This window comes from Mesorhizobium sp. M1338, assembly GCF_040318045.1.
Lineage (GTDB): Bacteria > Pseudomonadota > Alphaproteobacteria > Rhizobiales > Rhizobiaceae > Mesorhizobium.
Window position 1 is genome coordinate 1 of record NZ_JAMYLL010000037.1, and the last position, 56915, is coordinate 56915.

Sequence of the window (56915 nt, forward strand, 5' to 3'; positions counted from 1 at the left end):
AGTCGATCGGTCTCGAACCCTATGACTGCCTCAACCCCGGCTTGATGGATTATATCGCCACCTGGACGGCGAAGAAGTCCGGCGCCTTGCCGGCTTAGCAACCGATCGGATTGTATCCATGGGGCCGGACGAAATCGTCTGGCCCCATGCTCATTGGAACCAGCGATGCCCATACCTGCCATCTACGTCGATGCCGACGCCTGCCCGGTCAAGGCCGAGGTCGAAAAGGTCGCCGAGCGCCATGGCGTTGTCGTCACCTACGTCTCCAATGGGGGCTTGCGCCCTTCCCGCGACTCGATGATCCGCAACGTCGTTGTGTCCAAGGGCGCCGATGCCGCCGACGACTGGATCGTCGACAATGCGCGGACCAACGACATCGTGATCACCGCGGACATTCCGCTGGCCGCCCGCGCGGTGGCGCTCGGCGCGCATGTGCTCGGGCCGACCGGACGTCCCTTCACGCCGGAAACGATCGGCATGGCGGTGGCGATGCGCGACCTCAAACAGCACCTGCGAGAGACCGGCGAGAGCAAGGGCTACAACGCCAGCTTCGCCCCACAGGACCGTTCGCGCTTTCTCGGCGAACTCGACCGCATCTTGCGGCGGGCGCTTAAATCCGTCACACCGCAATAGAAACCGAGCGCCATTCCAAGGTTGGAACCGCCATGGCTGCCGAAACCCCGACGAAGTCTCCCTTGCAGCGCCACATGCTGTTCGCGGTGTCGGCCTGCTTCGGCGTCGTGGCGCTTGCCGTGGCGTTGCTGCTTCATGCTTCGCTCGCCTATTCGATCGGCGCCAACGCATTCTTTGCCGCCTACGTCAGTCTTGTCGTTGCCCATATGCCAAAATTCACCGGCAGATATCTGAGCAAGAATGCGCGCGCCACCGACCAGCCGGTGCTGGTCATCTTCGCCGTGACGCTTGTCGTCGTCGGCGTTGCCACCTTCTCGCTGTTCCAACTGATCAATCAGAAAGGCAGCGCCCATCCCATCGAACTCATCTTCGCGCTGCTCTCGATCCCGCTCGGCTGGTTCACCATCCATGCCATGGCGGCGCTCCACTATGCCCATGTCTACTGGATGGACGGCGATGCGGTCGACGCCGAGACCAAGAAGAATATCCCCGTCGGAGGACTGCTGTTTCCGGGCGACAAACGGCCGGAAGGCTGGGATTTCCTCTACTTCTCGACGGTTATCGGCATGACGGCACAAACCGCCGACACCAACATCACGACCACGCATATGCGACGTGTCGTGCTTATCCATTCGATCCTTTCCTTCTTCTTCAATACGGTCATCGTCGCCGCCGCCGTCAATCTCGCCATCAATCTACGCTAGTCGTAATAAATCCGTGATCGGATGAAACATTGGTTTGGATCGCGACGTATCAGGAGGACAATGAACGCGCAGGCCACGCCGTGAGGCCCGGAGACGAGACAAGATGGAATCCGTTGCCAGAAGCCAATCCGCCGCCGATCCCGGTGCTTCGGCGTCGAACGAAAAACCGCTGATCTACCGGCAGTCGCGCTGGACGCGGCTGACGCATTGGCTCTGGGCCATCTCGCTGTTCTTCATGCTGCTGTCAGGCTTGCAGATCTTCAATGCCCGTCCGCAGCTCTATATCGGCAAGGAGTCAGGCTTCGGCTACAACAATACGATCTTCGCCATCGGTGCCGAAAACACCGACGCCGGACCGCGTGGCTACACCGAAATCCTTGGGCATCGCTTCGACACCACGGGCGTACTCGGCTGGTCGGGGCCGGCGGGCCAGGAGACGTCCCTCGCCTTTCCTTCCTGGGCGACCATACCGTCCTACTATGACCTCGGCACCGCCCGCGTCGTACACTTCTTCTTTGCCTGGATACTGACCACGACCTTGATCGTCTGGCTGGTCGCCAGCACTGTGAACGGCCATCTGCGCCGCGATCTCACGCCACGCCTCGATGATCTCAAGCGCCTGCCGCGGGACATCGTCGACCACGCGAAACTCAAATTCCATCATACGCGGGAATACAACACGCTGCAGAAGATGGCTTATGGCGGCGTGCTGTTCGTGCTGTTGCCGCTTATGATCATCACCGGCCTGGCGATGTCACCAAGCATGAATTCAGTGCTGCCGTATCTCAACGATCTGCTCGGTGGCCGGCAGACGGCACGCACCATCCATTTCACCGTCATGGTGCTGCTGGTCGCCTTCTTCGTCGTTCATATCCTGATGATCCTCGCCGCCGGCCCGATAAACGAACTGCGTTCGATCATCACCGGCTGGTACCGCACCGATCCATCCGCACAGGACGACAAGACAACCGAGAGGAGTGCGTGACATGGCGAAGTTTGAGATAAGCCGCCGCAAATTCCTGACGGGTGCCAGTCTCGGCGCCTCCGGCATCATGCTGTCGGGTTGCGATGCCTTCGACAGCCAGTTGAGCGTTGGCAGCGGCTTGCGCGGTTTTCTCGAAAACGCCAATGACCTGACATACCGGGCACAGCGCCTGCTTGCCGGACATGACGCCCTGGCGCCGGAATTCACCGAAGCCGACATCCGCCAGCCGCAGCGGCCGAACGGTGTCACCGCTCCCGATGATGATGTCTACAAAGGCCTGCTCGCCAACAACTTCGCCGACTGGCGGCTGGAAGTTTCAGGCCTGGTCGAAAAGCCGCTGTCGCTCAGCCGTGAGCAATTGATGAACATGCCGAGCCGCACCCAGATCACCCGCCATGACTGTGTCGAAGGCTGGAGCTGCATCGCCAAATGGACCGGCACGCCGCTGTCACTGGTGCTGGACCAGGCGATGGTCAAGCCGCAGGCACGCTACGTCATGTTCCATTGCCTCGACACGATCGACCGCGGCCTCTCCGGAGACATCAAATATTACGGCAGCATCGACCTGATCGATGCCCGTCACCCGCAGACGATCCTCGCCTATGGCGTGAACGGCAAGCCGCTGCCGGTCGAGAACGGCGCACCGCTGCGCGTTCGTGTGGAACGCCAGCTCGGCTACAAGATGCCGAAATATCTCTACAAGATCGAGCTGGTCGACGGCTTCGCCACTATCGGCGGCGGCAGGGGCGGCTATTGGGAAGACAATGGCTACGACTGGTACGGCGGGATATGAACCGCATGCCGCAAGCGCCTCGGCTCGAAATGGACGCGCCTACAGCGAGCGGCGAAACAGCTCGCCTTTTCCAGCAATCTGCTCGCTAATGCCGCCAAGTCGCAGCATATGCCAGGCAAGTGCATGATTGCTCGATGTGACCGGTTTCTTCAGCTCCTTCTCGACCTCCTCGATGACCCGGGCAACGCGCATGCTGGTGCAGGAAACGAACACGGCTTCGCAGTCGCTCGACGCGCCGATCTCCAAAATGGCCTGCTTGACCGATGCCGGCGTTATGCGCGCAACGACATTGTCGTCCGCTTCGTTGAAGGAGCCCATGACCGGAATATCCATCCCCCGCGCCACCAGCGATGCCCGCAGGGAGTGATTGATTTTCGCGAGGTAAGGGGTGAGCAGCGCGATCCGCGAGACGCCCAGGGCCTTCAGCGCGGCCCGCGCCGCCGTCACCGGGTTGGTCACTTGCACGCCCGGCAGCACCTCGTGAACGCGCGCGGCAACCTTGTCCTCGCCGATGACAAGCGCTCCCGACGTGCAGGCAAAGCCGATCACATCGAACTTGACGTCGGGCAACAGGCCGACCGTTGCGGGGATGACGGCCGACATCTTCATCAGGTTTTCCGGCGTGATCTCGACATCGCTGTAAAGACGAGCCTCGTACAGCGCGATGTCGTTCGCGGGCAGCGCGTAGCGGAATTCATCCTCAATGGTCTGATCGGTCCGCAGCACGAGCAGGCCGAGATTGGCGCGGGTGCCGATACCGTCGTCGGTCTTGAAGGGAATGTGTTCCTTGTCGAGGACAAGCGCGTTGTCGGCGCGGGTAACCGGGGCGTCCATGGTGCAGTCCCCTTTCCTGATCCCAATCAGAATTGTCGACAATAGAAACGGCAACAATGCCAGAGGTGTCAAGGGCTCCGCGCAGATTTGGCACCAGGAAATGCTTGCATTATGCGTTTGAGTGGACCGCTTGTCCATGCGCCGTTGACAAGGACCGGCGTCTTCCTATTGAATTGTCGACAATAGAAACGACAGTCATTCGGGACGGCGATGCGCGTATTGATCTTGGGCGGTGGCGTAGTCGGGATCACCACTGCCTATCAGCTGCAAAAGGACGGCCACGCCGTCACCGTTCTCGAGCAGGCACCGCGGGTGGCCGAGGGCGCAAGCTGGGCAAATGCCGGCATGATCGCGCCCGGCCACTCCTTCGTCTGGTCATCGCCGGCCGCCCCCAAAATCCTGCTGAAGTCGCTTTTCCTGAAAGACCAGGCGCTTCGTTTCAAACTCTCCGCCGACCCGCATCTCTACAGCTGGTCGCTGCGCTTCCTCATGCAATGCACGGCCGCCAGGGCGCGCCGCAACACCCTCCTCAAACATCGGCTTGCGGTCCATTCCCAATCGGTCCTGCAGGCCGTCGTCAGGGAGGAAGCGATCCAATACGACAGGACGTCGGCCGGCATTCTTTACTTCCATCGCAGCCGTCAGGCGCTCGACAAGGGCGTCGCCAACATGCGCCTGCTGGAAGCCGACGGCCAGGAGGTCCGCATTGTCGACGCGCGGGAAATCGTTCACCGCGAGCCGGCGCTGGCTTCGTCGCGCGGCAGCATTGCCGGCGGCATATTGTGTCCGACCGACGAAACCGGCGATGCCGCCAAGTTCACGCGCGCGCTGGCGGCCATCGTCGAAACGAGGGGCGGCAATATCCTGACCGGCACCAGGATCGTCGGGATCGAACGCAGAAACGACGTGATCGCGCGGGTCGTCACCGACAAGGGAGAGTTTCTGGCCGACGCCTACGTTCTGTGTTTGGGCGCGGAGAGCCCGATCCTCGCCCGCAAGATCGGCCTTGGTCTGCCGATCTATCCGGTCAAGGGATATTCGCTGACCATTCCAATCGTCGACCCCGCCCTGGCTCCAAAACTTCCCGTTATCGACGAGCACAATCTCGTTGCCATCACGCCGATGGGCGATCGCATCCGCGTCACCGCGACCGCTGAGTTCGCGGGCTATGATCGCAGCCACAAACCCTCGGATTTCGCCTTCATGAAGCGCGTGACGCAGGACCTGTTCCCGCGCGGCATCGCCTATGATCGCGCCGAAATGCGGGCCTGCCTGAGACCGATGACGCCCGACAACCTGCCGGTCCTCGGCCTGCGCAACATCAAAAACCTCTGGCTGAACACCGGCCACGGCCACATCGGCTGGACCATGGCGCATGGCTCGGCCCGCATCGTCGCCGATCTGATCGCCGGCCGGTCCGCGCCGATCGCCCTCGATGGTATCCTTCCCACACAGGCCCGGTTCACCGAACCGAGTGCCGCAAAGGCATGACAGACGCCATGCTCCGACCCATCAGGCAAACCAACCAGGACAACAGCGCCGCGTTGGCATCCAAGCCGATGAAGACCGGCCCGCGTGTCTATGAAGAAATCCGTCGCATGGCGATGGATTATCGCTTCAAGCCGAACGAACGCATCAACGAAGTGGCGCTTGCCGCGAGGCTGAATGTCAGCCGCAGCCCGATCCGGGAGGCCCTCCAGCGGCTGGTCACGGAGGAACTCATCACCTTTCAGACCAATCGCGGCTTCTTTTGCCGCGGCTTCGATGTCGACGAGATCGTCAATCTTTCCGACGTGCGGGCCGTGCTCGAGGAGCGCTCCGTCAGGCTGGCGATTGAGCGCGCAACCAATGAGGAACTCGCCGCGCTCGTCGACTGGTGGGCGCTCACCATGGCGCGCGCCGACTCATTTTCCAGCGCCGAACTGACCGCCAGGGACGAGGAATTTCACATCCGCATCGCCAGGCTGTCGGGCAATCCCGAACTGGCGCGCATGCTCGAAGGCATCAACACGCGCATCCATTTCGTTCGCAAGATCGAAGTGGAGAAGCACCGGCGACTGTCGACGACCTACACCGAACACAGCGAGATCGCCCGAGCCATGGTGACCCGCGATGCCGACAGGGCCGCCAGGCTGATGCATGACCACATCGCCATCAGTTTCGCCGATGCCATGTCGACCGTTCGGGAAGGTTTGGCCCGGATATACATCGACGCCGACCAGATCTGATCAGGCAACCCAGATTTGATCATTCGACCCTTGACCGGTCAGGCAATCTTGTCGAGCAGCGGCCTCAGCACCGGATGGATTTCCGGCGAGGCGTGTTTGATCAGCGTCAGCAGCGCGCGTTCGTTCTCATACAGAGGCCGGTCCACGCCGATATGCTCGATCAGCCAGCCGGCTTCACCGGCATCGATCGTCTCGGCGCGGCGCGCCAGGGCCTCGGCCGCCCTGTTCTTGGCTTCCCACTCCGCTTCGATGTCATCAGGGGACCGATAGGCCTCCATGATGCCGGCAAGGCCGCCGGAGACCATCCGGCTGAAGAAGCCGCCGATTTCCGGATCGGCGTGTTCGAGGAAGGCATCACGGCGTAGTGCCACATCGCGCGTCGGCGCTTCATAACCGGCGGAACACATGACGAAATTGGCGATCGCCTTGACGAACAGCTCGTTCCAGGACGGATCGTTGCTGGCTTGGGCGGTCCGCTCGTTGATCTTGAACAGCACCTCTGCCTCGGCGCGCGTGATGGCAATGTTGCCGTCGCCACCGTGGGCGTGGAGGATACGGCGCAGCAACTCGACCTCCGCCTTGGCGATCAGCCCGGGAACCAGTGCGCCGCCGAGCATCAGCGGCCCCTTGCCGTCGATGACCGCGTGGGCGACCTGTTGCAGCGCATAGACGCAAAGCTGGCCCGGCGACGATCTCGCCTCTTCCAGCACGTGAACCAGCAATTCGAGTTCGGTCCGGCTGTCGACCATGCCGTCGCGCGCGATCGTACGGATCAGCCAGTCGGCATTGTCCTGCGAGATATAGCCCGACGGCTTTTCCTGGTGGACGATGTAGTCGGTGACCGCCTCGATGAAGAAAAGCGGCCATTCCGGGCATTTGTCCTTCGGCGAGGCATCGAGCGCGAACAGTGCCTCGGCCTCGCCGCGCGTCACCACACCGTCGCCGAACACCTCATGGCGCAACATCGCCACGTCCTCCGCGGCGATGCGGCTTTTCGAGGTCAGCCCGGCCACCGGCGCACTCATGATCAATTCGCCCATTTGTCGTCCCCGTCCGCCGCCGTCCAATGCCGGCCCCAAAGCGTCATGGCCGCCAACATATCAGCAGTGTCTTGAAAAACCGGCAAACGGCGTGGTTAGCGAAGGCTTGTCGGCCAATGCATGTCGCCCAAAAGTGTGCCGCGGTTTTGGGCGAACGACAGGCATCAAAACAAGGATCGAAAGCGCATCGCCAGCGCGACGCGCTTTAGATGTCGCTGACAGGTGACAAGCCGTCGCGCACAAGCTATGGATGGCGCGTCGAGGACTCAGGGTCTGAGTCCTACCTGTTTGCGGGAGAGAGCAGCGAAAGCTGCCGCCGAAGGGGAAATCGCCCGAAATCTCTCAGGCAAAAAGAACCGTAGACGGGAAAGACACTCTGGAAAGTCGGGGCTTGCCCCCGCGCCGAAGGTGTAAGCGCCGCTGACAGAGTTCCGGCTGCGCAAGTCTCTCAGGCTTCAGACAGAGGGGCACGGACTGGTCGCCATTCGCGACCGATTGCGTGCGACTCTGGAGATGACATGACGGGCGACGACACAAAACACCTTCCCCTCGAAGATATCCATGTGGCCGCTGGTGCGCGCTTTGGCGCCTTTGCCGGCTGGTCGATGCCGCTGACCTATCCGGCCGGCGTCATGAAGGAACACCTTCACACCCGCGAACAGGCCGGCCTGTTCGATATCTCGCATATGAAACTGTTTGAGGTCAGCGGGCCGGAGGTGGTTTCACTGCTCAATCGCGCCTGCCCGCTGGACGCCGGCGCGCTCGAAATCTCGCAATCCAAACTGTCTTTCTTCCTCAACGAAGCCGGCGGCATTCTGGACGATCTGATCGTCACCAGGCTGGGCGATATCAGGTTCATGGTGGTCGCCAACGCCGGCAACGCCGTCGCCGACGAAAAGCATTTGCGTGCGCTTGCCGCGGATTTCGACGTCAGGGTCGAGCCGCTCGACCGCGTCTTCCTTGCCATCCAGGGTCCTGAAGCGTGGGCGGCCCTTTCCCGCGCCGGCATCGAGACCGGCTCGCTGCTGTTCATGCATGGGGTCGAACCGAGGAAGAACTGGTTCATGAGCCGCTCCGGTTATACCGGCGAGGACGGTTTTGAAATCGGCCTGCCGGAGGCCGATGCGCGCGATCTCGTTGCGAAGCTGCTCGGCGATGAACGCGTGCTGTGGATCGGGCTGGCCGCCCGCGACAGCCTGCGGCTGGAAGCAGGGCTCTGCCTGCACGGCCAGGACATCACGCCGGAGACCGACCCGGCCAGCGCCGCACTGATGTGGGCGATCCCGAAGGAGATCCGTGCCACCGGCGCTTTCATCGGCGCCGATGCGCTGCGCGCCGCCGTGGAACGGGGACCCGCGCAGAAGCGGGTCGGGCTGAAGCCGGAAGGCCGCCAGCCGGTGCGCGCCGGTGCCGCGCTCTTTGACGCCGACGGCAAGCCCGCCGGCCATGTCACGTCAGGCGGCTTCGGCCCGTCAGCCGGCCATCCGGTCGCCATGGGCTATGTCACGCCATCACTGGCCAAGCCCGGAACACGGGTTTTCGCCGATGTTCGCGGCACGAAGATCCCCGTCGATATCAGCTCCCTGCCCTTCAGACCGCATCGCTACCGCAAAGGATGATTTCAATGGCAACGACCTATTTCACATCAGATCACGAATGGCTCCGCGTCGAGGGCGGCATCGCCACTGTCGGCATCACCGACTACGCGCAGGAGCAGCTCGGCGATCTCGTCTTCGTCGAACTGCCGGAGATCGGAAAGAAGCTGAGCAAGGGCGATACCGCCGTCGTCGTCGAATCCGTCAAGGCGGCATCCGATGTCTATGCGCCGGTCGATGGCGAGATCACCGAAGCCAACGGCACGCTGTCGTCGGATCCATCACTGGTCAATTCGGCAGCAACCGGGGCCGGCTGGCTTTGGAAGATGAAGCTTGCCGACGAAAGCCAGCTCGCCAGCCTCATGGATGAGGCCGCCTACAAAGCTCGTATCGGCTGATATCAGGACGTATTGACATGACCGCAGCACTCACTCCCTTCTCGGCCCGCCATATCGGTCCTGATGTCAACGATGTCAGAGCCATGCTTGCCGTGATCGGCGTTCCGTCCGTCGAGACGCTGATCAGTCAGGCAGTGCCGCAGTCGATCCGCCTTGACTCGCCGCTGACCCTGCCCGCGCCGGCCAGCGAAGCGGAGGCGCTGGCCGAATTGTCGGCGACCATGGCCAAGAATACGGTGCTGAAGAGCTTCATCGGCGCCGGCTATCACGGCGTCCATGTGCCGCCGGTGATCCAGCGCAACCTGTTCGAGAATCCGGCCTGGTATACGGCCTACACGCCCTATCAGGCCGAGATCAGCCAGGGCAGGCTCGAGATGCTGTTCAACTTCCAGACGCTGGTCACTGAACTGACCGGCCTGCCGGTGGCATCGGCCTCCTTGCTCGATGAAGCGACCGCGGTCGCCGAAGCCGTCGGCATCGCCTTGCGCCACCACCGCGACAAGCGCACCAAGATCGCATTTGCCGGCACGCCGCATCCGCAGACGCTGGACGTGGTGCGCACCCGCGCCGAGCCGCTCGGCATCGAGATCAATGGCGACACGATCGACGACAACACCGCCGCCCTGCTCGTCTCCTGGCCGGATACGTTTGGCGTCTATGGCGATCACAAGGCAGCTATCGAAAAGGCCCGGGTGACCGGTGCCATCGTCGTCTTCATCGCCGACCCGCTCGGTCTGACGCTGACCGACGCGCCGGCCAAACTTGGCGCCGACATTGCCGTCGGCCCGATGCAGCGTTTTGGCGTGCCGATGGGCTTTGGCGGGCCGCACGCCGCCTATTGCGCCGTCTCCGACAGACTGACGCGGCTGATGCCCGGCCGCCTGGTCGGCCAATCCACCGATAGCAAAGGCCGGCCCGGCTACCGGCTTGCCTTGCAGACACGCGAGCAGCATATCCGCCGTGACAAGGCGACATCCAACATCTGCACCGCGCAGGCGCTGCTTGCCAACATGGCGACCGCCTATGCCATCTGGCACGGCCCCGCCGGGCTGCAGGGGATTGCCGGGCGTATCCACGCGCTGGCCAATCGTCTGGCAAACGGCCTCGAAGCGGCAGGCGTGTCGGTGATCGGCGCCAGCCGTTTCGACACGGTGACGGTGGAGACCAAGGGCAAGGCGGCGCAGATCGCCACCGCGGCTGAAAAGACCGGCCGGCTGCTGCGCGTCATCGATGCCGATCATGTCGGCATCAGCTTCGACGAAACCTCGACCGATGTCGATCTCGAGGCGATCGCGGCCCTGTTCGGCGCCAAGGCGGGTTCCTCAACCGGCAGCACGGTGCCCGGCAAGCCGCGCGGCAAGGAGTTTCTGACCCAGCCTGTTTTCCACGAAAACAAGTCGGAAACCGAGATGATGCGCTTCCTGCGCCGGCTGGCCGACAAGGACCTGGCGCTGGACCGCGCCATGATCCCGCTCGGATCCTGCACCATGAAGCTCAACGCGGCGGCGGAAATGATGCCGGTAAGCTGGCCTGAAATCGCCAATTTGCATCCCTTCGCGCCGGCAAGCCATTCGGCCGGCTATCGCGCCATGATCGACGAACTGGAAGGATGGCTGTCGGAGATCACCGGCTTCGACGCCGTTAGCCTGCAGCCCAATGCCGGCAGCCAGGGCGAGTATGCCGGCCTGCTCGCAATCCGCGCCTATCATCGCTCGCGCGGCGAAGGCCATCGCACCGTCTGCCTGATTCCTTCCTCCGCGCATGGCACCAATCCGGCGAGCGCGGCGATGGCCGGCATGAGCGTTGTCGTCGTGCGCTGCCTGGAGGACGGCAATATCGACATGGACGATATGAGGGCCAAGGCCAACGAGCATTCCAAGAATCTCGCGGCGCTGATGTTCACCTACCCCTCGACGCATGGCGTCTACGAGGAAGGTGCACGCCACCTCTGCGCCCTTATCCACGAGCATGGCGGCCAGGTCTATTTCGATGGTGCCAACCTCAACGCCCTGGTCGCCTTGGCGCGGCCCGCCGATATCGGCGCCGACGTCTGTCATATGAACCTGCACAAGACTTTCTGCATCCCTCATGGCGGCGGTGGCCCGGGCATCGGCCCGATCGGCGTCAAGGCGCATCTGGAGCCCTATCTGCCGGGACATGTCACCGAGGGTTCGGCGCATGCCGTGTCGGCCGCGCCGTTCGGCAGCGCTTCCATCCTGCCGATCACCTGGATGTACATTCGCATGATGGGCGCCTCCGGCCTGAAGCAAGCGACCGAGACCGCCATCATCTCGGCCAACTACGTGGCGACACGGCTCGCGCCGCACTTCCCACTTCTCTACAAGGGTAGGCACGATCGCATCGCGCATGAATGCATCCTCGACACCCGCGTGCTCAAGGACAGCGCCGGCATCAGCGTCGACGACGTCGCCAAACGCCTGATCGACTACGGCTTCCACGCGCCGACAATGTCCTTCCCGGTCGCCGGCACGCTGATGGTCGAGCCGACCGAGTCCGAGCCCAAGCGCGAGCTCGACCGCTTCTGCGAGGCTATGATCGCCATATCAGGCGAGGCAGCGAAAGTCGCCAGGGGCGAATGGCCTTTGGCCGACAATCCGCTGGTCAACGCGCCGCACACCGCCGCCGAGGTGCTGGCCGGCCAGTGGACCCATCCCTACTCGCGCCTGGAGGCGGCCTATCCCGCCGGCGACGCCGACACGGCAGCCAAGTACTGGCCACCTGTCTCACGCATCGACAATGTCGCCGGCGACCGCAACCTGGTCTGCTCGTGCCCGCCCCTGTCGGACTATCTGGGCGCGGCGGAATAGCCCTCAGACTACGCTGAGCGCAAGGCCGGCTTGATCGGATCGGCCTCGCCCATCCGGTTGCGGCTGACGACGCAATTTCGACCGGCGTGCTTGGCGGCGTAGAGCGCCGTATCGGCCTCGGTCAGCACCTTATCGAGGCTGCTCCCGTCGGCCTCGCCAAAGCCGAGGCCGCCGCTGACCGTGCTGCGCAACTTGCCGAGTTGGGTGGCGACGATCTCGGTGCCGAAGGCCACACAGATCTTGCTGGCGAGATCATGGGCCTTCTCTTCCGTCATTCGCGACATGACGACGGCGAATTCCTCGCCGCCCAGGCGAAAGGCGTCGACACCCGTCCTGGCATATTTCTTGATCACCGCGGCGAAGCGGCACAAAACCTGGTCCCCGACCGGGTGACCATAGACATCGTTCGTCCGCTTGAAATGATCGAGGTCGAACATGACGACGGACATGAACGGACCGAAACTCCGCTCGCCGTAGAGCGACGTCAACGCCCGGCGGTTCAACAAACCCGTTAGCGGGTCGGTCATGGTCTCGGCCTTCAGCTCGATCTGTGCCTGCAGATGGTGGAGGGAGAGCGTCAAGGCGCCGAGTCCGGTCATGCAGGCCACCGCCACGACGGAATTCAATCGTTCTGCCCAATTGTCTGGCGCGACCGCCAGCGTCCATTGCCCCTTGGTCAGCAGAACCGCGCCACAAAGCGCGAACGACACCGCGCAGGTGCCGCTCAGAAACGAAACCACAAGCAGGATGCGGCGATCGTGACCGCCGTTGATCCAGAACATGGCGCCGATCGCCGACAGCAGCGCCGTCACCGTGATGTAGGTGACGATGAAGCCGACGCCGTCAAGGCCCAGGAACGTCACCACGGCACAGACAGCAATGGCGGCAAGCGACGGTGCAACGGCACGTCTGTAGCCGGGCACGCCCAGATATTGCATGGCTGACACGCAGAGGATCAGGAACCCCAGAGTGAGCAGCGCAAGCACGATCTGGCAAAGCAGCGGATCGGGATCCTTGGTGCATCGCCAGAACAGGATCACATGCGCGACGAGCATCAGAATGCCGCACGCCGCCGTCAGGACGAAGCCCGCCTTGGGCGCGGTGAACCAGATCGCAAACATGGTGACGCTAAGGCAGATGCCCGACAGCGCGGCTGCGAGCAGGAGCGAACTGAAGTCCAGCATATCGGGCGAAGGCCTCTCCAGCGTCGGCGGGTTGCGCTGCATTCTAGGTCAGCGGCAGCCGTCAGATACGAGTTTTCAGCCGATCTTTCGACGCAACCTGCCGATAGGGTTTACAAAGCGTCGATGCCCTGTGTCCCGAAACCGGACCCAGGACGCAACGGCCAGATCAGCCCTTGTTCAGCAAGGCGAGGTTGGCGTTGACGACGGTGGGATCGACCATGCCCGCCTTCGCCTCGAGCAGCAACGCCTTGGCCTTCTTGCGATTGCCGCGCAGCAGTTGCGAATAGCCCATGTTGTTGACGATCTGAGGCTTGCGGCCGGCGACTTTCAAAAGCTGGCCGTAGGCGCGGTCGGCGAAGTCGAAACGGCCGAGCTCATCATAGGAAGCGGCGAGCCCCATCCAGGCCTCGGCATTGTCCGCCTTCAACTCGACGGCCTTGCGGAAGTGCTTTTCGGCGAGGCCGTAATTGGCGTCGCGAAACTGCGCCTTGCCTTGCGCCAGATCGGAGGTGTCGATGTTCTTTGCCGCCGGTTGGATCGCGGTGGTCTTGGTGGTGTCGACGCCGCCCGTCGTGCAGCCAGACATCATCAAGACGGCCGCCATAGCGGCCATTGCCGTGAAGTTATTGTGACGCATGCCCCTGCCTCATCGCCCGATTTGCCGGGTCGTTCTCAAGGAAACACGCTACATTAGCGGCGATTAAACTTCGGTGCCGAAACGCCGCTAAAATTTGGTTTCGGGCACACCAGCCATTAACCACGAAGGCTTTCACGGCTCCAAGGCTTTGAGCCCCTCGGGAAACTGGTATCGACTGCCGTCATAGCGCAGCCGGTAGGTGCGCTTCACGGACTTGCCGGGATGAGACTGGCACTCGCCATTCTCGTCGACGGACGGATTGTCCGTATCCGCCCGCTCGGCCACGGTGATGTCGTGATAGCCACGGTGGCTTGCCGGGTTCATAGCCAGGCTGACCTGGCTCGACTCAAAGGATCCCGCGCAATTGGTATCGCCTTCGCCGCCAAAGCCGGCCACGACGAAGCCGTCGAGCACCACGCGCAAGGCATCGCCGGCGAGCGCATAGAGCCGCAGGTCGGTTTCCCTGAAGGGGTTGGGCTGCGAATGGCTTGCCATTTCGATGCGCAGGCCGAAGGCGCTGACATCGAACGCCAGTCTATAGCGGCCGGTATCGAATTCGATCTTGCGGATGGCGATGGCATCGTCGGTTATCAGCCCGGGCTGGAGCAGGCGCTGGCGCACCTGCAGGCTGTTCCTGTCGACGACCAGAAGCTCGATATCGCCGACATGCCCGTCGTCGCGGGACTGGGCGCTGTCGATCAGCGGCACCGCGACCAACAGCAGGTCGTCATGGGCGGGCCAGATCTTGCAGACCAGGCCAAATGGCGTGTCGCTATCCGGACGCGTCAGGGCGATGCTGATATGGGGTTCGAGCGTGTACGAGCCGCCGTCGGCGCTCTTTTGAGCCTTGGGATAGGCCTGCCGCACCAAGGCGGAAGCATCGCCGCAGTCGTCGGCCGCAGCCCATGCGGGCGGCGAACTGGCCGTGGTAAGGCCGACGAAGAGAAAGAGAGTGCGCAACAGCATTCGCATGGGGTTCTCACGTCGCAGGGCCGAGTTCGGGCAGAATAACGGGTTGTCAGCCCCTTACTAGGACTTTCGTGGGCGCTGCTAATGCGCCGTCATTTTGACGATGACTGGAATGGCCGCGATCATCAACACCACCGGCAGGATGCATACCACCACCGGCACCGACATCTTGGCCGGCAAGGCGTGCGCCTTTTCCTCGGCCAGCGACATGCGCTTGTGGCGCATGTCGTCGGAAAACACGCGCAGCGCGCCCGACAGGCTGGTGCCGAGTTCCTTGGACTGTTGCAGCAGCGTGGCGAAGGAACGCACCTCGTCCAGGCTGAGGCGATCGGCGAGTGCCTTCAGCGCATCGTCAAGGCTGCGACCGGCCCTCAGCTCCAGCGACACCAGCTGCAGGTTCTGGCTGAGCGCGGGGTAGGTCTTGGCGAGTTCCCTGGAGACGCGCTCGATGCCGGCCTCCATGCTCATGCCGGCATCCGAGCAGACGATCATCAGGTCCATGAAATCGGGAAAGCCGTTGCGGTACTCACGCCTGCGTTCCCGCACTTTCTGGCTCAGCACCAGGCCGGGCAGGAAATAGCCGGCCGCTCCTGACAGGATGACGAATGTCCAGCGGCTGGCCATCGTCGCGTCCGGGCTGGCCATCCAGCGGTTGAGCACAAAGACGCCGATTGCCGTGCCGATCATAGCGGTGAACCGGATCAGGAAGAATGTGCCGACAGCGCGCGGCTCCATATATCCCGCCTGGATGAGCTTCATGCGCAGCCGGGCGACATTTTCCGGATCGCTCTTGGCGTAGAATTCCTGTGCCCTCTTCACCGCCTTCTCGCGCACGACGCCGGTATTCTTCTTCTGCGCAGGTTCGGATTTCGCGGCCACGGGACCGTCATCGACCTTGAGCCGGCGCTTGACCTCGTTGCGATCGCCCTTCGCCGCCATCATCGGCCAGGCAACGGCGGCAGCGCCCGCGGCCAGCAGCAGGATGGCCACCGGCATCAACGAGGTCGGCGCGAGCGAGGCGAGGAATTCGATGAAGCCCTGCATGTCAGAACTTGAAATTCGACATCTTGAACATCATCCAATTGCCCAGCATCAGCCAGGTGATCGAGCCACCCATCAGGTACCATGTCTTTGGCTCGTCCCAGACGTCGCGGTAGAATCCCGGCATCAGCGCCATGATGGCGGTAAACAGCAACACCGGGACCGCCGTCAGGATGTAGGCCGACATTCGGCCTTCTGTCGCAATGGCGCGCACCTTGCGGCGTAGCTTGCCACGCTCGCGGATCGTCGTCGCCAGGCCGTCTAGGATCTCGCGCAGATTGCCGCCCGAACTGGTCTGGATCGAGACGGCGGTGACGAACAGCGGCAGATCCTCCTGGCCGACCCGGTCGAACAGCGAGTTCAATGCCGAAACCAGATCGGAACCGTAGGACACTTCGTCTGCGATGACGCCGAATTCGGTGCCGATCGGGTCGGGCATCTCGCGCGCCACCATGGCGATCGCCACCGGCACCGGATGGCCAGCCTTCAGGCCGCGCGTGATCAGTTCCAATGCTTCCGGCAATTGCATGCCGAACCGCTTCACCCGGCGCTTGCGCTTGAAACGCAACGTCAGCACCGGCAGCACCGGCACAAGCACCACGAACAGGACAAGCCCCATCAGCGGCGGCAAGCCGTACCAGATGGCGACCAAGGCCATGGCCATCGCCACGCCGCAGGTGATCATCAGGAATTTCGACAGCGGCATGATCATGCCCGACTGGGTTCGCAGAGCGCGGAACCGGTCCGGCGAAAACAGCGGCGTGCCCGCGTCAAGGCCGCGCTCCTTGCGCAGTTGCACAAGCACCTGCTCCTGGCTGATCTTGTTTTCCTGCAGCTTCATGCGCCGGTTGATGGCGGTGCGCTTGTCGCTGCGGCCTGCATAAAGCAGGTAGCAGGCCTCGGCGATCAGGATGCCGGTCAGCGCCGCCGCGGCATAGACGACATAAATCGCGCTGAGTTCGTCGAACACTTGGCTACTCCTGCGGCCGGCCGGGTTCGAAATATCGTCCGGGGAACTCGATGCCCATGGCGCGCAGATCCTCGAGGAATCGCGGCCGGATGCCAGTCGCCTCATAGTGGCCGAGGATCTTGCCGTCTGCCTCCATGCCGGTGCGCACGAAGCGGAAGATCTCCTGCATCTGGATGACGTCGCCTTCCATGCCCGTCACCTCGGCGACACTGGTCACCTTGCGCTTGCCGTCGGACAGGCGCGTCAGCTGGACGATGAGGTCGAGCGCGCTGGCGATCTGGCTGCGGATCGACTGCACCGTCATCGGCATGCCGGTCATGCCAAGCATCTGCTCAAGCCGCGAAATGGCGTCGCGCGGCGTATTGGCATGGATAGTCGCCATCGAGCCTTCGTGGCCGGTGTTCATCGCCTGCAGCATGTCGAAGGCCTCCTCGCCGCGGCACTCGCCGAGGATGACGCGGTCGGGACGCATGCGCAGCGCGTTCTTGACCAGGTCGCGCTGCTTCAGCTCGCCATGGCCTTCGATGTTGGCGGGGCGCGTCTCCATGCGCGCGACATGCGGTTGCTGCAGCTGGAGCTCGGCCGCGTCCTCGATGGTGATCAGGCGCTCATCTTCCGGAATGAAGGCCGACAGGGCATTGAGCATGGTCGTCTTGCCGGTGCCGGTGCCGCCCGAAATGATCGTCGTCTTGCGGGCATGCACGGCCGCCGCCAGCACCTCGGCCATGTTCTGTGTGATGGCACCGAATTCGACCAGCTTGTGCAGGCCGAGCTTGTTCTTGGAGAATTTGCGGATCGACACCAGCGGTCCGTCGACCGCCACCGGGCGGATGGCCGCGTTGAAACGCGAGCCGTCCAGCATGCGCGCATCGACCATCGGCTGCGATTCGTCGACGCGGCGCCCGACCGCGGCAACGATCTTGTTCACGATGCGCAAGAGATGCGCCTCGTCCTTGAATGGAATGTGGACCGGCTGCAGCTTGCCCCTCTTTTCGACAAAGCAGTTCAGGTGGCCGTTGATCAGGATGTCGTTGATGTCGGGGTCCTTGAGCAGCGGCTCGAGCGGACCGAGACCGACCATCTCGTCGACGATGTCGTCAACCAGCGCGTCAAGCTCGACGGTGTTGATCGCCATGCGCTCCTGTTTGGTCTTTTCCGACACGAAATCATGCACTTGCCTGCGCATCTCATCCTTGGGCAAACGCTCCAGCGCGACAAGATTGATCTCCTCGAGCAGCAGCCGATGGATACGCACGCGCGCATCAAGCACCTTGTTGGCATTCTTTGCTGGCGCTGCGTCTGGCTTGGCCGGCAAAGCCTTTCGGTTCGTCGGAATGACAACAGCATGATGGGCGACCGGCATCGGCTCAGTCGCGCGCTGCGGACGCGCGTCGCGGTTCTGCAGGGTGGAAAAGCGGCTGGTCATCCGGCCTTCCTCTTCAACAATCCACGGCCCATGCCAAACAGCGAGCGCGATTTCGCTCGGGTTGGGATCGCCTCCTCCGGCAGGATGATCTTCTTCAAATCGTTGATGACATTGGCGTTCGGATCGATCTCGTGCAACGGCACGCCGCGATCGACCGCCTCGCGCACCAGCCGGTAGTTGTTGGCGATGCCACCGACGAAATGCTCGCCGAGGATTTCCTGGACGTCCGCCTGCTTGATGCCGTTGTCGAACATCTTCTGTTCGAAGCGATTGACGATGACGTTCGGCTTCACTTCCTTGCCGGCGGTCTCGTAGACCGCCTGGATCAGCCGCTGCGTATGGCGCAGGCACGGCACCGTCATCTCGGCGACGATGTAGAGCTTGTTGGAACCGAGCAGCACGGTCTCCGTCCATGGAAACCAGGTGCGCGGCATGTCGATGACGACATTGTCGAAATAGGCCGAGACGAGATCGAGCATGCGCACCACGACATCGGTCTTGAACGAGCGCATTTCCGATGGACGCGTGGGGGCAGCCAGCACGCAGAGCCCGCTCGCATGCTTGGACAGCATCACATCCAGCAGTTGCCGGTCGAGGCGCTCGGGCTGGTTCTCGATCTCGGTGATGTCGAAGCGCGGTTCGAGGTCGAGATATTCGGCACAGGCGCCTTGCTGGAAATTGAGGTCGACCACGCAAGTCGACGCGCCGCGCGTCACCGAATGATGCAGCTGGAAGGCGGTTTGTAGCGCCAGCGTCGTGGTGCCGACGCCGCCTGCTGCCGGCATGAAGGTGTAGATCTGCGACTCGGTGTTTTCCTCGCGCCCGGGGCCCTGCAGCGCACGCACCACGGAGCGCACGAGATCGGCGGTAGTGATCGGCTTGACCAGGAAATCCGCGACCTTGAGCTGCACCAGAATGCGCACCGCGGCGGCGTTGAACTCCTGCGTGACGACGACGACCGGCACCTTATCCTCCAGCCGGCGCATGATGCGCTGCAGCGACTCGACCTCCTCCAGCCTTGCCGCATCCATGTCGACGATGATCGCACCGAAGTCGGCTTCCTGGATCTCGCCGCGCAGCTCGACGACATTCTTCTCCACTGTCGAAAGCTGAATGATCTCGGAGGCCGCGAACGCGGTCCGCGTGTCCTGCACGAAGGTCCTGTCGGTCGATACGAGCAGGATCTTCCTGGTCTTGATGCCGTTTGCCATTCTCTCAGCCTGTCAGGTCGCCCGTTGACCAGTTGCCCGTTGAATCAGTTGCTCGTGGTGGACTGCGACGCTTTCGCACCGGCCGCCTGATCGGGGGGGACCGCCGCCGCGCTGCCTCTCTGGGCGGGCACCAGAAGTCTGGTGTTCTGGACCCCATATTTCCAGGGATCGACCATTTGCATGACGGTGTTGGCGGCCTGCGCCTCACCTGCGCCGGTCGTCGGCCCCTCGCTGCGCGCGTAGTCGTCGCTGGTGCAGCCGGCGGCAAGGCTGGCCAGCAGCAAGGCGATACTCGATCTCAAGACCAGACGCATGGCTTCAGTCCTTCGGCAGGTCGAGGAAATGCCCGACCGTGGTGACGGCGGCCGGCTGAGCAACGCTGCCGTCGGCCATTGCCAGCGCGCGGTTGGCGTCGGATGTCTTCACTTCCTCGGTATTGTTGAGAAAATAGTCGGCGCTGCTGGCCGGCTGCGTGCCGTCGGTCGGCTCGACGAGCTTCTTCGACGGATCGACCGGCTTGACCAGATAGGGGGTGACGATGATGACCAGGTCGGTCTCGCGCCGCTGATAGGATTTCGAGGAGAACAGTGCCCCAAGCACCGGCATCTTGCCGAGACCGGGAATGCGCGACGTGGTGATGTCGTTTTGCGACTGCAGCAATCCGGCGATCATGAAGCTCTGGCCGTTCTTCAGGTCGACCGACGTCCTGGCACGGCGCACAATGAAGCCGGGAACCGAGATGGTGCCAATATTGTAGGAGGCCGAAGCGTCGATCGAGGAGACTTCCGGCGCGATGTCCAGGCTGACCAGCCCGTCCTTCAGGACGGTCGGCGTGAAATCCAGGCTGACGCCGTATTTCTTGTAGCTGACCGAGATCTTGCCGTTGTCCTCGGAGACCGGGATCGGGAATTCGCCGCCGGCGAGGAAGCTCGCCGTCTGGCCGGACCGGGCGATCAGGTTCGGCTCGGCCAGCCGCCGCGCCAGGCCGCGCTCTTCCAGCGCCTTGATGGCGATATCGATCGACACACCATTCGACAAAAGCCGGCCGATAATCTCGCCGGTGCCGGCGGCCGGCACCGAACCCGGATCGATCGTTACATCTCGGCCGCCGATGCCGTAGGCAAAATTGGCGGCGTACTTGGCGCCGAGATCCTGGCCCGCCTGCCGGTTGATTTCGACGAAACGGACGTTGAGCTGGACCTGCTGCGATGACGAGATATTGACGGAGTTGATCACCTCCTCGGTGCCGGAAAAGCGCGTCGCGATCTTGTTTGCCTTTTCGGCGGCGACCGCGTCATCCGCCTCGCCCGACAGCACGACACGGCCATTGGCCGAGCCGACCTTGATCCTGGCATCCGGCACGCTGGCTCGAATGGTGCTGGCCAACTGGTCGGTGTCGAGTGTCACCTCGATGTCGACGGTGCCGACAAGCTGCTTCTTCTCGTCGAACAGCGCAATACCGGTGGTGCCGAGATTGTTGCCGAGCACATAGAAGGATTTGTCGGTCAGCGGATTGACGTTGGCGATCTCCGGATCGCCGATGACGATCTGGTAGAAGGCGGCACTGGTCATGATCGTCTTCGGCTTGCCCTTGGCAACCTTGATCGACGCGTTCTTGGTCGACGACACATAAACGATGTCGTTGTCGGCCCTTGCCGAGGCGCCGAAGGCCAGCATCGCGGCGGCAGCCACCGAAGCCGCGACAGCCGCAGTGCGCAAAACGCGCAACCGCCCCATGACCCGATATATGATCAGCCCCAGCATTGTCCCGTCCCTCACCCAGTCCCCACTGGCTTCTATTTCTGGTCCCGCGAAGGAACCTGGTATTCCTCGGCCTTTGTGCCGCGCGTCACGATGACGGTCTTGAACTTCGGTTTTTCCGGCTCTTTCACCACGGCATCGAACAGCGAACCGGCAGCGCCCTGCACATTCGAGGCTACCGATCCACCGAAGGAAGAGATGGTGGTGACGCCATTCTTGCCGTCGCCGCCCTCGCTGGAGGACCGAAGCGACAAGGACAAGGTGCCGACGGTGCGGGCCAGCGCCACCTTCTGCGCGCCGTCGGTCGTCACCTCGATGGTCACGGAATTGGAAATCTGCGGCGTCGTCTGGCGCTCGTCGGCCCCCTGCCCGACGCTCAGCACCTTGGCGTCGGCGGCAACGATCTCGGAGGTGATGGTGGAACCGGCAGCGCCCTGAGCGTTCTTGGCCACTTCCTGGATTTCGCCGGCATCGCGTGTCAGCACGACATCAACCCTGTCGCCCGGCGTGATGAAGCCGCCAACCCCGGCGATCTCATCGGTTCGGATAGTCACCGCCCGCATTCCTGGCGTCATCATGTTGGAAAGCGTGGCGCGGCCATTTGGTCCGGACAGCTTGGTCAGCAGCACCGGTTCGTTGACCTCGATCGGCGACAGCACCACGCGACTGCCATCGGCGAGCAACGCATTGATGGTGGTGAAGGCACCCTGCGGCACGGACTCTTGCGACCACGGGATTTCTCTGAGCTGCACCCGGTCGAGTTCCATGCCATAACGCAGCGGCGCATTGGCCACCACAATGGTCTTGAACTCCACCCCGGGCACAACAGGTGCCGGGATCGACGACGTCTTCTCCTCGGAATCGGCCTTGGCCTGGCTCTTGACCCAGAAATCCGCGGCGAAGATCGAGATCGCGCCAAAAACGGCGGCGATGCCGATCATCGATATGGCCTTGCCCCTCACGCCGAAACCCCTGATGCCCGCAGTTTCTTGTTTTGTTGGGCTCAGGCTAGGCGGCATTGTTAAAGAATTAGGAATCTTGTGTGGCGGTATTGGATCTATTTCCGCCTGCTTGGTTATCGAATGGTTTTGGGGTAAGAGGGGCCGGATCCCCGAACGGAACAGGAACCTCGGTCGCTTGGCGCTGAAAAGCGTGGCAGTATCGCGAGGTGATTCGCAGCACCGGACCCTATGGCAGGCATGGACGACAACAACGATCTCTTCGGCAATATGGACAAGCAGCCGCAGCCGGTTCGCACACCGGCACGTCCGGCGGATCCGCTGGTGCAGGCCACGAAGCGTCCTGCCGCGACAAAGGATGGCAGCGAGGGCTATAGCGCCGCCGACATCGAGGTGCTGGAAGGGCTGGAGCCGGTGCGGCGCCGGCCAGGCATGTATATCGGCGGCACCGACGACAAGGCGATGCACCATCTGTTCGCCGAGGTCATCGACAATTCGATGGACGAAGCGGTGGCCGGCCATGCCACCTTCATCGATGTCGAGCTCTCGGCCGACGGCTATCTCACCGTCACCGATAATGGCCGCGGCATCCCGGTCGACCTGCATCCGAAGTTCAAGAAGCCAGCGCTCGAAGTCATCATGACGACTCTGCATTCGGGCGGCAAGTTCGACTCCAAGGTCTACGAGACATCGGGCGGCCTGCATGGCGTCGGCGTGTCCGTGGTCAACGCGCTGTCGGACCATCTCGAGGTCGAGGTCGCGCGCGGCCGCCAACTCTATCGCCAGCGCTTTTCGCGCGGCGTTCCCGTGACCGGCCTGGAGCATTTGGGCGAGGTCCACAACCGGCGCGGCACAAAAACCCGCTTCCACCCCGACGAGCAGATTTTCGGCAAGGGCGCGGCGTTCGAGCCGGCGCGGCTCTACCGCATGACCCGCTCGAAGGCCTATCTGTTCGGCGGCGTCGAAATCCGCTGGACCTGCGACCCGTCGCTGATCAAGGAGAAGGACCAGACGCCGGCCAAGGCGGAATTCCACTTTCCCGGCGGCCTGAAGGACTATCTCAAGGCGTCGCTCGGCGACGAGTTCCAGGTGACGCGCGAAATCTTCGCCGGCAAGAGCGAGAAACAAGGCGGCCATGGAGCGCTCGAATGGGCGGTGACCTGGTTCGGCGGCGACGGCTTCATCAATTCCTACTGCAACACCATTCCGACCGGCGAAGGCGGCACCCACGAGGCCGGCTTCCGCAATGTGCTGACGCGGGGCCTGCGCGCCTATGCCGATCTCGTCGGCAACAAGCGCGCCTCCATCGTCACCTCGGAAGACGTCATGATCTCGGCGGCGGGCATGCTGTCAGTGTTCATCCGCGAGCCGGAATTCGTCGGCCAGACCAAGGACAGGCTGGCGACGATCGAGGCGATCCGCATCGTCGAGACCGCGATCCGCGACCCATTCGACCATTGGCTGGCCGACAATCCGCAGGAAGCGTCGAAGCTGCTCGAATGGGTGATCGCACGCGCCGACGAACGGGTGCGCCGCCGCCAGGAAAAGGAAGTGTCGCGCAAAAGCGCGGTACGCAAGCTGCGGCTGCCCGGCAAGCTCGCCGACTGCACGCAGAATGCCGCAGCCGGTGCGGAACTCTTCATCGTCGAAGGTGACTCGGCGGGTGGCTCGGCCAAGCAGGCGCGCGACCGCGCCAGCCAGGCTGTGTTGCCATTGCGCGGCAAGATCCTCAACGTCGCCAGCGCCGGCAACGACAAGCTCGCCGGCAACCAGCAGATCTCGGACCTGATCCAGGCGCTCGGCTGCGGCACGCGGTCGAAATACCGCGACGAGGATTTGCGCTACGACCGCGTCATCATCATGACCGACGCCGACGTCGACGGCGCCCACATCGCTTCGTTGCTGATCACCTTCTTCTACCAGGAGATGCCGGCGCTGGTGCGTGGCGGCCACCTTTATCTCGCGGTGCCGCCGCTTTACTCTATCCGGCAAGGTGGCAAGGTCGCCTATGCCCGTGACGACGCGCACAAGGAAGAGCTCCTGCGCACCGAATTCACTGGGCGCGGCAAGGTGGAGCTTGGCCGTTTCAAAGGTCTGGGCGAGATGATGGCCGCCCAGCTCAAGGAAACCACCATGGATCCGAGGAAGCGCACGCTGCTTCGGATCGATGTGATCGACGCCGAAGCAGCGACCAAGGACGCTGTCGATGCGTTGATGGGCACCAAGCCGGAAGCTCGCTTCCGCTTCATCCAGGAACGCGCCGAATTCGCCGAGACGGAAGTGCTGGATATCTAGCCGCCAGCCGGTCTATCTCCTTGTTTTGACGCAATTCCCAAGGGAAAGCGCTATGCGCTTTTCCCGGGAAAACCGTATCACACTTTTCCTGGAATTGCTCTAGCTTGCGCTTCTGATACGGAGACCGGCATGTGATCTCGGCGCGGCTGAAGGGTTATTTCGAGACGAGTTTGGCGGGGTTGACGCAACCGACGCGCTCGGACTGGATTTTCGCCCTGCGCACCGTTTCGGCCGGGCTGATCGCGCTGCTGGCCGCCTACGCGCTGAAGCTCGACCATCCGCAATGGGCCATGATGACGGTGTTCATCGTCGCCCAGCCGGTTGCCGGCATGGTGCTGGCGAAAGGCTTCTACCGGTTGCTCGGCACGCTGGTAGGCGGTGTCGCGGCGATCGGCATCACCACGGTGTTCGGCACCGGCCCGTGGGCGCTGGTGACGGTGCTTGCCGTCTGGATCGGCATCTGCACCTTCGTCTCGTCACTGCTGCGCAATCCCGAAGCCTATGGTGCCGCCCTTGCCGGCTATACCGCGATGATTATCGGCCTGCCCGCCTTCGGACAGCCGCATCTCGTCGTCGACCTCGCGGTCGCGCGCTGTGCCGAGATCGTGCTCGGCATCGTCTGCGCCGGCCTGACAAGCCGGCTGATCCTGCCAAGACTGGCCAGCAACGCCATCGTCTCGCGCCTGAAGCGCTGCATTCTCGATCTTGCGACTTACGCGGCCGGTGCGTTCTCCGGCGGCGATCCTGCAACGCTGTCCGGCCTGCACCGAAAGCTGGTCGCCGACACCCAGACGCTCGGCGAGATGCGCGCCTATGCCAGGCTCGAAGCACCGAGCTTCGCGCCGCGCGCCCATCCGGTCCGGCGTACCATCGGACAGCTGCTCTCGGCCCTCTCGGCGGCCCGTGCTTTGCATTCGCACGCCGCCCCCAGGAACGCCGCACTCATTCCGGTGCGCTCGGAATTGCAGTCGCTGGTCGGCGAGCTGTCGACAAAGCCCGGCGCGCTGGACGACACCGCGCCCTGGGTAGCGCGGCTCGATGCCATCACGGCCAAGGCCCGGCAAATGCCCGATGCCTCGACCGACCAGGGTGACGACAGGGTCGGCACCATCACACGCCTCACCATCGCCGCCGATTTCGCCGAGGCGTTCAAGCAGGTGCTGCGCGGTCTTGACGCCTTGCGCACGCCTGCCACGCGCCCGATCCGGGGCAGCCGGCAGCCTGCGCTGGTCGTGCATCGCGATTACTCCGGCGCATCGCGCAACGCTATCCGCGCTGCCCTTGCCACCTTGCTGGTCGCGGCCTTCTGGCTGACGACGAAATGGTCGGAAGCGGCCGGCACGGTCATTCTCGTTGCCGTCGTATCGAGCCTGTTTGCTGCCCGCCCCGACCCCGTGCAAGTCGCCTGGGGCTTCTTCAAGGGAACACTGCTCGCTTTGCCCTTTGCCTTTCTTGTCGGTCAGATCGCGTTGCCCGCTTTGCCCGGCTTCGGCTGGTTCATGCTGTTTGTCGTGCCGATCCTGGTGCCCACGGCGCTGGCGATGGCCAATCCACGCTATGTCGGCGTGGCGACGGCCTTCGCTATCAACTTCCTCGCCTTCCTCAGTCCGCATCAGGCGATGACCTATGATCCCGTGCCCTTCTTCGCCGGCTCGGCGTCGATCCTGGTCGGCATTCTGCTGGCGATCGGCGTCTTCATCGTCGTGCTGCCCGCCGATCCGTGGCTTGCGGCCAACCGCATCGTGCGCGCCATGCGCGAGGATTTGGCGCGGCTTTGCCTGCATGAGCGGGTGCCGAGGCGCTCGGCCTTCGAGAGCCTCGCCTATGACCGCATCAATCAACTGATGCCGCTGGTGCAGAACGCCGGCAGCAAGGGCGATGCGGTCCTGGGCGGTGGCGTCGCCGCCGTCACCGTCGGCCTGGAGATCCTGCGGCTGCGCGGAGCAAGCCAAAGCCATGCCATCCCATCCGAGACCGCGCTTTCGATCACGAACTTCCTGCGGGGGCTGGCGCGCGAACTCCTCTTCCGCGCCCCCGGCGATCCGCGGACGTCGACCGTCGCCGTCGCCCGCCAATATGCGGCGAGCATCGCCCAACGAAACGGCGCCGGCGAATTGCTGCAGATAGCGGCATCGTTGCGCATCATCGCCGCGGCGATGGAGGATTTCCCTGATTTCTTCGCGAGCAACAGGCCTTAGCGAATGTCATTGCTGGCTGGATCTGCGCATAGGCGTCCCGTTCTCGGCTGGCTTTGATTCATCGTCAAGATCGACCCTGAAGTGCTCCGCGACCCGCGCGATAAGGCTCGAGATACCGCCTATGGCTTCCTGAAGCTTTGCCTTGTCAGGCGCACGAGGTATCTGGCCTGAAGGCAACGTATATCTGAAAGTGGTCGCATACGCCTCCAGCCAAACGAGTGACTTCAACGCCGTTTTCTCGGCGTGATCGTCCGGAAATCGCCTTACAATCTTGTCCAGCTGATGTGCATCGTGACGTTCGATGTGAATTGCCTCCGAGGTCGCCAGCGCCCGGATTATCTGCTCGATCGCCTGTTGGCTGAGATAGGCGGCGTTGCGAGACCCTGATGCAGCCAGAGTGCGTGCATCCCTGATACAACCATTCGCCAATCGAAGAGCGCTGGCGATGGTCCACTGGTCAGACATCCAATCGACGCCCGTCCCGAGCAACGTCATACGCGATCGTATTTCGCGAATCCCAACTTGCCGCCAAAGCGCTCGATGTAGTGGACAGGATAGTCGCTGGAATTCCGATTTCGTGCTGGATTTCCCAACCAATGAGCGGGTCCAGGAGTTCCGGCCTAGCATCATCCGGCAACGCAACGAGAATATCCCAGTCGCTATCGGGCCGATTGTCGCCCCGTGCTCGGCTGCCGAACAGCCAGATAGAATCGGGGTTCAGGCGAACCCGGATTTTATCGATCAGCGGCTTGATCTCGGTCGGTACCGCGAGACGCTTTGAGGATGGATGGCGCATGCTCAAAACATAATACCAATTCTTTACTTCGACAACGCAATGGCATCGAAACCGTCCAGCCGTCAAATGGATCCAAAGCTAGGCGGCGGCGATCGCCAGCGCGTGGCCTCGCGCGTTCTCGCGCAGCGCATCGAGATGGATCGACCTGACCAGCGCGGCCAGATCGCCTTCCGCCGACTGTCCACCCACCTCCTTCAGCATCAGCCAGCTGACCTCCTGCACACCGGCGACGCGCTTGCCGTTGGCGACCTCGCGCCAGATCTTCAGTGCGCGCAGGATGATGGCGTGCGTTGCGGCGGCGAGGCCGGCGCTGCGGAACAGCGCCTGCAAGGCGACATCGTGCCCGCCAGCAAGCAGCGCCCTCACCCTTTGTTCGGACTGCTGGCTGAGCGCGACCAGCGCCGAGCCGAAGAAATCGACCTTGCCATGCGCGATGGTGCGGATGAGGAAGCTGGCGGTGAGATCGCCGCGCAGCCTGAGATGCTCGATCAGTGCGGCATGTTCTTCCTGGCGCGTGCCCTCGATCAGCGTCACCGAAGCCTTGACGCACGCGTCGCGCATGACGCGGTCGGCGCGCGCCGCGCCCATCATTGCCATGACCAGCGGCGACGTTTTCAGCATCTCGCCGAGCTTGACGAGCAGCATATGCCGGCAGTCGGCAGGCAGCCGGGCGTCCGAGATCAGCGCCTCACGAACCAGAGGCAGATGGCCGTGGCGTTCGGCCATGCGGCGAAAGCTGAGCGAGGCGATGTCGGCGCCGCTGTTGGCAAGCAACACGGCGCAGGCTTCCGCCTCGCCGATCTCGGCAATGGCCGCCGACAGCGCCATGGAGACGACCGGCCGGTCGGCGATCAATTTCTGCGTCGCCTTCGGGCTTGAGGCCACGCGGTTGATCAGGTCGGCGTCGGTGAGCAGCGGCGAGCGCGCCAGCACTACCCCGGCGACTTCCGGCTGGTCGGACGCCAGCACGCTGATGATCTGCAATGGCGCGTGGTGGCTCATGGACAGCGCCTCGGCCATCGCCAGACGCACCTTCGACGAGGCATCGTCGAGCAGCAGGGTCAGCGCCGCTTCGGCGGCGCAACGATCCTCGAAAGGCAGGTCGGAATTGACATAGGCTCGGGCCAACGCGCTGGCGGCGGCGGCGCGTTCCGACACCCTGGCCGTGTAGATCCATTTCAGGAAATGCGAAACAACAACCATGCCCGTCTGCTTAAGCCCCTTGCCAGAAGGTTTCTGGCCCCGGTCAGGACGGTAGGCAGAAATGGTTTACGAACGGTTCACCATGTTCATTAACTGGCTTGCGAGCACCGAATGCAGCGCTTATCAACCCCATGGCAGCAGAGGAGCAGGATATGGCCGGGCTTTATCTCCAGGAGTTCGTTGTCGGCCAGGTCTTCCAGCACACGCTGCGCAAGACCGTTACCGAAAGCGACAACATGCTGTTTTCGGTGATGACGCTGAACCCGCAGCCGCTGCACATCGATTTCGATTTTGCCGCCAGGAGCGAATGGGGCAAGCCGCTGGTCAACTCGCTGTTCACGCTCGGGCTGATGATCGGCATCTCGGTCAATGACATCACCGTCGGAACCACGGTGGCCAATCTCGGAATGAAGGAAACCGTGTTTCCGTACCCGGTCTTCCATGGCGACACCATCCGGGTTGAAACCACCGTCATTTCAGTGCGCGAATCCAGGTCGAAACCCGATCGCGGCATCGTCGAATTCGAGCATCGCGCCTACAACCAGCATGGCGATCTCGTCGCCAAATGCACGAGGCAAGCGATGATGCTGAAGAAGGCGGCCTGAAGCATGCGTTCGCTGCTGTTCGTCCCCGGCGATTCCGAGAGGAAGCTGGAAAAGGGCTTTGGTGCCGGCGCCGATGTCGTCATCGTCGATCTTGAGGATTCCGTGGCGCCGCACAACAAGGCGCTGGCGCGCGAGGTGGCGGCGCGCTTCCTCGCCAAGCGCAGGGCGCAAACCAGTTCGGCCATCTATGTCAGGGTCAACGATCTGTCGACCGGGCTGACCGATGACGATCTGGCGGCATTGGTGCCGGCAAGACCCGACGGTATCATGCTGCCCAAGTCGAACAGCGGCCAGGATGTGCAGCATCTCTCGGCAAAACTCAGGGTGCACGAGGCCGAAAACGGTCTCGCCGACGGCGTGATCAAGATCCTGCCGATCATCACCGAAACGCCGGCGGGCGTGCTGGCGGCGGCGACCTATGCCGGGACAAGCGCACGGCTTGCTGGCCTCACCTGGGGCGCGGAGGATCTGTCGGCGGCGATCGGCGCGCGCTCGACCCGCGACGAGCGCGGCCGCTACACCGACGTGTTCCGCTTTGCCCGCACCATGACCATCCTTGCCGCGGGTGCGGCGGAAGTCGAGGCGATCGACACCGTCTTTCCGAATTTTCGCGACATGGCGGCCTTCGAAGCGGAATGCGCCGAGGCCGAGCGGGACGGTTTCACCGGCAAGATGGCGATCCACCCTGACCAGGTGCCCGTCATCAATGCCGCATTCACGCCGTCAGTCGAAGCCGTGAGACAATCGGCGGCAATCGTCGCGGCGTTCAAGGCGGCGGGAAATCCCGGCGTCGTCGGCATCGACGGCAAGATGTACGACCGCCCGCATCTGCGGCTGGCCGAACGGCTTCTGGCGCGTGCCAGGGCGGCCGGCGTTTCCGCTTAGAGCAATCTCCAGGAAAAGTGTGAAACGGTTTTCTATCCGAAACTGCGTCAAAAAGGGAATTAGAGCGGTTCGGCGTTTTCGTGAAACGGTGAACCGCTCTGGTCTCAGTCCCGCGCCAGCACGATGATGCGGTCCTCCGGCAGATAGGCCAGTGCTTCCGACCTCAGCGGGTTGACGGTGACGCCGCCCAGCGCCCGCTGGTCGGCCTCTCCGGCGCGAATGCGCCGGTAACCTAAGGCGATTTCGCCCCGCAACCGCGCCGATTCCGCGATCGTCCAGAAGGTCAACGGCTGATCGATGGCGACATAGTCGGCGATCGGACGCATGTAGATTTCGGAGCCCTTCTCGTCGAGCAGGTCATCGAAGATCGCGGCAAGGTGCTGGTTCTCGGACGCCTGCGCCAGCATCAGGCTGACCAGCCTGTTGCTGACGACGAAATCATCGGCCTTGGTCACTGCCGCAAGCTCTCGGTTGCGCACATCGATCATCTCGCTGACGATGCTGATGTGCATACCGGCATCATCCGCGATCTTGCGCAGATGCAGCAGCGTCACCAGCGTGCGCGTATCGGCGGGCTGCGCTGCCATGGTTTCGCTATAGCCGAGGACCAGCACGTGGTCGTAGGAAGGCACGTCCAGACTTGCCAGCGCGGTGCTGCTCGACGTGTCCGTGACGCGGCAGTAAACTGACAGATTGTCACCGGCGACGGGCAGGCCGGCAACTTCCTGCTCGAGGCCGGGCGTATCGGCCGCGATGGTCAGGATCGAACCAGGCGCGACGTAGCGCGACAGTTCGTAGGTTATGATCGGACCGCGCCGGTTCCAGCCGAGGACAAGCGTGCGCTCCGGCTTCGTCTGGACGGGCCGCGGCTCGAGGATCGCCGCCGCGTCGATCTTGATCCCGGCGCTCCGCAGCTTTATCGCCGCATCGTCCTCGGCGATGATGATGGCGCGCATGTCCTTGCCGATCACCAGGTCCGATGGCGGATTGAGATTGACGCGCCCCTTTTGGTCGCAAAGCCCGATCAGCGCGCAGTGTTCATACGCCATCACGGCCTCGCCGAACGTCCTGCCGGTGAGGTCCGGCTGCTCGGTCGTGTAGATTTCGCAGCCGTCGAAATCGAGCAGCTCCGAATAGACGCCGCTGAGGCCCGACTGCCGGCTCGAATGCACGACGATGCGCGAGATCAGCTGGTCGGCCAGCACGAGCTGCACCTCGGCTCCGCCGACGACGCGCGCGACCTCGGCGTTCTTGCCATCGCGGATCTCGGCGGCGATGTTGTAGGGGGCGGTGCGCCGGTTCGGATCGTTGACCAGCGCCAGCACCGTCTTGATGACCTGCGAATCCGGATCGTCGCCGTCCGGCGACAGCACGATGACCGACCGCGAGGTCTGCGGGTTGACGATGGCAAGGTCGTAGAGATCGGTCGGGTCGCCGCTGCGGCAGATGATGCGCGTGTTGCCTAGTTTGCCGACCTTGGCCGCGATCTCGTCCTCCATCTCGACCTTGTCCATATTGGCCATGACGACGATGCGCGGACGGCGGCGGCTGCCATTGGCGATGACGAGTTCGGAGATGACGTCGAAGATCGACGGCGACCAGTTGAGGATGATGGTGTGATCGGTCTCCAGCACCCGCGAGCGGCCTTTGCGCAATTCATCGAGCTTGCTGTCGACGCCGGCGCTCAGCACGCCGATGAGGGCCGACACGACGAAGATGCCGGCAAGCGTGACAAACAGCATAACGAGACGAAAGGCCCAGCCAGCGTCGCCGCCCATCGTACCGGAATCGAGCGTGCGCATCAGTGATTCCCAGAACGCTTCGACAAAGTTCAGCGGCTCGCCGCCTTCAGGCGCGATGCGGGTCACCGCAAGGAAACCCGCGGCGGCGATGATGATCAGCAGGGAAACCCCGGCAAGCCAGCCGATCAGCGCGATCGGGCCGGCGGCCATGCTCTTGTCAAACCCGTAGCGCAGCCGGGTTCCCAGCGAGTCTCGTTTCTTCATGTAGCCGATGCCCCGCAATATCCCCAAGGTCGATGCGCCAATGCCAGCGCATCGCCGAAGCCGCTCTCTTAGCCTGTGTTCAAATAAAGGGGAATCGCATTCGCGTGCTCACGGCAGGGAATCCGCCGACGCGGCAGACGGCGGCCGACTCCAACGGTTAGTCCTTGTCCCAGCGTGGCCGGCGCATCGAAAACACCTCGTCGACGCTGGCATAGTCCATATAGCCGAGGCGAGCGACGTTGCCCGCCTTGGTGATGTCGAACAGACCGTCTGTCAGGAAGGCGTCGTCGATGTATACGCCGACCACTTCGCCGGCGACGACGACAGCACTTGTCGGCGATCCGTCCAGCGCCTTTGGCCGAAAGACCTCCGTCACCCGGCATTCGAGTGCCGCCGGCGCCGCCGCCACCCGCGGTGGCGCGACCAGGCGCGACGGCGCCATGGCAAGATCGGCATAAATGAATTCATTGAAGCCGCGCGGTGCACTGACCGATGTGCGGTTCATCTTGTCGGCGAGATCGCGGCTGACCAGATTGGCGACAAACTCACCGGTTTCCTGCGCGAAGGAGGCGCTGTCTTTCTCGCCCTCGGAGGAGAACCAGACGATGAACGGCCGTGTCGAAACGGCATTGAAGAAGGAGTACGGCGCGAGATTGACCTCACCGGCCTTGTTCAGCGTTGAAATCCAGCCGATCGGACGCGGCGCCACGATCGCCTTCGAAGGGTCGTGCGGCAGACCGTGGCCCTTTGAAGGTTCGTAGAACATTCAGTCCGCCCACGGCCCCGAATAGTCGCGGTAAAGCGTTGCCGGATCTGGCCGTGGCCGCTCCGGCGCCGGCCCCGCATAGGAGCCGATATGGATGAAGCCGACGACGCGCTCCTGCGGCGCCAGCCCGAGCAGGGCCCTGCCCTCCGGCACATCCGAATACCAGTTGCTGATCATGTTGGTGCCATAACCCAGCGCGTTGGCTGATATCATCAGGTTCATCGCCGCCATGCCGCCCGACAGGAACATTTCCCATTGCGGGATTTTTGGATTCTCCCTGGGGATCGACACGACGCCGATCACCAGCGGCGCGCGCGAGAACCGCGCCAGTTCCTGGTTACGGCGGCCTTCCGGCAAGGGTCCCTCCCGCTGCTCGGCAAGCGCGGCCAACTGTCTGCCGATCTCGATACGAGCGTCGCCACGATACAGGATAAAGCGCCATGGCTCCAATCGGCCATGATCGGGCACCCGCGAGGCGGCGGCGATCATCGTCGCGATCTCCGCATCGCTCGGCGCCGGCTCCTTCAAATCAGGGATCGGCGCGGAGTTTCGGGTCAGCAGGAAGTCGATGATCGGCGACGCCATGGGCGCAAGTCTCCTAAACATTCTGTTTTGAGCTGAAGCGCACCATCGGGAATTCGGGCGGCTCGGGCATTGGCGTAGTATACGCCGGACGGAAGAGTCGTATCGATCGGACTCTTAAGCCTTGAAATTGCCACTGCCATGAGCTTCAACGCAAGGCATGTTTGAGGGGACTGTCCGTCTTTTCCTGGTCTGGCTCGGCGCCCTGCTGTTCATGGCGCCGGTTTCGTTCGCCATGGCGCAGAACGTCGATGGCGTAAGCGACCTGAAGCTCCCGGGAATCTCGAGCTATGCGACGCCGAAAGGCGAGAGGTCGCTGGCGCTGAGCGGCGGCGGCGCCATCACGCTGTCCGCCCAACTGACCGACAAGGGTTCGGATATCACCCGCGGCATCGTCTGGCGGGTCTTCAGGCCCGAAGCCGTCAACGGCAAATTGCCGATGGTCGCCTCCGCCCATGGCGGCACGGCCGTCTTCCAACTCGAACCCGGCAGCTATCTGGTTCACGCCTCCTACGGCCGGGCCGGCGCCACCAAGCGTATCACTGTCGGCAAGGACGCCAAGCGCGAGAGCCTCGTGCTCGATGCCGGCGGCCTCAAGCTCGACGCCGTGCTGTCTGGCGGCGTGCGCATTCCGGCGAAAAAACTGCGCTTTTCGATCTACGAGGGCACCGCCGAGGCCAATGGCGACCGCGCGCTGATCATTCCCGATGTCGAGCCAAACAGCGTCGTGCGGCTTAACGCCGGCATCTACCATGTCGTCTCGACCTATGGCGCGGTCAACGCGGTCATCCGCTCCGACATCCGCGTCGAGGCGGGCAAGCTGACCGAAGCCACCGTCGAGCACCACGCCGCCGAGATCACGATGAAGCTGGTGCGCGAAACCGGTGGCGAGGCGATCGCCGACACCTCCTGGTCGCTGCTCAACGAATCCGGCGATCCGATCAAGGAAACCGTCGGCGCCTTCGCCTCGATGGTTCTGGCCGAGGGCGACTACACCATCATCGCCAAGAACCGCGACCGCATCTACCAGAAGGATTTCACGGTCGTGGCCGGCCAGAACCAGGAGATCGAGGTTCTGGCCACCGAGGCCGCGGCGATGGACCCTGAGGAGGGCGCGGACTAGCCTTCGTTTGCTGATTCAAGCAGCCAGCTTGGTCCGCGCCGGCAGGAACGGAATGCGGCGACGCGCCACGACTGGCGCCAGGTCGAACACACCGCGATAAAGGCGATCGAGCAAGGCCTTGCGGTCGCGCAACGGCTCCAGTTCGCTCCAGCTCAGCACCTCGCCGACACGCACCTCGATCGCCTTGCCGGACAGCCGCGCGAATTCGGGAATGAGCAACGATGTACGCAATGTCAGCGACGCCTTGCCGACGAATTTCGCCACCCGGCCGTCGCGTTCGGCCATGTTCATCGGCCCGCTGACCAGATGGAACAGCCTGCCATTCTGCCCGGAAAAATGCATCGGAATGACCGATGCCTTTGCCTCCTGAATGAGACGCGCCGGAAACATCTTCCACGGCAGGTCGCGCGCCCGGCCAAAACCTTTTGGCGCGGTGGCGACGCCGCCGGCCGGAAACACCACGATGGTGACGCCTTCCTTGAGCAGCCGCACCGCCTCGTGGCGCACGGCCATGTTGCTCTTCAGCGCGTCCTTGGTCCCGGAAAAGTCGATCGGCAGCGAGTAAGGCTCCATCTCGCGGATCTTGAGCAGGTCCTTGTGGATCATCACCCGGAACGGGCGTCCGAGTTGTTCGGCCAATGACAGCACCGCAATGCCGTCACCGATACCGAACGGATGATTGGCGACGATCACCAGCGGCGTATCCGGCAATTGTGCGGGTGGCCATTGATCGGCGGTTCGTACCCGCACATCGATCAGGTCGAGCATGCGGCTGAACACGCGTTCGCCGGTCGGTACGACCTGACGGCGCCAGAAATCGTAAGACGCGGTGTAGCGGTCGCGGCCCGAAAGACCTTCGACCGAATGAATGAACCAGCGCGTCAGCGCCGGCTGGCGCGGATTGGCATAGGAAAGCTCGGGAAAAGGTCGTTCGCGCAATTTCAGCTTGAGCATATGGGCTCGTTACAAGGTCGGCGTGACATGGATATGAAAATGGCGGTGGATCGCTCCACCGCCATTTGGTCGGAACTGTGCCGATCAGGCCGCGCGTTTGCGCCTGCGGTCGGGTGTAACAGCTTCTTCGGCCAACTGCGCGATCGCCTGGTCAAGACCAAGCGATTCCTGGTCGCGTGAACCCAGCCGGCGCATGTTGACGGTCTGCTCCTCAGCCTCGCGCTTGCCGCAAACGAGGATGACCGGAACCTTGGCTAGGCTGTGTTCGCGGACCTTGTAGTTGATCTTCTCGTTGCGCAAATCCGCTTCCGCCAACAGGCCGGCGGCCTTCAGCTTTGCCACGACCTCTGTCGCATAGCCGTCGGCGTCCGACGTGATCGTCGCCACCACCACCTGCAGCGGCGCGAACCACAGCGGGAAATGGCCGGAATAGTTCTCGATCAGGATACCGAGGAAGCGCTCCATCGAGCCGCAGATGGCGCGGTGCACCATCACCGGCTGCTTCTTCTCCGAATCCGAGCCGATATAGAAGGCACCAAACCGCTCCGGCAGGTTGAAGTCGACCTGCGTCGTGCCGCATTGCCATTCGCGGCCGATGGCGTCCTTCAGCACATATTCGAACTTCGGCCCATAGAAGGCGCCCTCGCCTGGATTGATCGAGGTCTTGATGCGATTGCCGGAACGCGTCTTGATCGCTTCCAGCACGCTGCCCATGATCGCCTCGGCGTGATCCCACGCCTCGTCGGTGCCGACGCGCTTGTCCGGCCGTGTCGACAGCTTGACGCTGATCTCGTCAAAGCCGAAATCGGCATAAGTCGACAGGATCAAATCGTTGATCCGCAGGCACTCCGACGCCAGCTGTTCCTCGGTGCAGAAGATGTGCGCGTCGTCCTGCGTGAAGCCGCGCACGCGCATCAGCCCGTGCAGCGCGCCCGACGGCTCATAGCGATGCACATTGCCGAATTCCGCAAGTTTTACGGGTAGATCGCGGTAAGACTTCAACCCATGCTTGAAAATCTGCACATGGCCCGGACAGTTCATCGGTTTCAGCGCGAAGACCCGGTCGTCATCGGTATCGTCGCCGGCGACTGTCACCTTGAACATGGCGTCGCGATACCAGCCCCAGTGGCCTGACGTCTCCCACAGGCTCTTGTCGAGCACCTGCGGCGCGTTGACCTCTTGGTAGCCCTGCTCGTCGAGTCGGCGGCGCATATAGTTCACCAGGTTCTGGAACATCTTCCAGCCCTTGGCGTGCCAAAAGACGACGCCCGGCCCCTCTTCCTGGAAATGGAACAGGTCCATCTCGCGGCCGATCTTCCTGTGGTCGCGCTTCTCGGCCTCCTCCAGCATCGTCTGGTAGGCTTCGAGCTGCGCCTGATCGGCCCAGGCCGTGCCGTAGATACGCGTCAGCATCGGGTTGTTCGAGTCACCGCGCCAATAGGCGCCGGCCACCTTCATCAGTTTAAAGGCGTTGCCGATCTGCCCGGTCGAGGCCATGTGCGGGCCGCGGCAAAGGTCGAACCAGTCGCCCTGCGCATAGATCTTGAGGTCCTGGTCCTCAGGAATGGCGTCGATCAGCTCCAGCTTGTAGCGCTCACCCTTGTCGGCAAACACTTTTTTCGCCTTGTCGCGCGACCAGACTTCCCTAGTGAACGGCTTGTTGCGCGCGATGATCTCGCGCATCTTCTTCTCTATCACCGGGAAATCATCAGGCGTGAACGGCTCATTGCGGGCGAAGTCGTAATAGAATCCGTTCTCGATCACCGGCCCGATGGTCACCTGCGTTCCCGGCCACAGTTCCTGCACGGCTTCCGCCAGCACATGCGCCGCGTCGTGGCGAATCAGTTCCAGCGCGCGCGGGTCGTCGCGGGTGACGATCTCGACCTTGCCGGACTTGCCCAGCGGATCACCGAGGTCGCGCACGGTGCCGTCGATGGCATAGGCGACGGCCTTCTTGGCCAGCGATTTCGAGATCGATTCGGCCAGACCAGCACCGGTCATCGCCGCGTCGTATTCGCGGACGGAGCCATCGGGAAATGTCAGGGAAACGGAATTCAGCATCATGTATCTCCTATCCAGTCCCGCAAACGAGCGCGGGTGGTTAAAATGCATGCCCCCCAAAAGTGTATGGCGGTTTTGGAGTTACGACATGCATAGGGAAAAGCCGGATGCGTCCGGCGGCGGCTGTCTTTTATGGACAGTTTCCGCCGCCGTAAAGCCCGGCTCGGGTGTCAGGCGTTCATTTCACCAGCTGAGGCAGATCTTTCAGGAACGCGGCCCGCGTCTTAAGGCCCTTGGGCATGTCGGTGCGGTTGGTGTCGACCACCAGCCGCGCAAAGACGATCTGGCGGCCGTCCTTATTCGCCCAGCCGACGAACCAGCCGAGCGAGCGCTTATCCCTGACCTTGTCGGCATCGTTAGCCAGCTTGGTGCTGCCGGTCTTGCCTTGCACCGTCCACCCCCCAGCCTGGAATGTCGGGACGATGGCTGATGTCATGTCGTAGGCCTTGGCCGAGACCGGCAGCTTGCGGGTCAGAAGCTTGCGCAGGAAATCGACCTGCTCGACCGGCGTGATCTTCAGGGAAGAGTTCACCCAGGACTGGGTCAGGCCATCATTCTTGCCGGGGTTGCCGGAAACGTCGGCGTTGCCGTAGTCGAACTTCGACACATAGCCGGCAAAGCTTTGCGGCCCAAGCCGGCGGGTGATTTCCCTGGAGAACCACAGAATCGAATCCCGCTCCCAGATCACCGGATCGACGGTCTTCTGGTCCCGCTTCACCGCCTTGAATTCAGGTTTGTAGTCCCAGCTCGGCGTGTGCTCGTCACCCAGGATCCCACTATCATAACCGATCAGCGACAGCGGCACCTTGAACGTCGACGCCGGGCTGAACCGCTGATCGCACACCCCATCCCGGTAGAGCGCCTTGCCGCTCGCCGCATCGGCGATCACCGTGCATTGGACGTCCTTCAGCGGCGCCGATTGCGCGCGCAGCGGAAATCCCAGCAGCCAGGCGAGCAGGAAAAGGATCCCGGCAAAGATGAAGGGAAGACGGTCGAAATTACGCATTTTTGCTCGCTCCAGAACGGGTGTTCGAGCGGCTTAGCGAGGTCTCTTGTCTCGATTTTGTCTCAAATGCGCAGTCTTTGTGCAGGCTGGCGTTAACCCTACCAGATCGTAAACTCGCAGAGCCGCCGGAGCGTGACCGGCTCGATCAGCCTTGCGCTTCGCCGGGCTTGCTGCCGATCCGCCAGTAGCGCCATGGCGTGAACCAGACATAGCGCTCAGCCAAGGTTTCCGGCACGCGGTCGATGCCATGCGTGCCGAATGGCCCGCAGCGCAGCACGCGAAAAAATCCCATCCAGGCGCCGGCCCACAGGCCATGGCGGGCGATCGCCTCATGAGCGTATTCGGAACAGGTCGGCAGATGCCGGCAGGAATTGCCGACAAAGCCGGACAGTGTCAGCTGGTAAAGGCGCACAATCGACGTGCCGAGGAGACGACCTGGCGTCTTGCGCCACGGGCCGGGCCAGTTGCGACCGCGCTTTGGCGGTCCGGCGCTACGCGCATGTCCATGCTGGTCGCGCACCATAGTCTCCGTTCCAGAGCATGATCCCGAAAAGTGGAAACCGGTTTTCTCCGACGAACGGAAACCGTTTGTCAAAGACCATGCTCATACGATCGCGTTTCCCAGGCGATAGATGTGAGCTTCCACTGGAGAACGCAATCCCCTCCTGTCACGGACGGAAACGGCGAAACGGTCGCCGGCGGTCGATCATCGGCCCTCAGGCCGCTTGTTCTTCGGCGCGCTTCTTCTCGATCTGGCCGATGGCATCGACGACGGCATCGAAAGTCAGCATGGTCGAGGCGTGGCGCGCCTTGTAGTCGCGCACCGGCTCCAGATATTTCAAATCCGCGAAGCGGCCGTCAGGCGGCGCGCCATTTTCCTTCAGCATTTTCAGCATCGTTTCGCGCACCGCACGCAGTTCCTCGGCATTCGCGCCGACGACGTGCCGCGCCATGATCGAGGACGATGCCTGGCCGAGCGCGCAAGCTTTCACGTCATGGGCGAAGTCAGTGACCACGCCGTCCTGCATCTTGAGGTCCACCGTGACGGTCGAGCCGCACAGCTTGGAATGCGCCTTGGCGGTCGCGTCGGGATGATCGAGACGGCCGATGCGGGCGATGTTTCCGGCGAAACCCAGAATTTTCGCATTGTAGACGTCGTTTATCATTATTTTCCAATCCGTCGCCGCCAAGCGAACAGCGATTGCCGCTGACGTGTCTTCCTTTCGCTCGTCACGATCTTATATAATGCTGGCAGTCCGGTATCGACAAGACAACGAAAGTCAGTGTTCTTGCCGGGAAGTTCACGCCACTTGCGGGGCTGGAAACGGGGCGAGTTTCCTACACCGAAAGGTCGTGGTCCGTTCAACTCGTTCCTCCGCCGAGAGGAACTACGGGAGACGCCTTTATGGATGCCGTCATCAAGAAACTCATGCCCCAGTCAGCCTATATGGAGAAGCCGGTTACCGACCGGCCGAGCGAAGCCGAAGTCGAAGCCGCCGTGCGCACGCTTTTGCGCTGGACCGGCGACAATCCGGACCGCGAAGGGCTGATCGACACGCCAAAGCGGGTGGCCAAGGCCTTTCGCGAAATGTTCGGCGGATACGATATGTGCCCGGCCGAGGAGCTTGGCCGCACCTTCGAGGAGGTCGCCGGCTACGACGACCTGGTCATCGTCAAGGACATCACATTCCACTCGCACTGCGAACACCACATGGTGCCGATCATCGGCAAGGCGCATGTCGGCTATCTGCCCGACGGCAAGGTCGTCGGCCTGTCCAAGATCGCGCGCGTGGTCGATATCTTCGCCCATCGCCTGCAGACGCAGGAGGCCCTGACCGCGCAGATCGCCGGCGTCATCCAGGATGTGCTCAATCCGCGCGGCGTCGCCGTGATGATCGAGGCCGAGCACATGTGCATGGCCATGCGCGGCATCCGCAAGCAGGGTTCAACCACGCTGACCTCGACCTTCACCGGCGTCTTCAAGGATACGCCCGAAGAGCAGGTTCGTTTCGTCACCATGGTGCGTGGCGGCGGATCTGATAGCCCCACCGACTTCGCTAGATAAGGACCGGCGATGTCGGGACTGGAATTTCCAAAAGCTCCGTCGGACAAGAAAGCGTTGGAGGAAGGCGCTGTGTTTTCACCGCGCTTCGACGCAGCCGGCCACGTCACAGTCGTCGTCACCGATGCCGAAGACGGCATGCTGTTGATGGTGGCGCACATGAATGCGCAAGCGCTGGCGCTGACGCTGGAGACAGGCATCGCCCACTATTGGTCGCGTTCGCGCAACGCGCTGTGGAAAAAGGGCGAAACGTCAGGCAATTTTCAGCATGTCGTCGAGATGCTCACGGATTGTGACCAGGACGCCATATGGTTGCGCGTCAAAGTGTTGGGCCACGACGCAACCTGTCACACCGGCCGGCGTTCATGCTTTTATCGGACTGTGGGGCTGATCGACGGCAAGGGGACGCTTGCCGACGATGGCAGCAAGCCGCTGTTCGATGCGGAAAACACATATCGGAAACCAGCTTGAACCTTCTGCCTGACACCAGCGACACAGATTCATCATTTCGATACGGCCCGCCAGTATATTAGCCGTGGGACAAGGGAGATCGTGATGCTCGAGTGGGCGTCATCGCGTAGCAGACCAGATGTCAGGGAGGCCAACGGCCTGTCCCCGTCCGGCGGCGCTTCGGGGACACAACCACCAAGGAAGACCGGCATTTCGCTCGCCTTGGGCGGAGGTTGCGCCCGCGGCTGGGCGCATATCGGCGTGTTGCGCGCGCTCGACGAAGCCGGCATCGAAGTGTCGATGATCGCCGGCACCTCGATCGGCGCGCTGGTCGGCGGCTGCTATCTCGCCGGCAAACTGGACGAACTGGAAGAATTCGCCCGCAGCCTGACCAAGCGCCGCATCTTCGGCCTGCTCGATCTCAACCTGCGCGGCAGCGGCCTGTTCGGCGGCATGAAGCTCGACGCCCGGCTGCGCGAGCACATGGCCGGCATTCGTTTCGAGGACTTGGCCAAGCCGTTCGTCGCAGTCACGTCCGAAATCCGTACCGGCCATGAAATCTGGCTGTCGAGCGGCTCATTGATCACCGCCATGCGCGCCTCCTATGCGCTGCCCGGCGTGTTCGAGCCGGTGGATTGCAACGGCCGCGTGCTGGTTGACGGCGCGCTGGTCAATCCGGTTCCGGTGTCGGTCTGCCGCGCCTATGAGCAGCCCCTCGTAGTGGCGGTCAATCTTCACTACGACCTGTTCGGGCGCGCCGCGGTGATAAAACACAGCGCCGGCGAGCTGGTCATCGAAAAGGATGCGCCGAGGCCCGGCCAGATCGACGCCGAGCACCGGTCGCATCAGACCCGGCTCGGCATCACTGGCGTCATGGTCGAGGCCTTCAACATCATCCAGGACCGCATTTCGCGCGCCAGGCTTGCGGGCGATCCGCCAGACATGTCGCTGCAGCCGAAGCTCAGCCATATCGGCCTGACCGAGTTCCACCGTGCCGACGAGGCGATCAACCTCGGCTATCAGGCGACGATGGCGCAGATCGGCGAACTGACCCGGCTGCAAACGGTCCTCGCCTGATGCAGGTTTTCCAATGCAGGAAACAACCACTTGAAGCGCGTCGCCTAAACTCAACACGACGCGCTTCAAGCACAGGTGGCTGGCGACGGATCAGCACGCAGCTTCGGCGGACGGGGCGGCATCCTGAGGTATTGCCGGATTCTGCCTAAGCATCAGAGCCAGAACCGCGCCAAGGAAAACCGCGGCGGCGGCGAACAATCCGGCCATACGCAATCCGTCGACGACATCCGATGCGGCAGTGGCCTCGCCACCCAAACCAACATTGGCCACGACAAGAACGGCGGCCAGGCCCAAGGCCGCGCCGATCTGCAAGGAGGTCGACCCCAGCGCCGACGCGACCCCCTGTTCGTTGGCGGCAACCCCGGAAGCGGCGGCTACGAACAGCGTCGTAAAGGCGATGCCGCCACCAAAACCATAGACGAGGATCCCGGGCAGAACGGCCCAGTACGAACCGCCCGGCGACAAGGCGAGAGCAATCGCCACCAGTCCGATCCCATAGATCGACATGCCGGTGAACATCGTGGCGCGAGTCCCCCAATTGGTAAGCAGCAATGCAGCGCCCTTCCCTCCACCGATCATCGCCAGCATCCCGAGCGGGACGAATGCCAAGCCGGCGGCAAGTGCGTTGTAGCCGAGCAGGTTCTGAAAATAGGTCGTGAGAATGTAGTACCCGGAACTCAGCGCCATGTGATGAAAGAAGCTCACCCCCATGGCCGTAGCGAGGCTGCGATTGGCAAACAGCCGCAGTGGCGCGAGCGGATCGCGCACGCGTCTTTCGATGAGAATGAAGGCACAAAGCAGCAGCACGCCGATTACAAGCGATCCGGTGCTGCGAACCGTGTTCCACCCCACCTCGGGTCCGCTGGCCAAGCCGAACACCAGCAATGTTGCTGCTGCGGTAACCACCAGCGCGCCCGGTAGATCAAAACTCCGCCGCTGGCCTTTACCTGCCGGATCGGGCGCCAGAAGAGCCGGCGCGGCGATAAGAGCGGCGCCCAGAGCCAGTGGAACGGTGAAGAAGAAGACCGCTTGCCAACCCCAGCCATTGGTCAGGACGCCTCCGATGATGGCGCCGGCCGCCAGGCCGCCACTTCCCGTGGCACCCCAGACCGCCAGTGCCCGATTGCGTTCGGCACCTTCCGCGAAGCTCGTATTGATCAGCGCCAGCGTTGCAGGAAATAGAAGCGCCCCACCCAGGCCCTGAACGGCCCGGGCGACCACCAGCGTGAGAGCGTCAGGTGCAAATCCGCCTGCGAAGGACGAGACGCCATAGAGCATGAGGGCCAGGATGAACATGCGCCGTGGGCCGAGCCGGTCAGCCGCCCGTCCGCCGAGCAACAGAAAACCGCCAAAGGCCACGGCATAAGCACTTACCACCCATTGCAGCGACTGCGGCGTAAAGCCGAGATCCCGGCCGATATCCGGCAGGGCGACATAGACGATGTTGTAGTCGATCGCGATTATGAACTGCGCGAACGCCAGCAGCGCGAGCTTCAGCCCGGACCAACGTGGCGGTCGCGTGACGCCGGTTACGTCCAGCGCACTCAACGCGTTCCTATCGGTTTGATTTGGCGATTTCTGCATTTGCATCTTTCCCAGCTTTCGATTCCGCCGCCCTTCGGCAGGGAGGCCCGCATACGGCCACCCTGGAGGCGCCACGGCCGTTTCGGAATTGGCATTTTTGACAAAGATTGTGTTAAACTTGCCAACCGGAGAAACGCTACCCGGAGTGCGGCGAATGACTGCAAAGGCCATCCACGTTGTGATCTGGCTGCCTTCCGATTTCTATTCGGCGGTTGTCTCGACGCTGGTCGAAATGTTTCAGCTCGTGAATGACGTCCGCGGTTCGCAGGTTCTTTCATGCGAGTTCGTTTCCAGGACGTCGCCTGCAATTTCGACGGCCGGAATTTCCTTCCCTGCGAAGACGCAACCGTCCCGAAAAATGGATGTGCTGATTCTCATCGCGATGCCGGGCGCCGAGATTCCCGAGCTTCTGCGCTCGCTCGACGAGGAGAGTGAACACTCAAAACCGCTGATCGCGCTCGCGCGGCAACAGCAAGCGATCATCGCGGCACATTGCGGCGCATGTTATCTGCTCGCCGATACGGGCCTGTTGGATGGCAAGCGTGCGACGATATCCTGGTGGTTGAAGTCCCACGCAAGCAGCCGATTTCCGCAAGTCCAATGGGACTCGTCGCGCATGCTTGTTCGCGACGGTCGCCTTTACACCTGCGGCGGCGGATTTTCTGGACTGGAACTCGCCAAGGCATTGCTGGTCGATCTTGGCTTCTCGAACGAGGAGCGGATTGTCCGAAAGCTCTTGGTTCTTCCGCCTTCGCGCAAATATCAGAGCCCCTACGAATTCCCTCTCGAAGAATTGCCGAAAGAGACAAATCCACTGGAGTACAAACTGCGTGGACTCGCGGAAAACAAGATACGGGAAATCGATTTGAGCTTTCTCGCGGCGGGACTTGGCATGTCTGCGCGAACGCTATCCCGCAGGTTTGCCAGCGAGCTCAAGACGACGCCGGGAAAATGGATCCAGGAAAAACGGCTTGAATTGGCAAGGTCGCTGCTTGAGGGAACAACGCTGAGCATTTCAGAAATCTGCTATCGGGTGGGCTACCAGGATGTCGCTTCGTTCAGCCGCACGTTTTCCAAAACGACCGGCATGGCGCCGGGCGAATTTCGCAAGCAGATACGATCATAGCGTTTCTCGGATGCCCGCCCCTGCCATGACTTTGCCGCGCTAACCCGCGGTTCAAAGAAGATCATGGCCCCACAAGAACCTTATGCGCGCGCCGCATCGGTGATGCGAAACTGTACGGTGCGGTTGCCGTTCCAATGGTTACCCGACAGCGAGCCGGCGACGTGGATTGTCTTGCCGCGGTTCTTGAACAGGAATTCGCCGAGTGCGGTATCGACGGCGCGAAAGGCGATCGCCTGGATGCGCCCGCCGCTCTCCGATTGCAGCTCGACGCGGATGTGGTTGGTACCGACCGGCCGCGCATCGGCCAGCCGGTGACGCGGCAGCACGAAAACGGGGGCTGCATGCCCGGCACCGAAAGGTCCGGCCTTTTCCAGCGCGTCGAGCAGGCCGAGCGTCGCGCCTTCGGCGGCAAGCGCGCCGTCGATCGCTAGGCTTTCCTCGCCTTGCAGCCGGAACACATCGGCCGCCGCCCGCTCTTCGAAAAACGCCCTGAGCTCGCCGAGCTTCGCCCGCTCCACGGTGATGCCCGCCGCCATGCCGTGGCCGCCGCCCTTGACGATCAGCCCGGCATCGGCCGCCTCGCGCACCAGCCGGCCGAGGTCGAAGCCCGACACCGAGCGGCCCGAGCCGGTGCCGGTGCCGTTTGCATTGAAGGCAATGGCGAAGGCGGGCCGGCGCGCATGATCCTTCAATCGCGAGGCCAGCAGTCCGACAATGCCCGGATGCCAGTTGTTGCTGGCGGTGACGACGATGGCCGGGCCATTGCCGCCGGCAAGCTCGGTATCGGCCTCGGCGCGCGCCGCCGCGAGCATCTCCTGCTCCATCAGCTGCCGTTCCTGGTTGAGCCGGTCGAGCGTTTCGGCAATGGTGCGCGCCTCGACCGGATCGTCGGTCGCGAGCAGGCGGCTGCCGAGTGCGGCATCGCCGATGCGTCCGCCGGCATTGATGCGCGGGCCGATCAAATAGGCCAGATGGAATGTGTTGATCGGCTCGCCGATACGCGAGACCCGTGCGAGTGCCGCCAGCCCTTCGTTCTTCTGCTGGCGTGCCATCTGCAACCCCTTGACCACGAAGGCGCGGTTGACGCCGGTCAGCGGCACCACGTCGCAAACGGTGGCAAGGGCCACGAGATCGAGCAGCGAAAGCAGGTCCGGCGGCGTGGCATCGGCCATGCGGCCGCGCAGGATTTTGGCGGTCTGCACAAGGGCGAGGAAGACCACGCCGGCGGCACAGAGATGACCCTGCCCGGAAAGGTCGTCGTCGCGGTTGGGATTGACGACGGCAATTGCCGCCGGCAAGGCGCCGCCGACCTGATGGTGGTCGAGCACGACGACATCGGCCCCGGCCTCGTTGGCGGCATCTATGGAGACGGCGCTGTTGGTGCCGCAATCGACGGTGACGATCAGCGTTGCGCCACGCGAAACCAATTCGCGCATGGCGTCGGGATTGGGACCATAGCCCTCGAAAATGCGATCCGGGATGTAGATTTCCGACGGCACGGAGAAATGCGTGAGGAACCGTTTCAGCAAGGCCGACGAAGCGGCGCCGTCGACATCATAGTCGCCGAAAATCGCCACTTTTTCCCTGGCCATCACCGCGGCGGCGATGCGGGCCGCCGCCCTGTCCATGTCGGTCAGCGATGCCGGATCCGGCAGAAGGTCGCGGATCCTCGGATCGAGAAATCGCTCGGTCTGCTCGGCGGTGACGCCGCGACCGGCAAGCACCCGCGCGACGATGTCGGGCACGCCATGGCCTTGCGCGATGGCGAGCGCGATCATGTCCTGGCGCTCACTCAGCCGGTGTTCCCAGGAAACCCCTGATACCGACTGCCTGACATCGAGGAAGAGGCGTTTTTCGCCGGTCATACGGTTTGCCAACTCATGGTTGGCCGCAGGATAGTGCACGTCGCCCCGAAAGTGCGCAGCGGTTTTGGGACAACGACATGCATAAACAACAATCTAAAGCGCGTCGCGTGAACGCGACGCGCTTTAGGCCAGAGGCTGGCAAAGCCAAGCGATTCGCGCGCCGTCCCGGGAGATTTCAAGAAAACTACGCTTTCCGCTTTTCAGCCTGGCGACGAAGCCATTCGTCGACCGCATCGCCCATCGTCTTGTCGGCACCGTCCTTGAGCCAGGCCATGAAAGGCCGGTCGAACCTGAACGCGTCGCCGCATTCCCGGATGAGAAAGCGGCGCGCGTTCTGGGTGTTGCGATAGGACTTCGTGATGGCGGTGGCGCGCGAAATCGGATCCGCGTGCCAGTCGAACGGTTTCATCGTCAAATCCCTGCGCCCAGCATCATCCTATGCAGCCACAGGGCTAACAACTGCGATGCCGGTCCGCAAGCACCCGAGCCAACAACAGTGAACCTAGAACTTATCCAGGTCCTGATGGCGAGCCTTGATCTCGCGCACCGTCCGCGACGACGAGCGCAGCACGATCGTGTGGGTGGTGATGGTGTTGCGGCCAAACTTGACCCCTGCCAGCATGTTGCCGTCGGTGACGCCGGTGGCCGCGAACAGCACGTCGCCGCGCGCCATGTCTTCGGCCCGATAGACCCGTTTCGGATTGGAAATACCCATCTTCGCCGCGCGAGCGACCTTTTCCGGCGTGTCGAGGATCAGCCGGCCCTGCATCTGGCCGCCGGTGCAGCGCAACGCCGCCGCGGCCAGAACGCCCTCCGGCGCGCCGCCAGTGCCGAGATAGATATCGATGCCGGTTTCCTCGGAATCGGTGGTGTGGATGACGCCGGCGACATCACCATCGCCGATCAGCCGGATCGCTGCGCCCGTGGCGCGCACGTCATCGATCAGCTTGGCATGACGTGGCCGGTCGAGGATACAGGCAGTGATGTCCGACACGGCGACGCCCTTGGCCCGGGCGAGATTGGCGATGTTTTCGGCCGGCGAGGCATCAATGTCGATGACGCCGTCTTCGTAGCCCGGACCGATGGCGATCTTGTCCATGTAGACATCGGGCGCGAACAGCAGGCTGCCCTTCTCGGCGATGGCGATGACGGCGAGCGCATTGGGCAGGTTCTTGGCGCAGATCGTCGTGCCTTCCAGCGGATCGAGCGCGATATCGACGGCCGGACCTTTCCCGGTGCCGACCTCCTCGCCGATATAGAGCATCGGTGCCTCGTCCCGTTCGCCCTCGCCGATCACCACCGTGCCCTTGATGGCAAGCCGGTTGAGCTCCTGGCGCATGGCATCCACGGCGACCTGGTCGGCCGCCATTTCGTCGCCGCGCCCGCGCAGCCTGGCCGCCGCGACGGCTGCCCGTTCGGTGACGCGCACCAGTTCCATGGTGAGTATCCGGTCAAGGCCGGCGACGATGTTCTGGGCCACATTCATCTGGTGATTTCCTCGTTGGCAATGCTGCCTCCCGCCGGAGGCGGGCCTGTTTTGTCAAACGAGCATGACAACGGCAAGACCCGCCAAGGATATTATCGAATAGCCAGCAATATCAATCGATTAAACCGTATTTCAAAACGACGCGGGCCCGACCGCAATGAACCGGGCCGGGTTGAAAAAATGGAAGTCGGCGCCCTTTGCGGCCTAGAAGACCGCGAGATATCTGAGCAATGAAACGATGCCGATGATGATGACGATGATCTGGACGATCTGCCTCATTCGCCCGTCGAGCGGCAAGCGCTGAACCAGATAGAGAACGAGGATGATGACGAGGAATGTGATCAGGATGCTGATCAAGGCGGATGAAGCCATAGTGCCCTCCTTAAAAATGATCTGCTGAAACAGGGAAATGTGCCGGCAAACCCGGCCCTATCGCGCCGCGGTCAATACCAGCGGCGCGACGTATCGTTCGTCGACTGACCAATGGCGAATCCGGCCATAAAGCCGAGCAAACCGATCACGCCGACCAGGGCGGTCGTGGTGCCGGGATTTTCGCGCGCTACTTCCGAGACAGCCTGAGCTTGGCTGCGCAACTGCTGTGCGGTTCGCGACGCGCGGGTAGCCGCCGTGTCATAGAACTCGGAAGCCTGCTCGCTGGCGTCATCGAGCATTTCCGCGCCCCGTGCCGAAATGCTCTTGTTGATCTTGGTGATCTCCTTGCGCAGTTCGGCAATCTGCTTTTCCAGCGTCTTCTGGATGTCGTTGATATCAGGGGTATCGGATTTGTTGGTATCGGCCATGAAGCGGCTCCCTCTGGTTGCTGACCAAGAGAACGGCTCCGACGCGAATTCGTTCCGGTCGTGGCCATCGCCATCGGACCGACATCCAACGCCCGCTGGATTCGTGGCCCCGCGCGGCTACCGGGCGGAAAACTACCCTGCCCGCTCGATGCGGATGACCTGCGGCTTGTCGGTCAGATGGCCGTCCTTGGTGATGCCGTCGACGGCCTTGCGCACGGCTGCCTCCGTCGTCTCATGGGTGACGAGGATCACTGTCTTCTGTGCCGCCGCCTCGCCGTTGACCGCGTGCTGGACGATCGATTCCAGCGAGATGTCATTGTCGGCCATGCGCTTGGCTATTGCCGCGAACACGCCGATGCGGTCATGCACGGTCAACCGGATGAAATAGCCGCCGGCATGGCTGCGCATCTGCGCCTTCTTGTAGGGTTTCAGCTCCTTCGCCGGCTGGCCGAAGACCGGACCGTGCTGGAAACCGGGCCGGCTCTTGGCGATGTCGGCGATGTCGCCGATGACGGCCGACGCGGTGGCGTTGCCGCCAGCACCCGGGCCGGACAGCAGCAGCTCGCCAAGAATGTCGGTCTCGATCGCCACCGCGTTGGTGACGCCATGCACCTGCGCGATGACCGAGGCCGTCGGCACCATGGTCGGATGCACGCGCTGTTCGATGCCGCTCTCGGTGCGCTGGGCGACACCAAGCAGCTTGATCCGGTAGCCAAGATCGCCTGCCGCGCGGATGTCGGCCTGGGTGATGTTGGAAATGCCTTCCATGTAGATGTCGTTGGCGGCAATCCTGGTCCCGAACGCAAGGCTGGTCAGGATCGACAGCTTGTGCGCGGTGTCGTGGCCCTCGATGTCGAAGGTCGGATCGGCCTCGGCATAGCCCAGCCGCTGCGCGTCCTTCAGGCAAGCGTCGAACGAAATGCCCTCGGCCTCCATGCGGGTCAGGATGTAGTTGCAGGTGCCGTTGAGGATGCCGAAAACGCGGGTGACCGAATTGCCGGCCATCGCCTCACGCATCGTCTTGATGACGGGAATACCGCCCGCCACAGCCGCTTCGTAGTTGAGCAGCACGCCCTTCTTCTCGGCGATCTCGGCCAGCGCCACGCCATGCTTGGCGAGCAGCGCCTTGTTGGCGGTAACGACGTGACGGCCGGCTTCGAGTGCTGCCTTCACCGATAGGCGCGCCGGCCCCTCGTCGCCGCCGATCAGTTCGACGAACACGTCGATTTCGGCGGTCTGGGCCATCTTGACCGGATCGTCGAACCATTTTGCGGCACTGAGATCGACGCCGCGATCACGCTTCCGGTCGCGCGCCGAGACCGTGGTGACGACGATATCGCGCCCGCATTGCCGGGTCAGTTCCGCCGCCTTGTCACGCAGCACGCGCGTCACCGACGCGCCGACGGTACCGAGACCGGCAATTCCAACACGCAATGCTTCAGCCATGTCCGGCGACGTCCCTCAAAATTCGAAATTGTCTGCGGCAAGCTTACCGATGAGCGGAGAGCGGCACGACATTGTTAGGCTGCTTGGCGCTGGTTGCCAGGAAGCGCTTGATGTTGCGCGCCGCCTGCCGGATCCGGTGCTCGTTCTCGACCAGCGCAATGCGCACGTGATCGTCGCCATGTTCGCCGAAGCCGACACCCGGCGCTACCGCCACGTCGGCATGTTCGATCAGCAGCTTGGAGAATTCGAGCGAGCCGAGATGCCTGAACGGCTCCGGGATCGGCGCCCAGGCGAACATCGATGCCGCCGGTGCCGGGATGGTCCAGCCGGCGCGGCCGAAGGCATCGACCATCACGTCGCGGCGCTTGTGGTAGATGTCGCGGACTTCGGCGATGTCGGCGCCGTCGCCGTTGAGCGCGTGTGCCGCCGCCACCTGGATCGGCGTGAAGGCGCCGTAGTCGAGATAGGATTTCACCCTGGTCAGCGCCGAGATCAGCCGCTCGTTGCCGACCGCAAAGCCCATGCGCCAGCCAGGCATCGAGAAGGTCTTCGACATCGAGGTGAACTCGACGCAGACGTCGATCGCGCCCGGCACCTGCAGCACCGAAGGCGGCGGATTGCCATCGAAATAGATCTCCGAATAGGCCAGGTCGGACAGTATGATGATGTCGTTCTTCTTGGCGAACGCCACCACATCCTTGTAGAAGTCGAGCGAGGCGACCAGCGCCGTCGGGTTCGACGGATAGTTGAGGATCAGCGCAAGGGGTTTCGGGATCGAATGCTTGACACCGCGCTCGAGCGCCGGGATGAAGCCGTCATCGGGCTCCACCTGCAACGAGCGGATGACGCCGCCCGACATGATGAAGCCGAAGGCGTGGATCGGATAGGTTGGGTTCGGGCACAGGATCACGTCGCCCGGCGCGGTGATCGCCTGCGCCATGTTGGCGAAGCCTTCCTTCGAACCAAGCGTGGCCACCACTTGCGTGTCGGGGTTGAGCTTCACGCCGAAGCGGCGGGCGTAATAGTTGGCCTGGGCGCGGCGCAAGCCCGGAATGCCGCGCGACGAGGAATAGCGGTGCGTACGCGGATCGCGCACGACCTCGCACAGTTTGTCGACGATGGCCTTGGGCGTCGGCAGGTCCGGATTGCCCATGCCGAGGTCGATGATGTCGGCGCCGCGCGAACGAGCGCTGGCCTTGAGCCGGTTGACCTGCTCGAAGACGTAAGGCGGAAGCCGGCGGACCTTGTGAAATTCTTCCATGGCAGTTCCAGACAGCAAAGGGGTATTGGGCGCGCGCTATATACTTATTTGCAGGTAGGGTCGAGGGCGGGGTCGCATTTGGCTTCGATCTGCTTCAGCGTTTCGTCGCCGTGCTTCTTGGCGAGATCCGTCAGCGCCGCCTGATTAGCGACCTTCGGACCGCCGCCTTTTGCCGCCTGCGAATTCTCATCCGCCTTCAATTGCGCAAGCTTGGCGTTCTTCTCGGCTTCGGTGAACTGCGGTGCCGCCACTTGCGGCTTGATGTTCAGGTTCGGAAAGGTACCGGTATCCTTCGGTCCCGCGCTCACGGCAACCGGCGTCGGGCCACTGGTGTTGGTGCTCGAGCACCCGGCAATCCCCATGAGGACGATCGCCGCACCGATGCGGCAAAAACGTCCGGCGCCGAAAAAAACAGTCTCGCCAAAATTAATCGTCATATTGTTTCCTTGGCAGCCGGGGTAGAGCGAGATTGGACCCGGTCGGATGTCCCATGTTAATATGTCAAGAAAAGGCCCCGGGAGGAACCCCGCCAACCATGTCCAAAACACCCGATTCGGGCAAAGCGGAAGATGACGAGCCTTCGACCGTCGAGCAATATCTGGTGAAGGACCCGGAACGCTTCGCCCTGAACATGGCGCGCATGATCGAGCAGGCCGGCAAGGCCGCTTCCGCCTGGGCCGAGCCGCGTGAAAAAGGCGAGGTACGCGATCACGTCGCAGAGCCGGTCGTCGACATGGTGAAGACCTTCTCCAAGCTCAGCGAATACTGGCTGTCCGATCCGCAGCGCGCGCTGGAGGCGCAGACGCGGTTGTTCTCCGGCTACATGACGGTCTGGGCCAACGCCATTCAGCGCACCAGCAACGCCGCGGAAGAGACCGAAGACGCCGTCAAGCCGGAGCGCGGCGACAAGCGCTTCCTCGACCCGGAATGGGGCCGCAACGCCTTCTTCGATTTCCTCAAGCAGGCCTATCTCGTCACCTCGCGCTGGGCGGCCGATCTGGTCGAGCACGCCGAGGGCCTCGACGAGCACACCCGCCACAAGGCCGGCTTCTACGTCAAGCAGGTGTCCAACGCCATCTCGCCGTCGAATTTCATCCTGACCAATCCGGAACTGTTTCGCGAAACCGTCGCCTCGAACGGTGAGAACCTGGTGCGCGGCATGAAAATGCTGGCCGAGGACATCGCCGCCGGCAAGGGCGACCTGAAGGTGCGCCAGGCAGACTACTCGCCCTTCGAGATCGGCAGGAACATCGCCACCACCCCCGGCAAGGTGGTTGGCCGCAGCGATGTCGCCGAGATCATCCAGTACGATCCGGCGACCGAAACGGTGCTCAAGCGACCGCTGCTGATTTGCCCGCCATGGATCAACAAGTTCTACATCCTCGATCTGAACCCGCAGAAATCCTTCATCCGCTGGGCGATCGAACAGGGTCATACCGTCTTCGTCATCTCCTGGATCAACCCGGACGAGCGCCACGGCACCAAGGGCTGGGAGGCTTACATCCGCGAGGGCCTTCAATACGGCCTCGACACGGTCGAGAAGGCCACCGGCGAAAGCGACGTCAATGCGATCGGCTATTGTGTCGGCGGCACGCTCTTGGCGGCGGCACTGGCGCTGATGGCACGCGAAGGCGACGACCGCATCAAGTCGGCGACCTTCTTCACCACGCAGGTCGACTTCACCCATGCCGGCGACCTGAAAGTGTTCGTCGACGAAGAGCAGGTCGCGGCGGTCGAAAAGTCGATGAGCGAAAAGGGCTATCTCGACGGCACCAAGATGGCGACCGCCTTCAACATGCTGCGTTCCGGCGACCTGATCTGGCCCTATGTCGTCAACAACTACATGCGCGGCAAGGATCCCCTGCCCTTCGATCTGCTCTACTGGAATGCCGATTCGACCCGCATGGGCGCGGCCAATCACTCTTTCTACCTGCGCAACTGCTATCTCGAGAACAACCTCTCGCGAGGCATGATGGAACTGGCGGGCCACACGGTCTCGCTCGGCGACATCACCATCCCGGTCTACAACCTCGCCTCAAAGGAAGATCACATCGCACCGGCGCTTTCGGTGTTCCTCGGCTCGAAATATTTCGGCGGCAAGGTCGAATACGTGATGGCCGGATCCGGTCATATCGCCGGCGTCGTCAATCCGCCGGCATCCAACAAATATCAGTACTGGACCGGGGATACGCCGACGGGCGATTTCGGCCAGTGGTTTGCCAAGGCCACCGAGCATCCAGGGTCCTGGTGGCCGCACTGGCAAGACTGGATAGAGACCAAGGACAACACCCGCGTGCCCGCCCGCAAACCCGGCAAGCATATGAAAACCTTGGGAGATGCTCCCGGGACCTATGTGAAGGTGCGTGTGTAACGGACTGTAATGTCTGGTGAGTTGACGCACCGGCAAAAGCGGGCGAGATGGTGTAGTCAACCATCAAGCAGCCGTAATTCGGCAATCGCCGCAAAAATACTTCCAGGCTTGCGGATTTGACACAGGTCTCGTTTCCGGATCGGAGACAAAGGTCACCTTGACGCGGCGTATCGGTGCCGCACCAGGGATATACCGACCGGACATCGAGGGGGAATTTGGCTTTGAAATCAGCAGGATGGAGCCTCGCAAAGGGAGAACGCCGCGCCATCGTGGCAGCGCTCTGTTCATTGCTTCTGGCCTCCTGCACCTCGGCTGGTGACCCGACAATGTCGGTTGGAATGCCCGGTTATAACGCCACGGCATCGGACATAAATGCCGCCTCCAGCGCCACGCCGACCGCGGTCGCCGATTCGTCCGAGGTCACGACCGAGCAGACGACCGTGATGACGGCGAGCGATACGGCACTTCCCGAGAAGGTCGCCTATGTCCCTATAGCCAAGCCCCAAGCCGCCTTTCCGCTGACCACGCCGGCCGGCACCGAGACGATTATCGGACAAACGCCTCAGTCCTTGCAGCAGCAGGCACCGGCGACCCAGCAGAGCGACGCGGTCGCCGAAAAGATCGCTGCCGCCGATGCCGGCGTGAATGCGCCGAAGCCGGCAGCCGCACCAGCAATGGACAATCCGGTCTATGTGACGGCTGGCGAGATGCCGCAGCCCGAAGCACCGAAGAAAAGAGGTTTCCTGGCCTCGATGTTTGGCACCACACCGGCCTCGGCGACATCAGCACCCCTCATCAACACCCGGTCGGGCGAGCAGCCAACAGTGCAGGCCAAAGAAGCGCCAGCGGCGGCAAAGCCGATCATCACGCTTGCCTCGGCCAATTCCGCGGCAAAGCCGGTGCAACTGGCTTCGCTTGGTGGCGATACCGGCCACATCACCGGTAGCGACGCCCTGCCCGGCGTGCGCCAGACAGCCCTGTTCGAAATCAAGCGCAAGTCCGGCCTCGACGATGAAAGCGACGTCGACCTCAACGAGGACGAAGGTACAGGCGCTGGCGCCTATCAGATGGCATCCGCCGCCGGCATGGCCCGGTTGGCGCCCAACGGGCTGCTCAAGCAGAACGAGAGCGTCGATGTGGCTTGCCTGAAGCCGTCGCTGGTCCGCGTGCTCAAGACGATCGAAGGCCACTACGGCCGCAAGATGACGGTGACTTCGGGCTATCGCGACCCGGCCCGCAACCGCCGCGCCAACGGCGCCAAGAATTCGCTGCACATGTATTGCGCCGCAGCCGACATCCAGGTCCCCGGCGTTTCGAAATGGGAACTGGCGAGCTACATCAGAACCATGCCCGGCCGCGGCGGCGTCGGCACCTATTGCCACACAGAATCGGTTCACGTCGATGTCGGGCCCGAGCGCGACTGGAACTGGCGTTGCCGCCGGCGCAGCGGCGGTGGCGACGGCTAGCGGCGCGGAGCAGACGAGGCCTATTGGCAGCCAAGATCGTTCCGTTGGACCATCCCTGACGTCCTGATCAGCCTAAGCCTTCCGCACTTCGTCATCCACGGGCGGGGCAAGGAGCGAAGCGATGGCGGCGCAGACCCGAGGATGACGAAGCGATGGGCGTTTCCGCTGATCGCCAAGGCATGCTGGCGCTTTGCCCAGCCATGGCGAATGTGCCGCTTCGACAGCTCGCAAAAAAGTTGCCCAAGGTGGCACCTGACGGGTTGCCGGTTGCGCGCAACGCCAGTATAAGCCGCTTCGTCTGAGCGCGCCCATCGTCTAGCGGTTAGGACACCGCCCTTTCACGGCGGTAACAGGGGTTCGATTCCCCTTGGGCGTACCAGAGACTTCACCCGCATCTTGCGACATGCTTCGGCCGGCGGCTCGAGCGACAAGGACGGCGTTGCGTGAGTGCCTATGCTGAAACGGGCGCTTGCCGGTTAAGGCGGCTCCCTTCAGCGCTTGAACTTGGCGTCCGCCAAAGCAAAGTCAAAAGCCAGTTATAATCCACGGATTCGAGTCGTATCCGAGGCGCGGCCCTGCCTTTGCGCCGCTGTCTTCCGATTTGGCGGTTCCGGTCACACTACAGTCAAGATTTGGAACGGGCTTCTTGGTTGACGGGTTGGTAGAACACAAGGCGGCGGCGTCACTGGCTGGCACCTTCTTCTCCTTGGCAACTGCGACACCCGTCGCAGCGAACACGATAGCCGCGCAAAATATAGCCACTCTCATTGGAACCCCCACAGTGCACACTTCGAGACATGCTCGGACATGACGTTGCGACAGCTTTATATTAGCATTAATGAATATATAAGCTAGCCCTGTGCCGTCGAAAGCCGGCCGGAGTGCCAAGCTTGCGTTACATGACCGCCCAAAGCCCGTACTGGGCAGATCTAGCCTAACTCCCGACCATCGGTACCGTAACGGTTGTCGCGTAGTTGATCGGAAAGTTGCTGAAGTAAGGGAAGTCGATGACGAAGGCATAGCTGGCGGTCAGATGCGCCATGCGGAAGCCACCGCTCGCCGGGTCGAAAGCGATCGTGACGTTCACATCCTTCAAACCCAGGGCCTCCAATTTCTGCGTGGCGATCGATTGGATGTCGGCCTGGGTCAGCGTGTTCTTAAGCTGCAGCGAGCGTGATGATGTCTCCAACACATAGCGAACGCTGGACACGGAGTGCATCGACCAGCCGAAGGCGAAGATCCCGA

Annotated in this window: 53 protein-coding genes, 1 tRNA gene, 1 pseudogene and 1 riboswitch; of the genes and pseudogenes, 22 read left to right on the forward strand and 33 right to left on the reverse strand. The window is 62.7% G+C overall.

Annotation, left to right across the window (positions count from 1 at the left end):
• The 5 genes and pseudogenes from NKH19_RS24735 to NKH19_RS24755 form a co-directional block, all read left to right on the forward strand.
• Positions 1 to 98 (forward strand): annotated as a pseudogene (locus NKH19_RS24735) (S-(hydroxymethyl)glutathione synthase); the annotation flags it as partial.
• A gap of 67 nt (positions 99 to 165) precedes the next feature.
• The gene (locus NKH19_RS24740) at positions 166 to 633 is read left to right on the forward strand and encodes a YaiI/YqxD family protein (protein WP_352872198.1); all 468 of its coding nucleotides are present in this window, start codon (positions 166 to 168) and stop codon (positions 631 to 633) included.
• A gap of 32 nt (positions 634 to 665) precedes the next feature.
• Complete coding sequence (locus NKH19_RS24745) at positions 666 to 1337, forward strand: DUF1345 domain-containing protein (protein ID WP_352872197.1); 672 nt, start codon at positions 666 to 668, stop codon at positions 1335 to 1337.
• A 103-nt stretch (positions 1338 to 1440) separates the two neighbouring features.
• Entirely contained in the window at positions 1441 to 2322 is an 882-nt protein-coding gene (locus NKH19_RS24750) for a cytochrome b/b6 domain-containing protein (RefSeq protein ID WP_352872195.1), read from the forward strand.
• A gap of 1 nt (position 2323) precedes the next feature.
• A complete protein-coding gene (locus NKH19_RS24755) occupies positions 2324 to 3115 on the forward strand; it encodes a molybdopterin-binding protein (protein ID WP_352872194.1) in 792 nt (263 codons plus the stop codon).
• Positions 3116 to 3154: 39 nt separating this feature from the next.
• Here NKH19_RS24755 and NKH19_RS24760 read toward each other — a convergent pair whose 3' ends face one another.
• Positions 3155 to 3949, reverse strand: a complete 795-nt coding sequence (locus tag NKH19_RS24760) for a maleate cis-trans isomerase family protein (protein ID WP_352872193.1) — start codon at positions 3947 to 3949, stop codon at positions 3155 to 3157.
• A gap of 210 nt (positions 3950 to 4159) precedes the next feature.
• Between NKH19_RS24760 and NKH19_RS24765 the strand changes: the two genes are divergently transcribed.
• Together NKH19_RS24765 and NKH19_RS24770 are read left to right on the forward strand one after the other, a co-directional pair.
• On the forward strand, positions 4160 to 5440 hold the full coding sequence (locus NKH19_RS24765; RefSeq protein ID WP_352872192.1) for a D-amino acid dehydrogenase: 1281 nt from the start codon (positions 4160 to 4162) through the stop codon (positions 5438 to 5440).
• Positions 5441 to 5448: 8 nt separating this feature from the next.
• Entirely contained in the window at positions 5449 to 6177 is a 729-nt protein-coding gene (locus NKH19_RS24770; RefSeq protein WP_352982933.1) for a GntR family transcriptional regulator, read from the forward strand.
• Positions 6178 to 6215: 38 nt separating this feature from the next.
• Here the strand turns inward: NKH19_RS24770 and NKH19_RS24775 are convergent, their stop codons facing one another.
• Positions 6216 to 7217 carry a hypothetical protein gene (locus NKH19_RS24775; protein WP_352872190.1) on the reverse strand — a complete coding sequence of 334 codons (1002 nt, stop codon included), beginning with the start codon at positions 7215 to 7217 and terminating at the stop codon, positions 6216 to 6218.
• A gap of 281 nt (positions 7218 to 7498) precedes the next feature.
• Positions 7499 to 7586: riboswitch (glycine riboswitch) on the forward strand.
• 149 nt (positions 7587 to 7735) lie between these two features.
• Between NKH19_RS24775 and gcvT the strand changes: the two genes are divergently transcribed.
• The 3 genes from gcvT to gcvP are packed head-to-tail and all read left to right on the forward strand — an operon-like array spanning position 7736 to position 12038.
• On the forward strand, positions 7736 to 8836 hold the full coding sequence (gene gcvT / locus NKH19_RS24780) for a glycine cleavage system aminomethyltransferase GcvT (RefSeq protein WP_352982935.1): 1101 nt from the start codon (positions 7736 to 7738) through the stop codon (positions 8834 to 8836).
• A gap of 5 nt (positions 8837 to 8841) precedes the next feature.
• Positions 8842 to 9210 carry a glycine cleavage system protein GcvH gene (gene gcvH / locus NKH19_RS24785; RefSeq protein WP_352872186.1) on the forward strand — a complete coding sequence of 123 codons (369 nt, stop codon included), beginning with the start codon at positions 8842 to 8844 and terminating at the stop codon, positions 9208 to 9210.
• 17 nt (positions 9211 to 9227) lie between these two features.
• A complete protein-coding gene (gene gcvP, locus NKH19_RS24790) occupies positions 9228 to 12038 on the forward strand; it encodes an aminomethyl-transferring glycine dehydrogenase (protein WP_352872185.1) in 2811 nt (936 codons plus the stop codon).
• A gap of 8 nt (positions 12039 to 12046) precedes the next feature.
• Here the strand turns inward: gcvP and NKH19_RS24795 are convergent, their stop codons facing one another.
• The 10 genes from NKH19_RS24795 to cpaB form a co-directional block, all read right to left on the reverse strand.
• The gene (locus NKH19_RS24795) at positions 12047 to 13222 is read right to left on the reverse strand and encodes a GGDEF domain-containing protein (protein ID WP_352872184.1); all 1176 of its coding nucleotides are present in this window, start codon (positions 13220 to 13222) and stop codon (positions 12047 to 12049) included.
• A 166-nt stretch (positions 13223 to 13388) separates the two neighbouring features.
• A complete protein-coding gene (locus NKH19_RS24800) occupies positions 13389 to 13859 on the reverse strand; it encodes a hypothetical protein (RefSeq protein WP_352872183.1) in 471 nt (156 codons plus the stop codon).
• A 132-nt stretch (positions 13860 to 13991) separates the two neighbouring features.
• On the reverse strand, positions 13992 to 14831 hold the full coding sequence (locus NKH19_RS24805; protein ID WP_352982938.1) for a PA3715 family protein: 840 nt from the start codon (positions 14829 to 14831) through the stop codon (positions 13992 to 13994).
• Between the two features lie 78 nt (positions 14832 to 14909).
• On the reverse strand, positions 14910 to 15872 hold the full coding sequence (locus tag NKH19_RS24810) for a type II secretion system F family protein (RefSeq protein ID WP_352872181.1): 963 nt from the start codon (positions 15870 to 15872) through the stop codon (positions 14910 to 14912).
• Position 15873: 1 nt separating this feature from the next.
• A complete protein-coding gene (locus NKH19_RS24815) occupies positions 15874 to 16839 on the reverse strand; it encodes a type II secretion system F family protein (protein ID WP_352872180.1) in 966 nt (321 codons plus the stop codon).
• Positions 16840 to 16843: 4 nt separating this feature from the next.
• On the reverse strand, positions 16844 to 18265 hold the full coding sequence (locus NKH19_RS24820) for a TadA family conjugal transfer-associated ATPase (RefSeq protein ID WP_352872178.1): 1422 nt from the start codon (positions 18263 to 18265) through the stop codon (positions 16844 to 16846).
• The gene (locus NKH19_RS24825) at positions 18262 to 19476 is read right to left on the reverse strand and encodes a CpaE/TadZ family protein (protein ID WP_352872177.1); all 1215 of its coding nucleotides are present in this window, start codon (positions 19474 to 19476) and stop codon (positions 18262 to 18264) included. The genes NKH19_RS24820 and NKH19_RS24825 overlap by 4 nt, the downstream gene beginning before the upstream one ends.
• A gap of 44 nt (positions 19477 to 19520) precedes the next feature.
• Positions 19521 to 19790, reverse strand: coding sequence for a hypothetical protein (locus NKH19_RS24830; RefSeq protein WP_352872176.1), 270 nt, complete (start codon positions 19788 to 19790; stop codon positions 19521 to 19523).
• A 4-nt stretch (positions 19791 to 19794) separates the two neighbouring features.
• Complete coding sequence (locus NKH19_RS24835; protein WP_352872175.1) at positions 19795 to 21240, reverse strand: type II and III secretion system protein family protein; 1446 nt, start codon at positions 21238 to 21240, stop codon at positions 19795 to 19797.
• A 32-nt stretch (positions 21241 to 21272) separates the two neighbouring features.
• Positions 21273 to 22199 carry a Flp pilus assembly protein CpaB gene (gene cpaB / locus NKH19_RS24840; RefSeq protein ID WP_352872173.1) on the reverse strand — a complete coding sequence of 309 codons (927 nt, stop codon included), beginning with the start codon at positions 22197 to 22199 and terminating at the stop codon, positions 21273 to 21275.
• A 237-nt stretch (positions 22200 to 22436) separates the two neighbouring features.
• Between cpaB and parE the strand changes: the two genes are divergently transcribed.
• Together parE and NKH19_RS24850 are read left to right on the forward strand one after the other, a co-directional pair.
• Positions 22437 to 24491, forward strand: coding sequence for a DNA topoisomerase IV subunit B (gene parE, locus NKH19_RS24845; protein WP_352872172.1), 2055 nt, complete (start codon positions 22437 to 22439; stop codon positions 24489 to 24491).
• Between the two features lie 131 nt (positions 24492 to 24622).
• Positions 24623 to 26689 carry an FUSC family protein gene (locus NKH19_RS24850; protein ID WP_352872171.1) on the forward strand — a complete coding sequence of 689 codons (2067 nt, stop codon included), beginning with the start codon at positions 24623 to 24625 and terminating at the stop codon, positions 26687 to 26689.
• 6 nt (positions 26690 to 26695) lie between these two features.
• On the opposite strand, the gene NKH19_RS24855 is transcribed toward NKH19_RS24850, so the two are convergent.
• The 3 genes from NKH19_RS24855 to NKH19_RS24865 all read right to left on the reverse strand — a co-directional run bounded on the left by NKH19_RS24855 (position 26696) and on the right by NKH19_RS24865 (position 28688).
• A complete protein-coding gene (locus NKH19_RS24855) occupies positions 26696 to 27154 on the reverse strand; it encodes a HEPN domain-containing protein (RefSeq protein WP_352872169.1) in 459 nt (152 codons plus the stop codon).
• A complete protein-coding gene (locus NKH19_RS24860; RefSeq protein ID WP_352872168.1) occupies positions 27147 to 27485 on the reverse strand; it encodes a nucleotidyltransferase domain-containing protein in 339 nt (112 codons plus the stop codon). The genes NKH19_RS24855 and NKH19_RS24860 overlap by 8 nt, the downstream gene beginning before the upstream one ends.
• 78 nt (positions 27486 to 27563) lie before the next feature.
• Entirely contained in the window at positions 27564 to 28688 is a 1125-nt protein-coding gene (locus NKH19_RS24865; protein WP_352872166.1) for a DUF2336 domain-containing protein, read from the reverse strand.
• Between the two features lie 152 nt (positions 28689 to 28840).
• Here NKH19_RS24865 and NKH19_RS24870 point away from each other — a divergent pair, with 152 nt between their 5' ends.
• Complete coding sequence (locus tag NKH19_RS24870; protein ID WP_352872164.1) at positions 28841 to 29293, forward strand: MaoC family dehydratase; 453 nt, start codon at positions 28841 to 28843, stop codon at positions 29291 to 29293.
• Between the two features lie 3 nt (positions 29294 to 29296).
• The gene (locus tag NKH19_RS24875; protein ID WP_352872163.1) at positions 29297 to 30178 is read left to right on the forward strand and encodes an HpcH/HpaI aldolase/citrate lyase family protein; all 882 of its coding nucleotides are present in this window, start codon (positions 29297 to 29299) and stop codon (positions 30176 to 30178) included.
• 104 nt (positions 30179 to 30282) lie between these two features.
• On the opposite strand, the gene NKH19_RS24880 is transcribed toward NKH19_RS24875, so the two are convergent.
• From NKH19_RS24880 to NKH19_RS24890, 3 genes are all read right to left on the reverse strand, one after another.
• Positions 30283 to 32184, reverse strand: a complete 1902-nt coding sequence (locus tag NKH19_RS24880; RefSeq protein ID WP_352872162.1) for a CASTOR/POLLUX-related putative ion channel — start codon at positions 32182 to 32184, stop codon at positions 30283 to 30285.
• Between the two features lie 157 nt (positions 32185 to 32341).
• Positions 32342 to 32950, reverse strand: a complete 609-nt coding sequence (locus NKH19_RS24885; protein ID WP_352872161.1) for a flavin reductase family protein — start codon at positions 32948 to 32950, stop codon at positions 32342 to 32344.
• Entirely contained in the window at positions 32951 to 33535 is a 585-nt protein-coding gene (locus NKH19_RS24890) for a nitroreductase family protein (protein ID WP_352872160.1), read from the reverse strand.
• 157 nt (positions 33536 to 33692) lie between these two features.
• Here NKH19_RS24890 and NKH19_RS24895 point away from each other — a divergent pair, with 157 nt between their 5' ends.
• Positions 33693 to 34655: an RgsD C-terminal domain-containing protein gene (locus NKH19_RS24895; protein WP_352872159.1), complete on the forward strand. Its 963-nt coding sequence runs from the start codon at positions 33693 to 33695 to the stop codon at positions 34653 to 34655.
• Between the two features lie 15 nt (positions 34656 to 34670).
• On the opposite strand, the gene NKH19_RS24900 is transcribed toward NKH19_RS24895, so the two are convergent.
• From NKH19_RS24900 to NKH19_RS24920, 5 genes are all read right to left on the reverse strand, one after another.
• Positions 34671 to 35609 (reverse strand): lysophospholipid acyltransferase family protein, encoded by a 939-nt coding sequence (locus NKH19_RS24900; RefSeq protein ID WP_352872158.1) that lies wholly within the window; start codon positions 35607 to 35609, stop codon positions 34671 to 34673.
• Between the two features lie 84 nt (positions 35610 to 35693).
• Positions 35694 to 37670, reverse strand: a complete 1977-nt coding sequence (gene thrS / locus NKH19_RS24905) for a threonine--tRNA ligase (RefSeq protein WP_352872200.1) — start codon at positions 37668 to 37670, stop codon at positions 35694 to 35696.
• A 178-nt stretch (positions 37671 to 37848) separates the two neighbouring features.
• Positions 37849 to 38676 (reverse strand): class D beta-lactamase, encoded by an 828-nt coding sequence (gene blaOXA, locus NKH19_RS24910; protein WP_352872157.1) that lies wholly within the window; start codon positions 38674 to 38676, stop codon positions 37849 to 37851.
• A gap of 145 nt (positions 38677 to 38821) precedes the next feature.
• Complete coding sequence (yidD, locus tag NKH19_RS24915) at positions 38822 to 39199, reverse strand: membrane protein insertion efficiency factor YidD (RefSeq protein ID WP_352872156.1); 378 nt, start codon at positions 39197 to 39199, stop codon at positions 38822 to 38824.
• Positions 39200 to 39392: 193 nt separating this feature from the next.
• Entirely contained in the window at positions 39393 to 39842 is a 450-nt protein-coding gene (locus tag NKH19_RS24920) for an iron-sulfur cluster assembly scaffold protein (RefSeq protein WP_352872155.1), read from the reverse strand.
• Positions 39843 to 40081: 239 nt separating this feature from the next.
• Between NKH19_RS24920 and folE the strand changes: the two genes are divergently transcribed.
• From folE to NKH19_RS24935, 3 genes are all read left to right on the forward strand, one after another.
• A complete protein-coding gene (gene folE / locus NKH19_RS24925) occupies positions 40082 to 40741 on the forward strand; it encodes a GTP cyclohydrolase I FolE (protein ID WP_352872154.1) in 660 nt (219 codons plus the stop codon).
• A gap of 9 nt (positions 40742 to 40750) precedes the next feature.
• Positions 40751 to 41209, forward strand: coding sequence for a phosphoribosyl-AMP cyclohydrolase (hisI, locus tag NKH19_RS24930; protein ID WP_352872153.1), 459 nt, complete (start codon positions 40751 to 40753; stop codon positions 41207 to 41209).
• Positions 41210 to 41293: 84 nt separating this feature from the next.
• The gene (locus NKH19_RS24935; RefSeq protein WP_352872152.1) at positions 41294 to 42265 is read left to right on the forward strand and encodes a patatin family protein; all 972 of its coding nucleotides are present in this window, start codon (positions 41294 to 41296) and stop codon (positions 42263 to 42265) included.
• 90 nt (positions 42266 to 42355) lie between these two features.
• Here NKH19_RS24935 and NKH19_RS24940 read toward each other — a convergent pair whose 3' ends face one another.
• Positions 42356 to 43849, reverse strand: coding sequence for an MFS transporter (locus NKH19_RS24940; RefSeq protein WP_352872151.1), 1494 nt, complete (start codon positions 43847 to 43849; stop codon positions 42356 to 42358).
• A gap of 154 nt (positions 43850 to 44003) precedes the next feature.
• Between NKH19_RS24940 and NKH19_RS24945 the strand changes: the two genes are divergently transcribed.
• On the forward strand, positions 44004 to 44975 hold the full coding sequence (locus NKH19_RS24945) for a GlxA family transcriptional regulator (RefSeq protein WP_352872150.1): 972 nt from the start codon (positions 44004 to 44006) through the stop codon (positions 44973 to 44975).
• Positions 44976 to 45055: 80 nt separating this feature from the next.
• Here the strand turns inward: NKH19_RS24945 and recJ are convergent, their stop codons facing one another.
• From recJ to NKH19_RS24985, 8 genes are all read right to left on the reverse strand, one after another.
• Positions 45056 to 46840 carry a single-stranded-DNA-specific exonuclease RecJ gene (recJ, locus tag NKH19_RS24950; protein ID WP_352872148.1) on the reverse strand — a complete coding sequence of 595 codons (1785 nt, stop codon included), beginning with the start codon at positions 46838 to 46840 and terminating at the stop codon, positions 45056 to 45058.
• 184 nt (positions 46841 to 47024) lie between these two features.
• Complete coding sequence (locus tag NKH19_RS24955; RefSeq protein ID WP_352872146.1) at positions 47025 to 47249, reverse strand: DUF6434 domain-containing protein; 225 nt, start codon at positions 47247 to 47249, stop codon at positions 47025 to 47027.
• A gap of 93 nt (positions 47250 to 47342) precedes the next feature.
• Positions 47343 to 48326: a class II fructose-bisphosphatase gene (gene glpX / locus NKH19_RS24960; protein WP_352872145.1), complete on the reverse strand. Its 984-nt coding sequence runs from the start codon at positions 48324 to 48326 to the stop codon at positions 47343 to 47345.
• Between the two features lie 204 nt (positions 48327 to 48530).
• Positions 48531 to 48698 (reverse strand): Thivi_2564 family membrane protein, encoded by a 168-nt coding sequence (locus NKH19_RS24965; RefSeq protein ID WP_352872144.1) that lies wholly within the window; start codon positions 48696 to 48698, stop codon positions 48531 to 48533.
• 71 nt (positions 48699 to 48769) lie between these two features.
• The gene (locus tag NKH19_RS24970) at positions 48770 to 49126 is read right to left on the reverse strand and encodes a hypothetical protein (protein WP_352872143.1); all 357 of its coding nucleotides are present in this window, start codon (positions 49124 to 49126) and stop codon (positions 48770 to 48772) included.
• 132 nt (positions 49127 to 49258) lie between these two features.
• Positions 49259 to 50572, reverse strand: a complete 1314-nt coding sequence (locus NKH19_RS24975; protein WP_352872142.1) for a homoserine dehydrogenase — start codon at positions 50570 to 50572, stop codon at positions 49259 to 49261.
• 43 nt (positions 50573 to 50615) lie between these two features.
• Positions 50616 to 51833, reverse strand: a complete 1218-nt coding sequence (locus tag NKH19_RS24980; RefSeq protein WP_352607046.1) for an LL-diaminopimelate aminotransferase — start codon at positions 51831 to 51833, stop codon at positions 50616 to 50618.
• Positions 51834 to 51877: 44 nt separating this feature from the next.
• Positions 51878 to 52366 carry a hypothetical protein gene (locus tag NKH19_RS24985; protein WP_352872141.1) on the reverse strand — a complete coding sequence of 163 codons (489 nt, stop codon included), beginning with the start codon at positions 52364 to 52366 and terminating at the stop codon, positions 51878 to 51880.
• A gap of 2 nt (positions 52367 to 52368) precedes the next feature.
• On the opposite strand from NKH19_RS24985, the gene NKH19_RS24990 reads away from it, so the two are divergent.
• The 3 genes from NKH19_RS24990 (at position 52369) to NKH19_RS25000 (ending at position 56049) form a co-directional block, all read left to right on the forward strand.
• Positions 52369 to 54204 (forward strand): PHA/PHB synthase family protein, encoded by a 1836-nt coding sequence (locus tag NKH19_RS24990; RefSeq protein WP_352872140.1) that lies wholly within the window; start codon positions 52369 to 52371, stop codon positions 54202 to 54204.
• A gap of 215 nt (positions 54205 to 54419) precedes the next feature.
• Complete coding sequence (locus tag NKH19_RS24995) at positions 54420 to 55670, forward strand: YcbK family protein (protein ID WP_352872139.1); 1251 nt, start codon at positions 54420 to 54422, stop codon at positions 55668 to 55670.
• Between the two features lie 304 nt (positions 55671 to 55974).
• Positions 55975 to 56049, forward strand: a tRNA-Glu gene (locus NKH19_RS25000).
• A gap of 555 nt (positions 56050 to 56604) precedes the next feature.
• Here NKH19_RS25000 and NKH19_RS25005 read toward each other — a convergent pair.
• Positions 56605 to 56915: pilus assembly protein (locus NKH19_RS25005; protein WP_352872138.1), on the reverse strand; the 311-nt coding region annotated here is incomplete at its 5' end.

Bases quoted from the DNA above. Each gene is read 5' to 3' on its own strand.
- NKH19_RS24890 (WP_352872160.1), bottom strand. From the start codon at position 33,535: ATGGCGTCGCCGATCATCGACTTCCTGCTGACCCGAAACTCCGCGCCG.
- NKH19_RS24820 (WP_352872178.1), bottom strand. From the start codon at position 18,265: ATGACCAGCCGCTTTTCCACCCTGCAGAACCGCGACGCGCGTCCGCAG.
- recJ (WP_352872148.1), bottom strand. From the start codon at position 46,840: ATGACCGGCGAAAAACGCCTCTTCCTCGATGTCAGGCAGTCGGTATCA.
- NKH19_RS24940 (WP_352872151.1), bottom strand. From the start codon at position 43,849: ATGCAGAAATCGCCAAATCAAACCGATAGGAACGCGTTGAGTGCGCTG.
- NKH19_RS24870 (WP_352872164.1), top strand. From the start codon at position 28,841: ATGGCCGGGCTTTATCTCCAGGAGTTCGTTGTCGGCCAGGTCTTCCAG.
- NKH19_RS24765 (WP_352872192.1), top strand. From the start codon at position 4,160: ATGCGCGTATTGATCTTGGGCGGTGGCGTAGTCGGGATCACCACTGCC.
- NKH19_RS24795 (WP_352872184.1), bottom strand. From the start codon at position 13,222: ATGCTGGACTTCAGTTCGCTCCTGCTCGCAGCCGCGCTGTCGGGCATC.
- NKH19_RS24900 (WP_352872158.1), bottom strand. From the start codon at position 35,609: ATGCTCAAGCTGAAATTGCGCGAACGACCTTTTCCCGAGCTTTCCTAT.
- NKH19_RS24970 (WP_352872143.1), bottom strand. From the start codon at position 49,126: ATGGCCGATACCAACAAATCCGATACCCCTGATATCAACGACATCCAG.
- NKH19_RS24860 (WP_352872168.1), bottom strand. From the start codon at position 27,485: ATGCGCCATCCATCCTCAAAGCGTCTCGCGGTACCGACCGAGATCAAG.
- NKH19_RS24825 (WP_352872177.1), bottom strand. From the start codon at position 19,476: ATGGCAAACGGCATCAAGACCAGGAAGATCCTGCTCGTATCGACCGAC.
- NKH19_RS24810 (WP_352872181.1), bottom strand. From the start codon at position 15,872: ATGCAGGGCTTCATCGAATTCCTCGCCTCGCTCGCGCCGACCTCGTTG.
- NKH19_RS24935 (WP_352872152.1), top strand. From the start codon at position 41,294: ATGCTCGAGTGGGCGTCATCGCGTAGCAGACCAGATGTCAGGGAGGCC.
- NKH19_RS24975 (WP_352872142.1), bottom strand. From the start codon at position 50,572: ATGGCTGAAGCATTGCGTGTTGGAATTGCCGGTCTCGGTACCGTCGGC.
- NKH19_RS24990 (WP_352872140.1), top strand. From the start codon at position 52,369: ATGTCCAAAACACCCGATTCGGGCAAAGCGGAAGATGACGAGCCTTCG.
- NKH19_RS24745 (WP_352872197.1), top strand. From the start codon at position 666: ATGGCTGCCGAAACCCCGACGAAGTCTCCCTTGCAGCGCCACATGCTG.
- gcvP (WP_352872185.1), top strand. From the start codon at position 9,228: ATGACCGCAGCACTCACTCCCTTCTCGGCCCGCCATATCGGTCCTGAT.
- NKH19_RS24775 (WP_352872190.1), bottom strand. From the start codon at position 7,217: ATGGGCGAATTGATCATGAGTGCGCCGGTGGCCGGGCTGACCTCGAAA.
- NKH19_RS24965 (WP_352872144.1), bottom strand. From the start codon at position 48,698: ATGGCTTCATCCGCCTTGATCAGCATCCTGATCACATTCCTCGTCATC.
- yidD (WP_352872156.1), bottom strand. From the start codon at position 39,199: ATGGTGCGCGACCAGCATGGACATGCGCGTAGCGCCGGACCGCCAAAG.
- NKH19_RS24945 (WP_352872150.1), top strand. From the start codon at position 44,004: ATGACTGCAAAGGCCATCCACGTTGTGATCTGGCTGCCTTCCGATTTC.
- NKH19_RS24740 (WP_352872198.1), top strand. From the start codon at position 166: ATGCCCATACCTGCCATCTACGTCGATGCCGACGCCTGCCCGGTCAAG.
- NKH19_RS24885 (WP_352872161.1), bottom strand. From the start codon at position 32,950: ATGTTCTACGAACCTTCAAAGGGCCACGGTCTGCCGCACGACCCTTCG.
- NKH19_RS24895 (WP_352872159.1), top strand. From the start codon at position 33,693: ATGTTTGAGGGGACTGTCCGTCTTTTCCTGGTCTGGCTCGGCGCCCTG.
- folE (WP_352872154.1), top strand. From the start codon at position 40,082: ATGGATGCCGTCATCAAGAAACTCATGCCCCAGTCAGCCTATATGGAG.
- NKH19_RS24835 (WP_352872175.1), bottom strand. From the start codon at position 21,240: ATGCTGGGGCTGATCATATATCGGGTCATGGGGCGGTTGCGCGTTTTG.
- NKH19_RS24880 (WP_352872162.1), bottom strand. From the start codon at position 32,184: ATGAAGAAACGAGACTCGCTGGGAACCCGGCTGCGCTACGGGTTTGAC.
- gcvH (WP_352872186.1), top strand. From the start codon at position 8,842: ATGGCAACGACCTATTTCACATCAGATCACGAATGGCTCCGCGTCGAG.
- NKH19_RS24920 (WP_352872155.1), bottom strand. From the start codon at position 39,842: ATGATAAACGACGTCTACAATGCGAAAATTCTGGGTTTCGCCGGAAAC.
- NKH19_RS24980 (WP_352607046.1), bottom strand. From the start codon at position 51,833: ATGGAAGAATTTCACAAGGTCCGCCGGCTTCCGCCTTACGTCTTCGAG.
- parE (WP_352872172.1), top strand. From the start codon at position 22,437: ATGGACGACAACAACGATCTCTTCGGCAATATGGACAAGCAGCCGCAG.
- NKH19_RS24830 (WP_352872176.1), bottom strand. From the start codon at position 19,790: ATGCGTCTGGTCTTGAGATCGAGTATCGCCTTGCTGCTGGCCAGCCTT.
- NKH19_RS24800 (WP_352872183.1), bottom strand. From the start codon at position 13,859: ATGCGTCACAATAACTTCACGGCAATGGCCGCTATGGCGGCCGTCTTG.
- glpX (WP_352872145.1), bottom strand. From the start codon at position 48,326: ATGAATGTGGCCCAGAACATCGTCGCCGGCCTTGACCGGATACTCACC.
- NKH19_RS24750 (WP_352872195.1), top strand. From the start codon at position 1,441: ATGGAATCCGTTGCCAGAAGCCAATCCGCCGCCGATCCCGGTGCTTCG.
- NKH19_RS24805 (WP_352982938.1), bottom strand. From the start codon at position 14,831: ATGCGAATGCTGTTGCGCACTCTCTTTCTCTTCGTCGGCCTTACCACG.
- thrS (WP_352872200.1), bottom strand. From the start codon at position 37,670: ATGCTGAATTCCGTTTCCCTGACATTTCCCGATGGCTCCGTCCGCGAA.
- NKH19_RS24755 (WP_352872194.1), top strand. From the start codon at position 2,324: ATGGCGAAGTTTGAGATAAGCCGCCGCAAATTCCTGACGGGTGCCAGT.
- NKH19_RS24855 (WP_352872169.1), bottom strand. From the start codon at position 27,154: ATGTCTGACCAGTGGACCATCGCCAGCGCTCTTCGATTGGCGAATGGT.
- NKH19_RS24875 (WP_352872163.1), top strand. From the start codon at position 29,297: ATGCGTTCGCTGCTGTTCGTCCCCGGCGATTCCGAGAGGAAGCTGGAA.
- gcvT (WP_352982935.1), top strand. From the start codon at position 7,736: ATGACGGGCGACGACACAAAACACCTTCCCCTCGAAGATATCCATGTG.
- NKH19_RS24770 (WP_352982933.1), top strand. From the start codon at position 5,449: ATGCTCCGACCCATCAGGCAAACCAACCAGGACAACAGCGCCGCGTTG.
- NKH19_RS24865 (WP_352872166.1), bottom strand. From the start codon at position 28,688: ATGGTTGTTGTTTCGCATTTCCTGAAATGGATCTACACGGCCAGGGTG.
- hisI (WP_352872153.1), top strand. From the start codon at position 40,751: ATGTCGGGACTGGAATTTCCAAAAGCTCCGTCGGACAAGAAAGCGTTG.
- blaOXA (WP_352872157.1), bottom strand. From the start codon at position 38,676: ATGCGTAATTTCGACCGTCTTCCCTTCATCTTTGCCGGGATCCTTTTC.
- NKH19_RS24955 (WP_352872146.1), bottom strand. From the start codon at position 47,249: ATGAAACCGTTCGACTGGCACGCGGATCCGATTTCGCGCGCCACCGCC.
- NKH19_RS24760 (WP_352872193.1), bottom strand. From the start codon at position 3,949: ATGGACGCCCCGGTTACCCGCGCCGACAACGCGCTTGTCCTCGACAAG.